The sequence below is a fragment of the Rheinheimera muenzenbergensis genome, assembly GCF_036984005.1.
In the GTDB taxonomy this organism is placed as follows: domain Bacteria; phylum Pseudomonadota; class Gammaproteobacteria; order Enterobacterales; family Alteromonadaceae; genus Alishewanella; species Alishewanella muenzenbergensis.
On the sequence record NZ_JALAAR010000010.1, the window covers coordinates 1 to 57,671 of the forward strand.

At 48.1% G+C, this 57,671-nt stretch carries 56 protein-coding genes and 1 tRNA gene (1 of these 57 running past the window's edge); 38 read left to right on the forward strand and 19 right to left on the reverse strand.

Annotated elements, in window-relative coordinates; genetic code table 11:
* The 6 genes from MN202_RS12275 to MN202_RS12300 all read left to right on the forward strand — a co-directional run bounded on the left by MN202_RS12275 (position 1) and on the right by MN202_RS12300 (position 5,999).
* Positions 1-76, forward strand: a tRNA-Phe gene (locus MN202_RS12275).
* A 374-nt stretch (positions 77-450) separates the two neighbouring features.
* Positions 451-831 (forward strand): replication initiation protein, encoded by a 381-nt coding sequence (locus MN202_RS12280; RefSeq protein ID WP_335736420.1) that lies wholly within the window; start codon positions 451-453, stop codon positions 829-831.
* A gap of 60 nt (positions 832-891) precedes the next feature.
* Complete coding sequence (locus tag MN202_RS12285; protein ID WP_335736421.1) at positions 892-1,599, forward strand: primase C-terminal domain-containing protein; 708 nt, start codon at positions 892-894, stop codon at positions 1,597-1,599.
* 376 nt (positions 1,600-1,975) lie between these two features.
* Entirely contained in the window at positions 1,976-3,571 is a 1,596-nt protein-coding gene (gapS1, locus tag MN202_RS12290) for a GapS1 family protein (RefSeq protein WP_335736422.1), read from the forward strand.
* 273 nt (positions 3,572-3,844) lie between these two features.
* The gene (locus MN202_RS12295; protein WP_335736423.1) at positions 3,845-4,438 is read left to right on the forward strand and encodes a hypothetical protein; all 594 of its coding nucleotides are present in this window, start codon (positions 3,845-3,847) and stop codon (positions 4,436-4,438) included.
* A gap of 1,042 nt (positions 4,439-5,480) precedes the next feature.
* On the forward strand, positions 5,481-5,999 hold the full coding sequence (locus MN202_RS12300) for a hypothetical protein (RefSeq protein ID WP_335736424.1): 519 nt from the start codon (positions 5,481-5,483) through the stop codon (positions 5,997-5,999).
* Positions 6,000-6,162: 163 nt separating this feature from the next.
* Here the strand turns inward: MN202_RS12300 and MN202_RS12305 are convergent, their stop codons facing one another.
* Together MN202_RS12305 and MN202_RS12310 are read right to left on the reverse strand one after the other, a co-directional pair.
* A complete protein-coding gene (locus tag MN202_RS12305) occupies positions 6,163-6,783 on the reverse strand; it encodes a hypothetical protein (RefSeq protein WP_335736425.1) in 621 nt (206 codons plus the stop codon).
* A gap of 370 nt (positions 6,784-7,153) precedes the next feature.
* Positions 7,154-7,351: a hypothetical protein gene (locus MN202_RS12310; protein WP_335736426.1), complete on the reverse strand. Its 198-nt coding sequence runs from the start codon at positions 7,349-7,351 to the stop codon at positions 7,154-7,156.
* A 228-nt stretch (positions 7,352-7,579) separates the two neighbouring features.
* Between MN202_RS12310 and MN202_RS12315 the strand changes: the two genes are divergently transcribed.
* The 6 genes from MN202_RS12315 to MN202_RS12340 all read left to right on the forward strand — a co-directional run bounded on the left by MN202_RS12315 (position 7,580) and on the right by MN202_RS12340 (position 17,160).
* A complete protein-coding gene (locus MN202_RS12315; protein ID WP_335736427.1) occupies positions 7,580-11,467 on the forward strand; it encodes a DUF4365 domain-containing protein in 3,888 nt (1,295 codons plus the stop codon).
* A gap of 263 nt (positions 11,468-11,730) precedes the next feature.
* Entirely contained in the window at positions 11,731-13,899 is a 2,169-nt protein-coding gene (locus tag MN202_RS12320) for a prolyl oligopeptidase family serine peptidase (protein WP_335736428.1), read from the forward strand.
* A 216-nt stretch (positions 13,900-14,115) separates the two neighbouring features.
* On the forward strand, positions 14,116-15,330 hold the full coding sequence (locus tag MN202_RS12325; RefSeq protein ID WP_335736429.1) for a phosphopentomutase: 1,215 nt from the start codon (positions 14,116-14,118) through the stop codon (positions 15,328-15,330).
* Between the two features lie 9 nt (positions 15,331-15,339).
* On the forward strand, positions 15,340-16,041 hold the full coding sequence (gene deoD, locus MN202_RS12330; protein WP_335736430.1) for a purine-nucleoside phosphorylase: 702 nt from the start codon (positions 15,340-15,342) through the stop codon (positions 16,039-16,041).
* A gap of 31 nt (positions 16,042-16,072) precedes the next feature.
* Complete coding sequence (gene gpt, locus MN202_RS12335) at positions 16,073-16,543, forward strand: xanthine phosphoribosyltransferase (RefSeq protein ID WP_335736431.1); 471 nt, start codon at positions 16,073-16,075, stop codon at positions 16,541-16,543.
* A gap of 50 nt (positions 16,544-16,593) precedes the next feature.
* Positions 16,594-17,160 carry a nucleoside deaminase gene (locus MN202_RS12340; protein ID WP_335736432.1) on the forward strand — a complete coding sequence of 189 codons (567 nt, stop codon included), beginning with the start codon at positions 16,594-16,596 and terminating at the stop codon, positions 17,158-17,160.
* Positions 17,161-17,189: 29 nt separating this feature from the next.
* Here the strand turns inward: MN202_RS12340 and MN202_RS12345 are convergent, their stop codons facing one another.
* From MN202_RS12345 to queF, 8 genes are all read right to left on the reverse strand, one after another.
* A complete protein-coding gene (locus MN202_RS12345; protein WP_335736433.1) occupies positions 17,190-17,414 on the reverse strand; it encodes a VF530 family protein in 225 nt (74 codons plus the stop codon).
* Positions 17,415-17,483: 69 nt separating this feature from the next.
* A complete protein-coding gene (locus MN202_RS12350) occupies positions 17,484-18,491 on the reverse strand; it encodes an isocitrate dehydrogenase (protein WP_335736434.1) in 1,008 nt (335 codons plus the stop codon).
* A gap of 163 nt (positions 18,492-18,654) precedes the next feature.
* Positions 18,655-20,028 (reverse strand): hypothetical protein, encoded by a 1,374-nt coding sequence (locus tag MN202_RS12355; RefSeq protein WP_335736435.1) that lies wholly within the window; start codon positions 20,026-20,028, stop codon positions 18,655-18,657.
* Complete coding sequence (locus MN202_RS12360; RefSeq protein WP_335736436.1) at positions 20,018-20,434, reverse strand: DUF3192 domain-containing protein; 417 nt, start codon at positions 20,432-20,434, stop codon at positions 20,018-20,020. The genes MN202_RS12355 and MN202_RS12360 overlap by 11 nt, the downstream gene beginning before the upstream one ends.
* A complete protein-coding gene (xni, locus tag MN202_RS12365; protein WP_335736437.1) occupies positions 20,434-21,246 on the reverse strand; it encodes a flap endonuclease Xni in 813 nt (270 codons plus the stop codon). The genes MN202_RS12360 and xni overlap by 1 nt, the downstream gene beginning before the upstream one ends.
* The gene (gene ppnN / locus MN202_RS12370) at positions 21,247-22,605 is read right to left on the reverse strand and encodes a nucleotide 5'-monophosphate nucleosidase PpnN (protein WP_335736438.1); all 1,359 of its coding nucleotides are present in this window, start codon (positions 22,603-22,605) and stop codon (positions 21,247-21,249) included.
* A gap of 33 nt (positions 22,606-22,638) precedes the next feature.
* Complete coding sequence (locus MN202_RS12375) at positions 22,639-24,186, reverse strand: diguanylate cyclase (RefSeq protein ID WP_335736439.1); 1,548 nt, start codon at positions 24,184-24,186, stop codon at positions 22,639-22,641.
* 444 nt (positions 24,187-24,630) lie between these two features.
* Positions 24,631-25,473 (reverse strand): NADPH-dependent 7-cyano-7-deazaguanine reductase QueF, encoded by an 843-nt coding sequence (gene queF, locus MN202_RS12380; RefSeq protein ID WP_335736440.1) that lies wholly within the window; start codon positions 25,471-25,473, stop codon positions 24,631-24,633.
* A gap of 62 nt (positions 25,474-25,535) precedes the next feature.
* On the opposite strand from queF, the gene syd reads away from it, so the two are divergent.
* Complete coding sequence (syd, locus tag MN202_RS12385) at positions 25,536-26,099, forward strand: SecY-interacting protein (protein WP_335736441.1); 564 nt, start codon at positions 25,536-25,538, stop codon at positions 26,097-26,099.
* Here syd and MN202_RS12390 read toward each other — a convergent pair.
* Both MN202_RS12390 and MN202_RS12395 read right to left on the reverse strand, forming a co-directional pair.
* Complete coding sequence (locus MN202_RS12390; protein WP_335736442.1) at positions 26,066-26,863, reverse strand: DUF2310 family Zn-ribbon-containing protein; 798 nt, start codon at positions 26,861-26,863, stop codon at positions 26,066-26,068. The two genes, syd and MN202_RS12390, sit on opposite strands and share 34 nt — an antisense overlap.
* The gene (locus MN202_RS12395; RefSeq protein WP_335736443.1) at positions 26,863-27,156 is read right to left on the reverse strand and encodes a hypothetical protein; all 294 of its coding nucleotides are present in this window, start codon (positions 27,154-27,156) and stop codon (positions 26,863-26,865) included. The genes MN202_RS12390 and MN202_RS12395 overlap by 1 nt, the downstream gene beginning before the upstream one ends.
* A gap of 184 nt (positions 27,157-27,340) precedes the next feature.
* Here MN202_RS12395 and MN202_RS12400 point away from each other — a divergent pair, with 184 nt between their 5' ends.
* The gene (locus MN202_RS12400) at positions 27,341-27,700 is read left to right on the forward strand and encodes a DUF3192 domain-containing protein (RefSeq protein WP_335736444.1); all 360 of its coding nucleotides are present in this window, start codon (positions 27,341-27,343) and stop codon (positions 27,698-27,700) included.
* Between the two features lie 71 nt (positions 27,701-27,771).
* Here MN202_RS12400 and MN202_RS12405 read toward each other — a convergent pair whose 3' ends face one another.
* Positions 27,772-27,999, reverse strand: coding sequence for a DUF2789 domain-containing protein (locus MN202_RS12405; RefSeq protein WP_335736445.1), 228 nt, complete (start codon positions 27,997-27,999; stop codon positions 27,772-27,774).
* A 143-nt stretch (positions 28,000-28,142) separates the two neighbouring features.
* On the opposite strand from MN202_RS12405, the gene MN202_RS12410 reads away from it, so the two are divergent.
* Positions 28,143-28,793, forward strand: coding sequence for a GNAT family N-acetyltransferase (locus tag MN202_RS12410; RefSeq protein ID WP_335736446.1), 651 nt, complete (start codon positions 28,143-28,145; stop codon positions 28,791-28,793).
* Positions 28,794-28,814: 21 nt separating this feature from the next.
* Positions 28,815-29,129: an Mpo1-like protein gene (locus MN202_RS12415; protein WP_335736447.1), complete on the forward strand. Its 315-nt coding sequence runs from the start codon at positions 28,815-28,817 to the stop codon at positions 29,127-29,129.
* On the opposite strand, the gene MN202_RS12420 is transcribed toward MN202_RS12415, so the two are convergent.
* A complete protein-coding gene (locus tag MN202_RS12420) occupies positions 29,126-29,425 on the reverse strand; it encodes a DUF3301 domain-containing protein (protein WP_335736448.1) in 300 nt (99 codons plus the stop codon). The two genes, MN202_RS12415 and MN202_RS12420, sit on opposite strands and share 4 nt — an antisense overlap.
* A 109-nt stretch (positions 29,426-29,534) precedes the next feature.
* On the opposite strand from MN202_RS12420, the gene MN202_RS12425 reads away from it, so the two are divergent.
* Genes MN202_RS12425 through MN202_RS12435 form a run of 3 tightly spaced genes read left to right on the forward strand, consistent with a single transcriptional unit; the run spans position 29,535 to position 31,095 of the window.
* Positions 29,535-29,855: a YqcC family protein gene (locus tag MN202_RS12425; protein WP_335736449.1), complete on the forward strand. Its 321-nt coding sequence runs from the start codon at positions 29,535-29,537 to the stop codon at positions 29,853-29,855.
* On the forward strand, positions 29,852-30,664 hold the full coding sequence (gene truC, locus MN202_RS12430; protein ID WP_335736450.1) for a tRNA pseudouridine(65) synthase TruC: 813 nt from the start codon (positions 29,852-29,854) through the stop codon (positions 30,662-30,664). The genes MN202_RS12425 and truC overlap by 4 nt, the downstream gene beginning before the upstream one ends.
* A complete protein-coding gene (locus MN202_RS12435; protein WP_335736451.1) occupies positions 30,646-31,095 on the forward strand; it encodes a flavodoxin in 450 nt (149 codons plus the stop codon). Before truC ends, MN202_RS12435 begins: the two co-directional genes overlap by 19 nt.
* Here MN202_RS12435 and cysZ read toward each other — a convergent pair.
* Positions 31,092-31,853, reverse strand: coding sequence for a sulfate transporter CysZ (gene cysZ, locus MN202_RS12440; protein WP_335736452.1), 762 nt, complete (start codon positions 31,851-31,853; stop codon positions 31,092-31,094). The two genes, MN202_RS12435 and cysZ, sit on opposite strands and share 4 nt — an antisense overlap.
* 215 nt (positions 31,854-32,068) lie before the next feature.
* On the opposite strand from cysZ, the gene MN202_RS12445 reads away from it, so the two are divergent.
* Entirely contained in the window at positions 32,069-32,263 is a 195-nt protein-coding gene (locus MN202_RS12445) for a hypothetical protein (RefSeq protein WP_335736453.1), read from the forward strand.
* Positions 32,264-32,354: 91 nt separating this feature from the next.
* Here MN202_RS12445 and dapD read toward each other — a convergent pair whose 3' ends face one another.
* From dapD to map, 3 genes are read right to left on the reverse strand one after another with little or no spacing between them, the layout of a single operon-like run.
* A complete protein-coding gene (gene dapD / locus MN202_RS12450) occupies positions 32,355-33,179 on the reverse strand; it encodes a 2,3,4,5-tetrahydropyridine-2,6-dicarboxylate N-succinyltransferase (RefSeq protein ID WP_335736454.1) in 825 nt (274 codons plus the stop codon).
* Between the two features lie 8 nt (positions 33,180-33,187).
* The gene (gene glnD / locus MN202_RS12455) at positions 33,188-35,812 is read right to left on the reverse strand and encodes a bifunctional uridylyltransferase/uridylyl-removing protein GlnD (protein WP_335736455.1); all 2,625 of its coding nucleotides are present in this window, start codon (positions 35,810-35,812) and stop codon (positions 33,188-33,190) included.
* 21 nt (positions 35,813-35,833) lie between these two features.
* Positions 35,834-36,622: a type I methionyl aminopeptidase gene (gene map, locus MN202_RS12460; RefSeq protein WP_335736456.1), complete on the reverse strand. Its 789-nt coding sequence runs from the start codon at positions 36,620-36,622 to the stop codon at positions 35,834-35,836.
* A 306-nt stretch (positions 36,623-36,928) separates the two neighbouring features.
* Between map and rpsB the strand changes: the two genes are divergently transcribed.
* The 18 genes from rpsB (at position 36,929) to tilS (ending at position 57,344) form a co-directional block, all read left to right on the forward strand.
* Positions 36,929-37,660 carry a 30S ribosomal protein S2 gene (rpsB, locus tag MN202_RS12465; protein ID WP_335736457.1) on the forward strand — a complete coding sequence of 244 codons (732 nt, stop codon included), beginning with the start codon at positions 36,929-36,931 and terminating at the stop codon, positions 37,658-37,660.
* 105 nt (positions 37,661-37,765) lie between these two features.
* Positions 37,766-38,638, forward strand: coding sequence for a translation elongation factor Ts (gene tsf / locus MN202_RS12470; RefSeq protein ID WP_335736458.1), 873 nt, complete (start codon positions 37,766-37,768; stop codon positions 38,636-38,638).
* Positions 38,639-38,761: 123 nt separating this feature from the next.
* Entirely contained in the window at positions 38,762-39,502 is a 741-nt protein-coding gene (pyrH, locus tag MN202_RS12475) for a UMP kinase (protein ID WP_335736459.1), read from the forward strand.
* Positions 39,503-39,563: 61 nt separating this feature from the next.
* Complete coding sequence (frr, locus tag MN202_RS12480; protein WP_335736460.1) at positions 39,564-40,121, forward strand: ribosome recycling factor; 558 nt, start codon at positions 39,564-39,566, stop codon at positions 40,119-40,121.
* A 132-nt stretch (positions 40,122-40,253) separates the two neighbouring features.
* Positions 40,254-41,018, forward strand: a complete 765-nt coding sequence (gene uppS / locus MN202_RS12485; RefSeq protein ID WP_335736461.1) for a polyprenyl diphosphate synthase — start codon at positions 40,254-40,256, stop codon at positions 41,016-41,018.
* A gap of 5 nt (positions 41,019-41,023) precedes the next feature.
* Positions 41,024-41,887 carry a phosphatidate cytidylyltransferase gene (locus MN202_RS12490; protein ID WP_335736462.1) on the forward strand — a complete coding sequence of 288 codons (864 nt, stop codon included), beginning with the start codon at positions 41,024-41,026 and terminating at the stop codon, positions 41,885-41,887.
* Complete coding sequence (gene ispC, locus MN202_RS12495) at positions 41,887-43,080, forward strand: 1-deoxy-D-xylulose-5-phosphate reductoisomerase (RefSeq protein ID WP_335736597.1); 1,194 nt, start codon at positions 41,887-41,889, stop codon at positions 43,078-43,080. The genes MN202_RS12490 and ispC overlap by 1 nt, the downstream gene beginning before the upstream one ends.
* Positions 43,080-44,435 carry a sigma E protease regulator RseP gene (gene rseP / locus MN202_RS12500; protein ID WP_335736463.1) on the forward strand — a complete coding sequence of 452 codons (1,356 nt, stop codon included), beginning with the start codon at positions 43,080-43,082 and terminating at the stop codon, positions 44,433-44,435. The genes ispC and rseP overlap by 1 nt, the downstream gene beginning before the upstream one ends.
* Before the next feature lie 26 nt (positions 44,436-44,461).
* Complete coding sequence (gene bamA, locus MN202_RS12505; RefSeq protein WP_335736464.1) at positions 44,462-46,945, forward strand: outer membrane protein assembly factor BamA; 2,484 nt, start codon at positions 44,462-44,464, stop codon at positions 46,943-46,945.
* Between the two features lie 23 nt (positions 46,946-46,968).
* A complete protein-coding gene (locus tag MN202_RS12510) occupies positions 46,969-47,487 on the forward strand; it encodes an OmpH/Skp family outer membrane protein (protein ID WP_335736465.1) in 519 nt (172 codons plus the stop codon).
* On the forward strand, positions 47,487-48,551 hold the full coding sequence (gene lpxD / locus MN202_RS12515) for a UDP-3-O-(3-hydroxymyristoyl)glucosamine N-acyltransferase (protein WP_335736466.1): 1,065 nt from the start codon (positions 47,487-47,489) through the stop codon (positions 48,549-48,551). The genes MN202_RS12510 and lpxD overlap by 1 nt, the downstream gene beginning before the upstream one ends.
* A 2-nt stretch (positions 48,552-48,553) precedes the next feature.
* The gene (gene fabZ, locus MN202_RS12520; RefSeq protein ID WP_335736467.1) at positions 48,554-49,006 is read left to right on the forward strand and encodes a 3-hydroxyacyl-ACP dehydratase FabZ; all 453 of its coding nucleotides are present in this window, start codon (positions 48,554-48,556) and stop codon (positions 49,004-49,006) included.
* Positions 48,987-49,778: an acyl-ACP--UDP-N-acetylglucosamine O-acyltransferase gene (gene lpxA, locus MN202_RS12525; protein ID WP_335736468.1), complete on the forward strand. Its 792-nt coding sequence runs from the start codon at positions 48,987-48,989 to the stop codon at positions 49,776-49,778. The genes fabZ and lpxA overlap by 20 nt, the downstream gene beginning before the upstream one ends.
* Positions 49,778-50,941 carry a lipid-A-disaccharide synthase gene (gene lpxB / locus MN202_RS12530; protein ID WP_335736469.1) on the forward strand — a complete coding sequence of 388 codons (1,164 nt, stop codon included), beginning with the start codon at positions 49,778-49,780 and terminating at the stop codon, positions 50,939-50,941. Before lpxA ends, lpxB begins: the two co-directional genes overlap by 1 nt.
* Positions 50,919-51,518: a ribonuclease HII gene (rnhB, locus tag MN202_RS12535; RefSeq protein WP_335736470.1), complete on the forward strand. Its 600-nt coding sequence runs from the start codon at positions 50,919-50,921 to the stop codon at positions 51,516-51,518. Before lpxB ends, rnhB begins: the two co-directional genes overlap by 23 nt.
* A complete protein-coding gene (dnaE, locus tag MN202_RS12540) occupies positions 51,515-54,985 on the forward strand; it encodes a DNA polymerase III subunit alpha (RefSeq protein ID WP_335736471.1) in 3,471 nt (1,156 codons plus the stop codon). The genes rnhB and dnaE overlap by 4 nt, the downstream gene beginning before the upstream one ends.
* Before the next feature lie 17 nt (positions 54,986-55,002).
* Positions 55,003-55,959, forward strand: a complete 957-nt coding sequence (gene accA / locus MN202_RS12545; RefSeq protein ID WP_335736472.1) for an acetyl-CoA carboxylase carboxyl transferase subunit alpha — start codon at positions 55,003-55,005, stop codon at positions 55,957-55,959.
* A gap of 89 nt (positions 55,960-56,048) precedes the next feature.
* On the forward strand, positions 56,049-57,344 hold the full coding sequence (tilS, locus tag MN202_RS12550; RefSeq protein ID WP_335736473.1) for a tRNA lysidine(34) synthetase TilS: 1,296 nt from the start codon (positions 56,049-56,051) through the stop codon (positions 57,342-57,344).
* A gap of 3 nt (positions 57,345-57,347) precedes the next feature.
* Here the strand turns inward: tilS and MN202_RS12555 are convergent, their stop codons facing one another.
* Positions 57,348-57,671: the end of a GGDEF domain-containing protein gene (locus tag MN202_RS12555; protein ID WP_335736474.1), read on the reverse strand. Its footprint extends 576 nt past the window's final position; 324 of the gene's 900 nt are visible here — the last part of the coding sequence; its start codon lies beyond the right edge, outside the window; it ends in the stop codon at positions 57,348-57,350.

Genomic DNA, 57,671 nt, shown 5'->3' on the forward strand with positions numbered 1-57,671 from the left:
GCCCAGATAGCTCAGTCGGTAGAGCAGCGGATTGAAAATCCGCGTGTCCCTGGTTCGATTCCGGGTCTGGGCACCATAATTCCTAGCCCCAAACAGTGTTTGGGGCTTTTTATTTCCTAGAATCCTATTAATTTCCTACAAAGATCGCTCCGAACTTCGGAGGCGACTTTAGCCGGATGCACAAACAAAAAAACCGCGTCTAGACGCGGTTTTTGCGAGGGTAGTGTTACCAGCACTCCACTCAATGAGTAAATCTCTGCAAAAGATTTAGGCTTTTAATTTAGCTTAACGGATTCGCTTTGTCTATAACCACGACAACGCCGAGTTCTGAGGTTTTTGTTTGCCTGTCCGGCTGTCGGACATAAACTGACAGCCGCAAGAAAAGATTATCTAAGCCCCTTTGAAGGGAACCACCGGTTCTTCGAACCAACATCGCCATTGTCTAGGATAGTGGCGGAGGCACCTTATTTAGCGCGTCGTAGTGATAATAAAACTGCAGCCAAAATCCGCCCTCGTGAATATGCCATTCGTTACCCTTATATGCAGGTCAATAGTCCAGGCATGGTTTCGTGGCTTGTCTTTGACCTTGACCATTCGAACCCGCATGTTTGGGATGATGAAGGGCTTCCTGCCCCAAATATGGTGGTTACAAACCGCAATGATGGTCGCGCACATTTGTTCTATGCAATTCCACCCGTATGTACTTCGGAGAACGCCAGATCGAAGCCTATTGCTTATATGAAGGCGGTTTACGAGGCTATGGCCGCACGATTAGGCGCAGATCTGTCTTACAGCGGCCCTGTCGCCAAAACGCCTGGTCATCCTTGGTGAAACACCTCGGAGATTCATTGCGCAGTCTATGACCTTAGTGAACTTGCAGATTACGTAGATTTGGCAGTTAAGAGATGGTGGAGCAAAGGGCCGAATGTAGACTCTGTTTCACATTCACGGAATTGCATGTTGTTTGAAGAGCTTCGTTTCTATGCCTACTCAATCGTGAACCGTGAACGGGAACAAGGCACCTTTCAATCGTTTAACCGTCTGCTGGATGCTTATGCCCACGACCATAACAATTTTAAACGTCGTGGCTCCAAAATGAACCTATCAGTTCCTGAGGTAAGCGCAATAGTAAAGTCAGTCGCAAGATGGACGTGGGATCGTTATAGGGGCACTAACCGGTGTCACCGAGGCGCTATGGGCCTAGACCCATCTTTGCCGCTGCAAGAGAAGCAGAGGCTATCTGCACAACGAACCCATGAATCCCGCCAGAGAGCTACAGAGTCGCGGATACGGGCTGCAGCAAAGTCGCTGATACAAATGCGGCAGAAACTCACGCAGGCGGCTATAGCTGCCGCTACAAGGCTTTCCCGACAGATAGTTGCAAAGTACTCAGCCATCGTCGAGGAAGTGATTACAGAGTCGATCAGTAATGTAATACCAATGGCTACCACAAAATCTAAGAATGTTAATTATGGTGCACATCAGATATCTGCCTCCCGCAGGGCCGACGAATTAGATGGTGCTGAAATTGAGAATTGTCTAAAAATGTCTTTGACCCTATCCCACCTGATTATTAAGTTGGTAACCAGCTACGTTTAAAAGCAGAAATTACTCCCATCAGTTACAGATTCAGCTTCGCTGCGCGCAGCGCGGAAGATGCGAAGCTCATTGACTGGGAAGTTTTTATACCAATAAAGCGAATTGAGTTAATTGAAGTCAGTGGTTAAAGCTTGTTATAGAGCTTTACTCATGACTCAAAGGAGTCGAAAACTTTGCTTTATCTTGGAGATTTTTGTCACTTTTAGCGAAAGTAAACACCATAAAATATGGCCTGGAGTAAGACCGATTGTCGAATAGTGTTGTTTGACTATGTTATTCATTCTACTGCACTAAAATTAATAATTTTCATTTAGTACTAGCGTTTTAAGCGGCCATGATATTTTGACAATGGGTATTTTCTATATATGGTGAAAAAATGAATTATCAGATCGAAGCAGCTGCAATCAGAAAGAAGCTAAGTTCATACACAACTAACTCTGTTGTAGAGCATCTATTGACAAACCTTCACCTGCCACAACGGCCAATGTCACAAGGCATTCAAGTACCATGGATATATTGTTTAACGCTTGAATGGGTGCTTGAGATAGAAACAAGACCTAACGCGATAGATGCATCAGCGAGATGTGTAAATAAAATCATTAATCGAGTGTGGAATTTACAGAACAGCGCGCTTAAATTGAACAGCACGGATGATCCGATGATCGAAATTAGACGGATGTTAATTCCTCAAACTCGATTTCAGCAGGATCATAAAGAACGCCTGATATTCCTATACCGTTTTATTGCAATCATAGAGCTGCAGTCAGGGAAAAAAACGCTTCGTGACCAATTCGAAAAACAGGCCGGTGTAAGCCTCGATGAGTTTCTTATATTTGCAACATGGCTCTGGGTCAAGCTTCCGTTTAGTGAGCGATATTTTGTTTCATATGAGACAGTTATTAATGAACTCTGTCCTGTGTTGACACCATTTAAAGTTATCCACCTGCTCAAGTTGATTGGAGGAACCATCCCAGAGCTCAAAGATATCATTCAGCATGTCCGGCCTTGCGAGCGGGTATTAAACCCTTCAGAGTATTTTGACGAGCCTGCACTTATTGTTAAGCCTATTTTTCTGCTTGAGAAAGGCATCAGCACACCGCAAGCTCATGTACTTTCAATTGGTGTCTCAGAGTTTGTTATGCGCATACTCAAAGCTGAAGAGCCTAGCCGCTTCAAAGACACATTTACCAAGCTTTATGAAAAATACACGTCTGAATTACTCTCATTGCATAACCTAAAGTCAGTGCATGAGAGCACAATTGAAACTTGGTACAAAGAAGCAGGCATCAGCGGTAAAGTCGCCGACTTTCTAATCCAGAATGATGAATCATCGATCCTTATAGATGCAAAAGGGGTTGAGCCGAAAACATCAATGCTTACGTCTGGTTCCAGCACATATATCAAGGACAAACTTAAAGATTCACTGATCAAAGGGGTGACGCAGATAGCTGAATGTGCTGGGAAACTCTCTTTGCTGAAGAAAATAGACATTGATTTAGAAAACCGGTTCGGGCTTGTCGTTACGCACCAAGAGCACTTCATCAGCGAGGCAGAAAAGTTAATTGAATTCTGTGCGGGCAGCTCGGTAAATTTACGCGATGTCATTGAAGGTAAGTTGCTCAGTAAAAATATCATGTTCTGTACCATTGCAGATCTTGAGAAAATACTTAGCATTTGCGATGCCACGAAAACAGCGCTATCTGATGTTCTGAAATTCTGTGCAGATCGACAGTCAGATGTGAAAACCAGGCGCTTCACTTTTGAACAACACATTCATGAATACCACCAGCACCATGGAGCGTCGGCAATAGTAGCCATCAATCAAATGATTAAGTCTCAATCTGACCAGTATTTCGAAAAGTGCAACAGTGCAGTTAAAAGATCACTCCACTATTGGGGGACGCCGCACGAGCTTAAAGTGCAGCAATTCACCCACAGCTATGCCTTATTAAAAGCCAAATTGGGGATTTGACGATATAAAGATAATCGCCGCTACAAATGGGGGCTATCAGCTTATTCACCGCTCACTTAATTTGGCTTGTTAACAGGGTATTTTGGGGTGATGCGACCTGAACCCGCACGCACATTCAATAGATCCATAGGGCATGAATTGCCCTTCCATTTGCCAGCCAATTTTGGGGGCTACAAGATGCTCGCATTTGAAATACAAAGCCGTGCGGAACGTTCGGGATGTATTTTGAGATATATTCCTTGGGTGACGTGTTAAACAATAAGGAATGCTTTTATGGGTAAGAACACTAGCCTGCTGGCAAGCATCATCAGTGTGATAGTGAGCATGTTAAAACATCCTTATGCACTCATTGCGTTTATCGGGATTTCGGCGATCTTCGCTGTAAAGTGGCTTAAACAGCCATTAGATGCTGAAATAACAGAAGCTTTGATGTCGGTAGATGGCGCCCAAATGATGATGGACATGAGCTCTAATGGTTACACGTTGGAAGCCTGTATAGACGAGCAAAAAATACACTTATACAGTTTGGAGTTAGACCGCCATAAAGACAAGAACAGGATATCTTTACTTGAACCAGACCATATTATCACGGAGTTCGGACTTACAAAGGCTGAGCTTTTAAATTATAGCAATAACGGCATGATGGTTTGCACATTGCAACACTACGTTTCTATATCAAAGGTGTCAGTTTCCTTGGTGGAGGCGGCTGTAGTACCTATCCGGCTAACGTTTCCTTACGAGATGTTAAAGCGGATTATTAGTGAAGATGATACTTCAACCCATCAATGCAGCGATTTTGTAAATACTATTGCAATGGCCTGCCCAAAACTGACCGCAAGTTACGTTAGTAAGAAAAAGAAACTCTAGGCATAGATGAAGCCTTGGAAAAGGTGAATGTGAAACTTGATGTGGTTGAGAGTTGCGTTGCGTATTAGGAATTAACTGACGAAAGTTTCCATATTGGGAATATTAAGTTCATCATGTAGTGGCACACTGAATTTGGACTTTATCAGGAAATCACTTTGGACGGGAGAATGATAATCCTGCTGTTGTTGAGATAACCAATCCGATTGATTTTAAAATAATTTATGAATCCAACGCTGAAGGTAAGTTGTTCGGCAAACTGGAGGCTGAAGTTCCTGAGGAAGTGTTTGATCGAATAGCTATAGCCTGGTGCAAGAAGAGAAGGCAGCAAGGTGCTTTAGGCGGCCCAGTAGGATTGGAATTGGGTAGCCCAGACTGTGATTTGATTTAATTATGGTTTGATACACCTGATACATGCCTCAAAGTACTCATCCAATCGGCCATATGATGTAGAGCTGCAGGTTGGCCGTAAAAATATTACTCAACGCCCGTCTGGATTTTCCCCTATGTACCCACGAGCACTCCGAGCACTCCGAGCACATTCCAGCACCTTCAGCACCGCGAGAACTTACGAGCACGTAAATCTCGTTTAAGTGTTTGATTTAATGCGTAATAAAAAAAACTTAGAAAAAATTAGTAAAAATAAATCACAACTCAGTGCGTGAGTTGTGATTTATACTACTATTAAATAGGGGTTTTGCAGTGCGCTGAAAAACCTGCATCAAAAGAGAAGATGATTAACTCTTTGTTATAAAATGTTTTTTTGTGGAATACTTTGCTCGTGGAAAGTTGTTGTGGTTTGCAAGAGCGGTTAGATGTGGTGTCCAAAACTACATGTAGTTTAATTGCGGCAAATGGGTTTGTGTCCAAAGCGAACCCTGAAAATGCAACAACTGAAACATTTAGTTGAGCTGGCTTGGTTGCTTAAATATTTCCTAAGTGTCCAAAGCTTAGAGATGGAATAGGTCGCAATGATGTGGTGTCCAAAACTACAACTGAAAACAAGCCAGCTCCCTTTTTGCAGTTACACCTGAAGGACGTAAAAATGATGAATGTTAAACAGAAGGCTGCTAAAACATCTAAAGTAAAAAAGCAAAAGCTGGTTTTAAGAGAGCAGCTTTTTGGAGATATTGATGAAGGACTGTTGTGGGATAGAACAAAACAGACAGGTTTTACTACGATACCTCGGACCTTCCCTATACTCGCACAAATAATGGATGAAGTGGCCGATAAGGGAAAGCCAGTATCAGGGGCATATTTTGCCCTATGGTGCCGAGTATTTGATGAGTCCTTAGTAGAAATAAAAAATCCTGGTCAACTGGCAGCTGAATCAGGTTTCTCCGGCCAAAGGGCCATCTCAACGTGGAATGGAAGGATGGCTAAACTCGTTGAGCTCGGCTTTATTGATGCGCAAGAAGGTGCTTTGGGAGACTATGAATATATATTGATTTATAACCCATATCTAATAATTAAAAAGCTCTATGACGACAAAAAAGTCAACAAAGTCAAATACCTTTCGTTGTTTGCAAGGGCGCAAGAAATTGGCGCTACAGATTTAGGCTAATTGGATGCATCGCAATTGCTGTTTGTGTTTCAACAGAAAAAAGTAATGTGATGGTCAAATAGAACATACTCATACTACTTGAGATTTATAACCCCACTTGGACAACAGAACTCAGCCGAACACCTAAGTGACGGCTGATTTGGATGATAGATTTTGTCGTATTTCAGGTACTAATAGTAAAGATGCGTTGGATGCTCTTTAGTTTACAAAGATTGCTTGAGAGTCCAAATTGAACAAGATCTATCTCTGATAGAGAACGACCAAGCTCCTTCTCGTATTCTAAGGCCGCTTTGTATTTACCTAACTCCGTTGGTAGATAGCCAGTGATAATCTCTTCTCCTGAATTCGCTAATGCTCCAACTGTAATGTCTATGAGCCCAAAATTGTGTAGCTTCCTCAACTCATCTGACATTGGCATAGGCACTGTTTTTACTAGCAGGTTTTTTATCAGCCCACTATTGACTTGGATGTTATTAAACAATGACGTCGCCAGCGCCCATTTTATTTGATTGATATCATAAGTGGATAGAAGGCTGCATAGCTCAGCAGATATACTCTCAAAGCTGTTGTAGTCGACAATTGCACAATCAATCTTGTCAATTGGATGGCCATTTACTTGCCTAATAAACTGTTGCCAGTGTTCATATCCGAAGCATTTGACCCAGTAATTCAACATATCAGTGGATGTAGGCAAGGCTTTTACATTGAACTCTTTGAGACTATAACGCACTAACTGCGCTTGTTTTTTAACAGCAATAACGTTTGGATGTGTGAAATGTGACATAGCAATAATTTCCTTAAGTATTTTGGCTTTGGCTTGCCACTAAACCGTTATGCCGACAAGAAAACTATTGATTATCAGTTTACTCAGTGACGTGTTTGTTTCACCTGTGTGGCTGGATTGGGTGTTCTCTCACCGCAAAATCAGCATATGAGTATTGTGTACTAAAGTCAACCGACTGTGGAATCCAACAAATGCATCCAGTTAATTGCAAGGGCGCGAGAACGCCAAATCTATGTGGCGATGAAATTTTGTGATCGTCAATACCGGCGTGAACGCAAGCTATGGGTTCATCGAGCCTATTAGGTTAAGTCTAAGTTTAAGTTTAAGGGAAAGGTGCTAGAACAGATATGATTCACTGTGAGTAAACCAGTTAGTCGCGTAAATAGACGGCATTTTCTTTTTGGATATTCACATCATTAGGATCAGTAATCAGTTCGCCATCCTGAGTGCGCCAATAACCTTCGTGGTCATGGCGCTTTTTATCTTCAGCAGCACTGTCAAGACATGCAGCAACCAAGCTTTGCGTAGCACAGAGAGCAAATTTACTGACTGATTTCAAGAAGCTCATTTTTTCCTATTGCCAATCAGGCTCAGATAACATTCAACATCTTCGAACTATATACGGAAGTGTATGAGTTTGGTAGTGGCTATGAAGTGAACAATTCAAGGTGGTGCACAGAGACTGTTTGCCTTTGGCTAAAGCACACGGCACTATGACGATTTGAAAATCATGGACCAGTGAAGCAGATATTTCGCTCTTGCAGCCCATTCACAGCATTAATTTCAGGAGCTTTTTGTGAATCAATTGCCAATAGAGAGTAGTGGCCAGGAAATAGGTCGGCTGGCTGGTCGAGCCTTAACGAGTCAAATGCCTATATCATGGATAGAGACGTCAACTTCCGGCGATACCGACTATGGCATTGATTACATGATGCAAATTAAAAAATCAAGCGGTGAGGTTTCGTTCAATTTCTTTCTTCAGCTCAAGGGCACAATGAGTCCTAGCTATAGTGCCGACAACCAATTCATCACCATAGATATTCAGTTATCGACAATCATGTATTACAGGGGAATAGAGACAGCCGTCGTTCTTGCAGTGGTTGACCTGAAAGATCATGGCGGAGTCTGGCACCAGTGCCCAATTTATTATCTGATCCTAGAGGATGATTTTTTCTCTGGGGTGGAGGGTAAAGAAAGTCAGAAGACTACCTCTGTAAGAGTACCTACAAGTAATTTGGTAACAAATACGCTGGATTTACTCGGCTACTTCCAGAATCGGTTCAGCGAGCAATTGGCAGTTTCTGGACTAAAGAAACAACTGTCTGACATCAACATTCCGGTTGCGCCAGCAGTCAGCATTATTACCCGAGGCCTGGAGCAAAAACCAATTTATCTGGACAGCATGGCAAATCCAATAGACGCGCCATGGGTACACAGCCCAGAAGGGTCGAATGCGGCAGCACTTGAACGCTGCTGGAACTTGTTATCATCGAATAAGATTCTGCTTGCAGAGCGAGCGCTTACAACCATATTGCAACGATTAACTAACTTATCCGATAACGAGCGTGCCGAGTACCACTTGCAGATGGCTCGTCTGCTTTCTTACAAGGGAAACAAAGAGGAATCACGAGCACACGCCCTGCAAGCCAATCAAGCCTGTGAGCGCCCAAGGTACAAATTGACCTACCTTGAGTCACTATTCAATAGTGAAGACGAGCCGACACCTGAGCTGCTGAAAGATATAAGTGATCACTTAGATACGAAGACTTACCACAGCTGTTTTCTGAAAACCAAATGTATGGCGATGCTCGGACATGTTGATGAAGCCCTGGCTTTATTGGATTTGCATTATCCAGACCGCATTGCGGGCAGGCTTGTTATACTGTGTTTGGGTGAGAGGTTAGCTGACGCTAATGTCCTGCTCGAACAGGTGGACCAGTTGAAATTCAGTGATATGCATGATGAGTATGTGTTCCACGTAGTAGCAGCCAGAAGACTTTACTTTGCTCACTTTGCGGAAGATAAAAGGGATATCCTATCGGTGCCTGCACATGGACTGGTGACTTATAATGTCTCGGACATGACGAGAGCTATGAAACATATTGACCGGGCGTGGTCTCTAGCTCGTGAGCTGCCACATTTGACAAATATTGATCAGCTCATCGATGTGAGTATACCGGTCAGCGCTTATTTCGATCGACTGAGTATGTTAGCCAATTACATAGAACCATTCTATCAGGAGCGCTCAGCAGATCAGACCCTGGCCAGGTCTTATAGTCAGGTCCTGTGGCAACAACAACGCTTTGCGGATCTAATTCCGGTCATTGAGCAAATCACTGAGCCCGATGGTTTTGACCTGTATATGTTCATTACAGCCATATACATGACTGGCCGAAAAAGAGATGCACTTGAGCTTCTGATGCGCCATGAAGGCAAGTTATTTGAAGAGGACAACCGCTGGTCAATCCCTGCGCTAGCTATGGGAGTTCAGTGGGCCTCTGAGTTATTAGAGCACAAAGTCTCACAACGCTATTCCGGTTTGTTGAAAACATCAGAGCAGGGGCGAGCCTGCCTAGCAATTCTCGAATGCGAGAAGCGCTGTCAAGACAGTCCAGAACGGAAGAAAGAACACCTTATGCATCTACACGATGTGTACAATAACACAGGACAACCGCTATCAATCGCGCTGAGTCTCCTTGGATTTCTTGACCCACAGGATGAGGGCTCAGCTCGGATTATCATCGCTCTGAGCGATAGAGCTTTATCGCACTCGGAACTATCACCCGAGCATTATCGCGTGAGAGCCCACAGTTTTTTAACAACGAAAGACTGGAGCCAAGCCGAGGAAATCGCCAACAGAAAGCTTGATAATGGCGATAATGATATCGGGTGGTCTCTCATTTTGGCTGCATGCTTGAAGGCTCAAGGCCGCTTGGGTGAGTCGCTGTCAGTTCTGAAGAAAGATCGCGAGTTTGTTCAGCTTTCTATACCGGCTCTGCAGTTCTACATTGAACTTAGTATGACACTAGGGCTGTTAGAGGATGTGATCAGTGAGATTAAAACTCTCTACGCACAGGTTACGACAAGACAGATGAAGGTGGAAGTCTTAAGCAGATTACTCATGGTGTATGTTCAATCCGAGAGATACCTCGAAGACGCTATTTTTGCTTTGGCAGAGTATGGTCAACTCGTAGATCAGAACGATGTACGCGAGGAGGGCAGCTTCTTGATGGTCTCGTTGACCATTGGTCGGGGTCGCGAAGACACCGAGGAAGCCATTGCAGCCTTCCAGGCACGCCTTCAAGCATACACGGAGAAATTCCCAGAGTCCCCTATCCTTTGGAAGGAAAAGGTGGAGATTAATACGACACCGGAAGAGTTGTTGAAACAGTTTCAGCGCATATCAGGAACTACCGATGACCATGTCAAACAGAGTGAAATAAACACGCAGGCAATCCGTAATGGATCGCTCCCAGCACCTTTTATTATGCGCTCGAGGCTCATGCTGGGTCTAAGAGATATGTTTGCACTGTGGCATGCGGCACAAACTTCACCGCCTGAAAACTCAGAGTTCAGAATCAAACATGCACTGCAAGTACCGTGGGAAATGTTTGAGCATGAAACCCTCCATGGGGCCCGCTTTCTATTCGATGAGACAGCTTTGCTTGCCCTTTCTGAAATTGGAGCATTAGGTGACGTATTAAATGCCACTGACCGGTGTTACCTGCTGCAATCAACATTTAATGCTATTCGTGATGCACATACAGGCTGGGCAGGTTCAATGAGTGCAGCCAAAGCGGGAAACATCCTTACTGCACTTCATGCTGTCTTACCCAAAATTACACTCATTGAACCGACAGATGAGTTGAGTAATGGTGTTGCGTTCGATTTATACGCCGACGCAGTCAGGCAAACCACTGCGATGCTCATCAGTGACGATAAATACTTAGTTTCGTGTGCCTCTCACCTTCATGGACCAGTGATCACTGGCAACAGTATCAACGTAATAGAATATCTCTATCAGAAAGGCCGCATTGATAGCGCACAGCAAGCTCAATTTGTCGGCATGTTTAGTCAATTACCAGCAATTGGACAGGTCAATCTACGTATAGATTATGTTGCCACTATACAGGTCCATAGTTTACCCCAATTGCTATATGCTGATTTTAAAGCCACTCCGTTCGGTTACCTCTTTGAAAACATTATCTCCGCGAAGAGAGACAGCAATGAGATCGTGTTCACTGTGCTGAAGATTTTGCAGGCTGCTCAACTGCAACGACCGACACATCCGAAAGTGATATTGGATTTGTTGGTGGCTACTCAGCGGTATCACCAGCTCCGTACTGTGCCGGAGCTGGCTGCCGCATGGTTCGTGTACCAATGTATCAACACCCCTGCATCGTCGTCAGTTTTGTTCATCAGGGATGATAATAAGGGAGCTATTTGGATTGCCTACTCAGCGATTATGAACGAGTTAGCGAAATCAACTGTTCCGGACCGAGAACTACTCGCCCAGGTAATACAGTGTGTCCGCACTTTCAGAGCTGAGACACGAGCGCGTGTTTCTGCAGCCGTGGAATCCTGCATTGCCTACGATAGCAAACTATTGCAACTGATGAGGTCCCTAACCGCCGAATTCGAACTTTGTCTTCGATTGCTGCAAACTCAGGAGCATGTAATTTGATGACCTGACTTTGGCAGGTTCTGGTAAGTGGAGTGCCTCAGCCGATATTGAAAATCCGCGTGTCCCTGGTTCGATTCCGGGTCTGGGCACCATAAAAAGCAAAAAGCCCGCCATTTGGCGGGCTTTTTGCTTTTCCCGCACAGGTTTCTGTCTTAGTTTTAGTTGAACAGCACTGAAAACCCGTTGACATGAAATAGGCAAAGGCGGGCTTCTTTGTTAAGCTCGGTGGCGTTATAACAACAAGAAACAGGGAGTCCCCGTAGATGAAACATGTATTAAGTGTACTGGCGGTATCTTTGCTTGCCGCCTGTGGTGGTGAGTCAAACAGCAATGCAGCTAATGACGCAGCTAAGGTTACGATGACAGAATCGGTAAAACAGCAATTAGTTTATCCGCAAACAGCCAAAGGTGATGTGGTTGATACCTACTTTGATACTAAAGTAGCCGACCCTTATCGCTGGCTGGAAGACGATCGCAGCAGTGAAACTGAAGCCTGGGTTAAGGCACAAAATAAAACCACGTTCGATTATCTGGCGCAGATCCCTTACCGCGATGCGATACGCGATAAATTGCAACAGTCATGGAATTTTGAACGGCTAGGTGCGCCTTTTAAAGAAGGCAAACACCAGTATTTTTACCGCAATGATGGTTTGCAAAATCAATTTGTATTATATCGTCTGAATGCCGATGGCAGCTCTGAAGTGTTTTTAGATCCAAATACTTTTAGCACTGATGGCACCACGTCAATGGCCGATATCAGCTTTTCCCGTGATGGCAGCCTGGCTGCTTATGCAATCTCAGAAGGCGGCAGCGATTGGCGTAAAATTATCGTAATTGATGTCGAGACGAAGCAACAAATCGGCGAAACCCTGATCGATGTAAAATTCAGTGGCATCAGTTGGGTGGGTAACGACGGTTTCTTCTATTCAAGTTACGACAAGCCCGATGGTAGCGAACTGTCGGCAATGACGGATCAACATAAGCTGTACTACCATAAAATGGGTACTCCGCAGAGCGCCGATAAAGTGATCTTTGGTGCTGCTGCCGATGAAAAACATCGTTATGTTGGCGCAACAGTAACCGAGGATGACCGTTATTTGCTGGTGTCAGCTGCGGTATCAACCTCTGGCAACAAGCTGTTTATTAAAGATTTAAGTAAAGCCGATAGCAGCTTTGTCGCAGTGGTAAATGATACCAGCTCAGATGTAGACTTGCTGGACTCTGTTGGCGATAAGCTGATGTTTATTACCAACCGCGATGCACCTAACCGTAAAGTAGTTGTTGCCGATGCTGCTAAACCGCAGCCGGAACACTGGCAAACATTAATTGCCGAAACAACAAATGTGCTACGGGCGTCGACAGGCGGCGGCTATGTGTTTGCCAACTACATTGTTGATGCAGTGGCCCAGGTTAAGCAATTTGACTATGACGGCAAGCTGGTGCGCGACATCGCTTTACCTGGTGTAGGCAGCGTTGGCGGCTTCCGTGGTAAGAAAGAAGATGCAGAGCTTTATTTCAGCTTTGCCAATTACACCACTCCGAGCAGTATTTATAAATTTACACCGCAATCGGGTGATTCGAGCCTGTTTAATCAGCCGAAAACTCAGTTCGATCCGGCGGCTTATACCTCTGAACAGGTGTTTTACACTTCAAAAGACGGTACTAAAGTACCAATGATTATCAGCTACCGCAAAGATGTAAAACGCGATGGCAGCAACCCGACTATTTTATATGGTTATGGCGGTTTTAATGTCAGCCTGACTCCATCATTCAGTGTGTCTAACGCTGTGTGGATGGATATGGGCGGCGTCTATGCTGTGGCTAATATTCGTGGTGGCGGCGAGTATGGTAAAGTTTGGCACGAAGGCGGCACGCAGCTGAACAAGCAAAATGTGTTTGATGATTTTATTGCTGCAGCCGAGTACCTGCAAAAAGAGGGTTATACCTCTAAGGATAAGTTGGCGGTACGTGGTGGTTCGAATGGCGGCTTATTAGTCGGTGCAGTGATGACGCAACGGCCAGAGCTGTTTAAAGTGGCGTTACCGGCAGTAGGTGTACTGGATATGCTGCGCTACCACACCTTTACCGCTGGTGCCGGCTGGGCCTTTGACTATGGTACCAGTGCGCAAAGTGCCGACATGTTTAATTACTTACTTGGTTACTCACCGGTACACAACGTTAAACCGGGTGTGACGCATCCGGCAACGATGATTACTACCGCTGATCATGATGACCGCGTAGTACCAGCGCACTCATTTAAGTTTGCTGCAGAGCTGCAGGCTAAAGACAGCGGCGTTAACCCGCAGCTTATCCGCATTGATGTTAAAGCTGGCCATGGTGCAGGTATGCCGGTGTCTATGCAGATAGATCAGGCTGCTGATGTATTTAGCTTCACTTTGTATAACATGGGTTATCAGCAGCTACCACGCTAACTGCCTAACCCGGTGTTACTAAAAACCCGCTGCTAAGGCGGGTTTTTTTATGATACGCCAGGCTGGTTTTTCACTTGCTGGTTGTAAAGCTATGGCCTTCGTTTTACACTGCGTGCCCTTTTTTAAAAATGCCGCTTAGCTGCGGTATTAGCCAGCGGTGCAGTGTTACACTCTGTATACGGGCAATATGATTAATTACGATGCAGGAGCAGGACGATGGCAAAAAAAGCAGTGATCCTGGTATTAGACAGTTTTGGTATCGGGTATACACCTGATGCAGCAACTTTTGGTGATGTCGGGGCTAATACCTTCGCCAGTATTGCCAAAGCATTCCATCAAGCTAAGGGCCGTCAGCTGGCGTTGCCAAACCTTGCCGGGCTTGGGCTGGTAAAGGCAGCTACCGCAGCATCAGAGGGCGTACAGGCCGATATATTGCCCGCTACCGCTATTGCCGGAGCTTACGGTTATGCTAAAGAGCTCAGCAGTGGTAAAGATACGCCGAGCGGACACTGGGAAATAGCCGGTGTACCCGTGCTGTTTGACTGGGGCTACTTTCATAACAAGAGTGATAGTTTTCCGCCGCAGTTAATCGCTGAATTGTGCCGGCGCACCGGCGTGCCGGGCATACTGGGCAATTGCCATGCCTCGGGTACTGATATTTTAGTTAAACTTGGTGATGAACATATTCGCAGTGGTAAACCAATTTGTTATACCTCGGCTGATAGTGTGTTTCAGGTAGCAGCACATGAAGAACATTTTGGTTTGCAAAAATTGCTCGATTTTTGTCAGGTCGCCCGCGAGCTACTGGATGACTACAATATCGGCCGCGTGATTGCACGGCCCTTTATCGGCGACAAGGCCGATAATTATGCCCGTACCGGAAATCGCCGCGACTACTCAGTATTACCACCTGCACCAACAGTGCTGGATAAGTTAACTGCAGCCGGTGGCACAGTAATTAGTATTGGCAAAATTGCTGATATCTATGCCCATCAGGGCATTAGTGAAAGCTTAAAAGCGACCGGGCTGGAACAACTGATAGACAAAACTCTGGCACAAATGGCAACGCAGGCGGATAACAGCCTTATTTTTACCAATCTGGTTGATTTTGACCAGAATTTTGGCCATCGCCGCGATGCCATCGGTTATGGTGACGCGCTGGAGTATTTTGACCGCCGTTTACCGGAATTAATGGCAGCCTGTGGTGACGATACGCTAATGTTACTGACAGCTGATCACGGCTGTGATCCTACCTGGCATGGCACTGAACATACCCGCGAGTACATACCGGTACTGGTTTATAAAGCCGGCTTAGGTGATGTTGCGTTGGGTGAACGGGCCAGTTTTGCCGATATTGGCCAGACACTGGCAGATTATTTTGCGCTGGACGCCATGGCGTACGGCGACTCTTTTATAAACCGTATTAACTAAGAGACTATTATGGCTACTCCGCATATTAATGCGCCAGAAGGCGCTTTTGCCCAAACAGTATTAATGCCCGGCGACCCGCTGCGGGCCAAACATATTGCCGAAACTTTTTTAACCGACGCGGTCTGTGTCAACACGGTGCGCAATATGTTTGGTTACACCGGAACCTACAAAGGTAAACCGGTTAGCGTGTTGGGCTCTGGTATGGGCATACCGTCGATGTCTATTTATGCCACTGAACTGGTGAAGTTTTACGGTGTAAAAAACATTATCCGCATTGGTTCTTGTGGCGGTTTACCGCTGGATGTCAAAGTGCGTGATGTGGTTATTGGTATGGGCGCCAGCACCGATTCTAATGTAAACCGCAACCGTTTAGCCGGTATGGATTTTGCCGCTATTGCCAGCTTTGACTTGCTGGAAAAAGCCGTCGCTGCAGCGCGGGCGAAAAACATCAACGTTAAAGTCGGTAATGTGTTCACTTCAGACTTATTTTACAACCCCAGCGAAACACTGTTTGATACCTTAGAAAAATACGGTGTACTGGCCGTAGAAATGGAAGCGGCCGGTCTGTATGGCGTAGCAGCTGAGTACGGCATTAATGCGCTGGCAATTTTTACCGTAAGCGACCATATCCGTACCGGTGAAGCGTTAAGTGCCGAGTTGCGTCAGACCAGCTTTAACGAAATGGTCGAAGTGGCGCTGGGCTGTCTATAATTGCCGTTTACTCTATTACTGGACGAAAAAAATGTCGTTATCAAGCAATAAAATGTTTTATGTGTCGTGGGAAGCGTTTCACCGTGCCACGAAAGAGCTGGCACATCAACTGTTAGGTAAAGAATACAACGCCATAGTTGCTGTAAGCCGTGGCGGCCTGGTGCCGGCGGCCATTATTGCCCGTGAGCTGAATATCCGGGTGGTAGATAGCATTTGTGTCGCCAGCTATGAGCACGATAAACAAGGTAGTCTGAGCATATTAAAAGACGCCAGTCTGGCAGATTCAGAAAAGTTGCTGATTGTTGATGATTTAGTCGACACCGGTGAAACGGCCAGAGCATTGCGTGAGCATTTCCCTAAAGCCTGTTTTGTGACGGTGTATGCTAAACCTCAGGGTAAGCCTTTGGTTGATCATTATATTACTGATATCGAACAGGATACCTGGATCCAACTGCCGTGGGATATGGAACTGGCATACAGTAAGCCGCTGGCCGATAAATAGAGTATTCATCAGGCCCGCTTTAGCGGGCTTTGTTTTTTTAAGGAATAACGATGACTAAGCATCAGATAATACTGGATTTACCCCAGTGGATTGATGAAGTGGTGGACTGGGACAAGGTTTACACTACTGACGATGAAAAAATGGCGCTAGCGGTCGAGCTGTCCAGGCAAAATGTACAGCGCGGTACCGGAGGCCCTTTTGGTAGTGCTATCTTTGACATCGACAGTGGCAAGCTGTTAAGTGTTGGCGTAAACCGGGTGATGCCGCTACATAACTCTACTGCGCACGGCGAAATGATGGCGATTATGCTGGCCGAGCATAAACTGCAAAGTTTTAGTTTGTCTGCTGACGGTGTAAGGCGTGAGTTATTTACCTCATGCGAGCCCTGCGCTATGTGTCTGGGTGGCACACTTTGGAGTGGTGTTAAGCGTTTAGTTTGTGCTGCAACTGCTGACGATGCCCGCGCCATAGGTTTTGATGAAGGTCCGGTTTATGACAGTAGTTATGCTTATCTTAAGCAAGCCGGGGTCGAGGTAGTGCGCTTGGTGCAGCGTGATGCGGCTAATAACGTGCTACAACATTACGTTGGTAGCGGCGGCACTATTTATAACGGTTAATCGTTATTTTCAGCAACCACAAAGCTGTATCAGTTGTTCTGATACAGCTTTTGCGCTACAAACAAGGCCTCTACTTTTTCTCTGGCCCACGGCGTTTTGCGTAAAAACTTTAAGCTGCTTTTCACCGATGGATCTTGTTTAAAGCAATTGATATCAATCTGCTTTGCCAGTGCCGGCCAGCCAAAGTGATCGACCAGTGCGGTGACGATTTGCTCCAGCGTCACGCCATGCAGTGGGTTGTTTAGTTGCGACATATTAACTCCTCTGTGAAAGACGCTAAAAAAATAGCCACCCTGAGGTGGCTATTCTAGCAACAATACTGCTTATAAACGCTCTAATACCGCTGCGGTAAAGTCAGTAGTGCCAAAACTACCGCCTAAATCACGGGTAGTGCGGTCACCACTGGCAATAACGTCGGCCAGTGCGCTGCGGATTTTCTCAGCTTTATCCTGCATACCTAAGTATTCCAGCATCTGGATAGACGCCAAAATTACTGAGCTTGGATTAGCCAGATTTTTGCCGGCGATATCCGGTGCGCTGCCGTGTACGGCTTCAAAAATAGCGCAATCGGCACCAATGTTCGCGCCCGGTGCCATACCTAAGCCGCCAACTAAACCGGCACATAAGTCGGATAAAATATCGCCAAACAAATTGGTGGTAACGATGACATCAAACTGTTGTGGGTTCATCACCAGTTGCATACAGGCGTTGTCGACAATCATTTCCTGGGCTTCAATATCCGGGTAACGGCTTGCCACTTCACGCGCTGTTTTCAGGAATAAACCTGAAGTAGATTTAAGGATATTGGCTTTGTGTACTATGGTGACCTTTTTGCGTTTTTCGCGCCGGGCTGTTTCAAAAGCAAACACGGCAATGCGCTCTGCGCCTTCTTTCGTTACGATGCTGGTTGCTTCGGCTACCATGCCATCAGCTGAGACTACCTGACCATGGCCTGAGTACATGCCTTCGGTGTTTTCACGGATAGTAATAATATCGATATTCTCGTAGCGCGCCTTGGTGCCTTTAAAGGAAATTACCGGGCGTACGTTGGAGTACAGGCTAAATTTTTTCCGCAGCGTAACATTGATCGAAGTAAAACCTTCGCCCACTGGCGTAGTAAGCGGGCCTTTTAGGGTGATTTTATTGCGAGCTATAGCATCCAGCGTGGCTTGTGGTAACAGCTCACCGGTTTTCTCCAGTGCGGTTAAACCGGCATCGACGTATTCGTAGTCGAACTCACAGCCTACTTTTTCTAACACCTGAATAGCGGCTTCTACAATGCTGGGGCCTATGCCGTCGCCTTTGATGACTGTAATGGTTTGCTTGCTCATGGGGGATCCTTAGCAGTGTTATTTACGTGGGAAGCGGGCCTCTGACGGGCCTGAAAACGGCGCTGAATATAGCAGTTTTCGCTAATTGGCGCCAGTTTGGTGAAAGTTTACCGTAGTTATCTGGCTTATACGCTGTATAACGCTGGTGAATGATGTAATAAAACTACAATGTTAACAGCAGTGGGCACTGACAATTTGCCTGTCCGGCTACAGTGGTTAACCAAAGCTGTGGGTCGCTGCTGTTTACTGTGTTGCCTGCCTGTTGCTGCAGTAATGCCGTAAGGTGCGGCGCTGCGTCGCTGTTAAACACCGCCTGGCAGCTGTACCAGGCAATAAGCAAGATTCTGGCTGTCTCATCGTGCGGTACGCTTTGTTGTTGCAAGGCGCTGAGCATCTGTTGTGCCGCGGCTAACCAGTCGGTTAACTGATATTGCTGCAGCAGTTTGCTGATTAGCGCGCTGGCAGCTGCTTGCTGATACAGCCTGAAATCGGGCAGTGGCGTGTTAGCCGGCCGCAACAGGCCGCTGCGATAGCCGCTGCTATCGAACCATAGCGGCGCACATAAACAGCGAGCCAGCGCCCGGCATTTTGCCATTGGCAGGTTGTCCTGGCTCTGCAGGTGCAGGCTGCAGGCAAAGGCCGCTGTCAGTTGTTGCAACATGGCATGCTGAGGATGGTGCAGCTGACTTAGCACGTTACTCAGTTCGGCATCGATTAACACATTGTCGAGTAAATCACGGCCAATCAGATTAACCGCCAGTGACACATCGGTTATTGGTTGCTGCTGCCGGTTAAGTTCAGTGGCCAGCTTAAGTACTGGCTCGCGCATTGCCGCTGTTGTGCTGAGGCAGGCTGCCAGCTGTTTATTGCTGCTGTGGCGCAACTGCTGGTAGTCAGAGTGATTAAACAGTGTTGCTGCACTTTGAGGCGGTTGCAGCGCTGTTTGTCTGTGCCAAAGTATAAGGGTGCGTAACAGCGCCAGTTCGTGCTCGCAGCGGCTGAGCATGATGCGGCGCCCCAGCTGAATGGTAAAGCTGTTGTCGGTATTTGGTGTGCTAAAGCGCATCACCAGAGTTAACAACAGACTTGCGGCTGATTGGCGCCAGTAAGGTATTTTGCGTTCAGTGGCGTAGCAGCCGTCCAGTACTTGCAAAAGTGCGGCTGGCGCTGAAGTACGCAGTAATTTAGCACTCAGTAACGGCGGGTAAGGCTGTAACCTGGGGTGAGATTGGGTGTCGCTAAGTATATCGCTAAGGCCACAGCAATAGCTGGCGTTTAGCAGCAGTTGCACGGTGGCGTGCGGCCAGTTTAGCCAAGTGCTGAGACTTAATAGCAATTCGCTGCGCCACAAGGCATCAGGCAGCGCTGAGCTGAGTGTTAATGCCGCAGGTTCTGTCGCAACCTGGCCTAACCGGTATTGGCAAAGTTGCCGGCTTAGCTGCAGTAGCTGCCCGCTGTCGGCCTGTTGTTGCAACTGACTACGTGCTTGCTGCCAGTGGGTGAGTGTGGTTGTGACGGCTAAGCTATCAGTGGGCATTGGCGCTTAACGACTGATAGCGGCTGACTGCGGTATCGCCAATAGCAATTAGCAGGCGGTTTTTAAACAGTAAGGCTGTGCATTCATCTGCGGTGGTAATACCGTCAGGCGTACGCCGGTGCGTGCGGTAATACAGTACCTGATAAATGTCTGCATGGTCGTTAAAGGCGGCGGTAATGTCCGGGCTGCCTAGCCTGTCCAGTACCTGCTGTTGTTGAATGCTGCCCTGAGCACTGTATTGGCGAATAACTTTGGCGTTAAACACTTCCCGGTCTGCCCAGTTCATTTGCTCAACATTGTCCGGGTACCAATGCAGTGCTGCCAGCGTCAGCAGGATATAAAGTAGTAAGCCTGCAGTCATCCAAACCAGTTTGTTGCTTACCAGCTTATAAATGACGGCCGGCATCAGCTTATTCCTGCTGGTGTTATGCGCATATCCTGCAGGTTAAGCCCAAGCTGAATATCGGTGCGTAGCGTTAACAATTGCATATACACTTTAATGTGCGCTTTTTCTGCCAGAATTTTTTCTTTCAGCTTCTTATGACAATCCGGGTGTTCCAGGGCTTCTGTTAGCGTGGTACCAAGCGCTAACAGATCATGGGCGCCTTTAGGGCCTATACCGCTTACGCCGGGGATATTGTTAGTACTGTCACCGACCAGGCTCCAGTAACGCACCAGCTGTGCTGAGCTTACGCCAAATTTTTGTTGTACATGCTGTTCAGTATGAAACTGGCGGGCAAAGGCGTCGTAGATATGAATAGTATCTGATAACAGCGGCAGAAAGCCCTTATCCGTCGACACTATGCTAACTTGCATACCATGCTGCGCCAGTTTGGTGGCCACAGAGGCAATGACATCATCGGCTTCGCTGTCATCCTGGCGCACATTATGAATACCCAGCGCGCTAACGGACTGTCGTAAGCCGGCTAACGCCTCGGCTAAGATGGTGGGCATTGCTTTACGATTGGCTTTATATGCTGGATACAAGGCCTTTCGCCATTGGCTATGTTGGCCGTCAAATACCATTAACGCATGGCTGGGGCTGAGGTCTTTTAGCAGCCGTTGTAAGGCTTGTCGCAGCATATTATCGGTGTTTTGTATAATCTGCGCCCGGGTACCGTCAGTTACCTGCTCTGTTAACGGCTGATAGGGTCTTTCCTGTACCGCATACAGCCGGCGGATCAGATTGAGCGCATCGATTAACAACACCTGGGTCATTTAGCGGATAACTCTGTAGCAAGGTTCATATTTACTGCCCGGCAGCTTCATGCGGCCTTGCTCGACGAAGGCTTGTAGCAACGTATCCATCATATGCATGAGTCTGGCTTCACCTGATATTTCAAACGGACCGTGCTGACGAATGGCTCTTATGCCTTCATCTTTCACGTTGCCGGCGACAATGCCGGAGAAGGCCCGGCGCAAATTAGCTGCCAGTGTTGCTTTGTCCTGCTGTGGGTGCAAGTCCAGTGCGGCCATATTGGCATGATTCGGGATAAAAGGTTGTTGAAAATCCGGCTCTATGTTCAGGGTCCAGTTAAAATGATAGGCATCACCCACCGTTTTACGGTACTGCCGGACTTCTGCCGCGCCCTGTTTCAGTTTTTTTGCCACCGCCGGGGCATCATCAATAATAACTTCAAACAGGTTCAATGCTGTTTCACCCAGGGTGTTGCTGATAAAACTGACAATTTCGTTGAAGTAGGCTTCGCTTTGTTTCGGGCCGGTCAGGATCACAGGCAAATGTTGTTGCTGATTATCCTGATGCAACATAATGCCAAGCAGATACAGCAGTTCTTCGGCCGTACCGGCACCGCCGGGAAACACAATAATACCGTGAGCAACCCGGACAAAGGCTTCGAGCCGCTTTTCAATGTCAGGCAGGATCACCAGTTGGTTTACTATTGGGTTAGGCGGCTCTGCGGCGATGATGCTGGGCTCGGTCAGGCCTAAATAGCGACCTTTATAAATGCGCTGCTTATTGTGGCCGATAGTGGCGCCTTTCATCGGACCTTTCATGGCACCAGGTCCACAGCCGGTGCAGATGTCCATTCCGCGCAGGCCCAGTTGGTAGCCAACTTCTTTGGTGTAGGTATATTCTGTTTCGTTAATCGAATGGCCGCCCCAGCACACTACCATATTGGGTTCATTGCTGGCATCAATAACCCGGGCATTGCGCAGAATATCAAATACTGTGTGGGTAATATGGGCGCTGTTACTTAAATCGAGCCAGCTTTTATTGCTTTGTAAGCGGCTATGGTAGAACAAAATATCGCGCAGTACGGCAAATAAGTGCTCGTGAATGCCTTTGATAATCTGCCCATCGACAAAGGCGCTCAGAGGCGGGTTAAATAATTCAATTTTTATGCCGCGTTCACGGCTAAGCAAATTTACCGCAAAATCTTCAAATTGCTCATAAATCTCAGCAGAACTGTCGGTATGACTACCAACGTTTAATACCGCCAGGCAGCAATTCCGAAAAAGCCGGAATGCTTCCTGTTGTGTGTTTTGTTTTAAGTGATCTACTTCCAGTTGAGATAATAAATCCATCGACCCAAGAGGGTTTAACTGCACATGCATAGGTACTCCTTTACAGAAAGAGGCGCTATCAGCTTAGTTGGCAGGTTTTAGAATAACTCTGTTCCGGCCGGCTTTTTTCGCTTCATACAAGGCTTCATCTGCCCGATCAAAGGCACTGCGACTGCTGTCGCTAGCTATTAACTGGGTCGCGCCGAATGAAATGCTGATAGGAACATGGGTGTTTTTAAACTTAAACGGCATTCTGCGGATCTTGTCTTTCAGCGCATTAAGCGGGCCTTCCAGATCTTCTAACGCGGTTTCAGGAAACAGTATGACAAATTCCTCGCCACCATAACGGGCGATAAAGTCGGTTTCTCTCAGGCTTTGTTTTAATGCTTTGGCAATGGCTTTCAGCGTTTTATCGCCGGCACTATGTCCATAGTTATCATTGATGTTCTTAAAGTGGTCAACATCAGCCAATGCAATGCAAAGCGGCTTCTGATAGCGTTGCCAGCGCTTGATTTCCAGCTGGTAGCGCTCGTCAAGTGCAGCCCGGTTAGGTATTTCGGTTAACGCATCCTGCAAACTACGGAATTGCTGTTCTGAGATTCGCTTTTTAAAATTGCTGGCGTCAGTTTCCAGCTCTTTTAAACGTTGTTCCATACTGCCCAGCGTTAACAGCAGATTACTGCGTTCCTCCTGTTCCAGCTGTTCTTTTTCCCGCAGAGAGCCGGTTATCGCTAACAGTTTATCGCTAACCAGTAACTTCAGTTGTTCTAACGAAGTGGCCCGTTCACTGGCTTCACTCAGATGGGTAATTTGCAGCTCTATTTGCTGGTTAAGCCGCTGCATTTTTTGTTTCAATTCGTCAGAGCAGCTAATTGAGGATACAACGGCCTGCTGCACATTCGATAAGGCGTCATTCAGCTTTAGCAGGAAGTTTTCCGCCGATTGACGCTCTTTATTAATGCTGTGAATAATTACCGAAATGGTTTTCAGGCAGGCTTCCAGCAGTTGTTCAATGCTGAGGTTATTCAGTAAGCTCTGCCGGATATTATCCATTTCTGCCGCGCTGTCTTCGGCGAAGGTCAGTTCGCTTAGCAGGTTAGTCAATTCCAGACTGATCTGGCGACATATATGGCCATAACGGTCTTGATCGTCGTGATCAGCGTTTTGTAATTGTTGTTTCGCCTGAAAAGCGGTTTGGTACAAACTGACCAGATCAGTCAGATGTGGCAAAAAGGCATGCACGGTAGCTGAAGGTTGCTCTACTTTACCTAATAACTGGCGTAAATCTCGTCTGAGTTGATCGGGTAAGCCTTTTTGTTGCTGCAGCAGTTTGCCGGCATTGGTCAGGCCTTGTTGTACCCGCAATACATCCTGTTGATGCCGCGTTTCAAGTAGCTTAAGGCTTTCGCTGGTGCTTTCAATAAAAGGTAATAATTTTTCTAAATCGGTGCCGCGATTGAGCTCTGTGCGCAGTTTTGCCAGCCGGTTATCCAGGTCAACGTCAACGCCCTTACATGCCAGCGACAGCCGCGACACAAATAAAGCCAGAATTTTAAACTGAGCCTGGTAGGTATCTTCCAGAGTTTTGCGGGCTTTAAGCGCTTTGTTTAATTGGTCATCCTGCAAACGCATCACCTTTGCTTGTTTTGTTAAATCTATGTTTAGGCTTAAGTATATCGGTAATCCGAAGAAATGTGATCAGACTTTACGCGATTTCTGCAGGAAAAAACAGCTGGCGCAAGGGCCAGCTGTCACAGGGGCTTTATTATAGTCCGGTATTACTTCTTACAAAGATAGTAAGGTAACCAGGATTGTTCTTCAGTAGAGGTAAGATATTGCATAATCAGCATTCCTTGTAGGAACTACAATCTGGCAGTCCGTCTGCCAGACGCTGTATATTTAAGCAGATTTTGCCTGTTTTTGAAAGTCACTCTGTAATGTTTCTTGTTGGGTTACGTAAAGTAGACGGTGCAGATGTAAGGCGTTATTTTAAAATGATGAAAATTAATGCCTTTTTATTTTTGCAGAATAAGCCTGACGGCAATTTTTGGTAACTTGGTCTGAAATGTTACAAAATTACTGCCGGCTAAGGCGGATCGCAGGAGGCGCGCATGGCTCGCTGCAGCGCCAGGGGTTAATATCCAGGCCACCACGGCGGGTATAACGGGCATAGACTGCTAAAAATGACGGCTGACACAGCCGCCAGATATCGCTGAAAATGCGTTCTACACATTGTTCATGAAACTCATTGTGGCTGCGAAAGCTGATCAGGTAACGCAACAGACTTTCGTGCTGTAGCGCCATGCCGCGATAGTGAATGTACACACTGGCCCAGTCTGGCTGTGAGGTAATAAGGCAGTTTGATTTCAGCAGGTGCGAATGCAGTTTTTCTTCGACAATATCGCCATCCGCCTGTAATTGCAGCAAACCGGCATCGTACTGGTATTGATCCACTTCAATATCTAAATCATCAATACAGCGGCCAGGTAGCCAGGTTGGCTGAAAAGCCATGATTTCATTGACGTTATGCAGGCTGACTTTTACCGGCTTGCCTGCGCAGGCTGATAAATCCTGTTGCAGGTGGCGGTACACCTGGCCTAAATCGGCAAAGCGGCTTTGATTAAAACTGTTCAGGTATAGCTTGAATGACTTGGACTCAATCAGATTGGCGGAGTCATAGGGCACAATAAAAGTAGCCAGGGCCACCATAGGTTTGCCTTTGGCGTTTAGCCATGACAACTCATAGCCATGCCAGATATCCTGGCCGACAAAGGGCAGTGCCAGCGGATCCAGACCTATATCATCCCGCCCCAGGGTGCGCGGCACGGCTTGCAACAGGCTGGCGTCATACTGATCAGCATAAGCAGTGGTTTTGCCCAGACTTAAACCGGTCAGGGCGTCGGAGTAACGGTTAGTCATAACGGCTTTTGTCTTTTGCGCTGGCTTAACGATACAATGCAGGCAGTTTATCATAAAGTGTAATGGCAGATCCCGTGACTATTTCCGACATTTATCCGCAATTTGTGCAACAGGCGCTGGCATGGCAGCAACAAAACCACAGTACTTTACTGACCTGGGCTGATGAACAGAGTCCGTCGCCGTGCCAGCTTGGTGCCATTGAACACAACCAAGTACAGTGGCAACCGGTACTGCAGCAACCGCAGGCCGATTTCAGCAATGTTGAACATGCGCTGGAACTAAGCTTACATGATGATATTAAACAGTTTTATCAATTGTATTATGGCGCCGGTCTGGCGGCACAACATCAGCGCGGTAAGCTGATGTTATTGATGGTATGGAACAGTGACGATGTTAAACGACTGCAGGAAAACATCATAGGCCATATCATCATGAAGCGCCGGCTTAAGCAGCGTGAAACGGTATTTTTTGCCACTACCGAAGACGACGACATTATGTTGTCGGTACTTAACAGCAGTGGCGAGGTGTATCTGGAGCACGTCGGCCAGGAAGTGTCAGAAAAACTGGCCGATAATCTGGCGCAGTTTATGGCTCAGCTTGTGCCTTGCTCAGCCGACGGGCTTTGACAATCCCAGGCTATATTGCTGACCAAAAAGCAGCTATCGCATTTAAAGTCGAATAATTGCAGCAAGGGCGCAGTTAACTGCCAATTTGCACCGCAGCCCGGGCAGCATTTGTTGGCATCGGCAGTGCAGTCACTGCTGCTGCCACTGTAAAGGACATAATACACCGCAATATTGTTGTCAGCTGCCAGGCGCCGCGCCAAACGACGGCCCTGACGGTTAAGGTCGCTGTGCAATTGTTGCATGCTGCGTTCTGCCGTTTTGTGCAATACCCGGTTTTGCTGCATCTGAATTTCGTCCAGCGCCTGATATTGCAGCTGCCAGCGCAGTAAAGCCTCATGATCGGGAGCTGTTGTGCGTAGCTGATACAACGGCACCGGAGCTAAATCGGCACCGCAGCGCAGTGGCGAGCAGGTGTCACTAAAACGGCTGTACAGGATGTAAAATTCACTTTGCTGGCAGGGATCACTATGTTGTGACATTAGGTCCATACCCAGGATCCTGACCTGAGGATAGGCCAGGCCGGCTGCGGCAAGTTGTTGCTGGGCCTGCAGACCTCTTGGGCTATGACAGCTTTGTTGCAGTGCATTTTCTGCCGGTAGTACCAGGCGGCAGACAAAACTGTGTTGCTGCCAGGCAGTGGGAAACTCCCGCCCGAGGCTCTGACCATTAAAAATAAGTGCCTCAACGTAATTACGGATAGCGGCTTCAGCCCGGTCTAAGCTGGTATCGGCAATGATTTTGAACGTCAGTTCTGCCAGATACATTAGCTGTTACCCAATTTACTGAGTAATAAATCCAGTTTGGCTTCAATTCGGTTTAGTTGTTGGTGTAAGTCATCCACTTGATCAGCATTTTGCTCTGCTGGCTGCGGTGCAGATTCGCCAGCACTGGCATCGGCATATATTGGATTACTGCGCCAGTGCTGATAAGCAGCAAAAAGTTGTTGCGGTGTGAGCTGTCCAGCCAGGCGGGCACGGAACAGTGCCAGACTCGGGTTTTTACCTTCCCGCTTTAATTGGCCCGCGGCCTGTTGCAGCAGTTGCATGGGGTCTGTCATCTGATGCCTTAGATTGTTTGTTTGACCAACTATTGGCGAAATTTACCATCAATCCGCTTGGAAAGATAATGCTGAATTCGTATCTATATGTTTTAAAACAGTTTAATTGCTGGCATATTCTTTGCTGAAGACACAGCAGCCTGAAATACTGGCCAATTACCTAAAACAATTAAGGAAAGTTATTATGTTAGCAAAAGTTTTTGTCGCCGCGGCGCTGGCCGTGACGTTATCAGGATGTGTGGTAGCTGTTGGCGGTAATCATGAGTTTGATGACGATAGCAACTGGAAGAAAACGCAAAGCCAGAATCAGCAACAAATTAACAAGCTGACACTGGATATGACGGCAGAGGAAATCCGTACTTTGCTGGGTACGCCGGATTTTACCGAATCTTTTGTTAAAGAGAGTGACACTGTGCAGGTGTTGTTTTACCGCACCCATCATCACAAAAGTGACGGTAAAACCACCAAAGAAGAGTGCACGCCTTTGATCTTCAAACAAGGCCGCTTAACCGGCTGGGGCGATAAGGCATATCAGTATCTGTAACATCAATACCCGCCCGCTGGCATAGATCCTTGCCGGCGGGCTATCGCCGGCATGTGTTGTTGCCACTATTTTCAGTGCAATAACGTATTTAACTCATCAATAATTTCACACCATTCGGCGTCCTGTTTTAGCGACTCGCGCAAAAAGCCGGCCTGCGCCGCATTCCAAAACGGTGCATCCTGAATGGCCATTCCCGGTGCCAGTTTGTGTTGTTGCACAAAAAGATTGACGGCCCGCTCATCATTATCCAGACCCAGTTGGGCAAACAAGGTTGTCAGAGTGTGTGCTGAGGTATCCATTGCTACTCCTGTGTATTACTGCTGTTAGCCTGCCTGCTAAAAAGCATAGCTGTTATCAGTAAATTTGCTGAATTGCAGCGCTTGGCATTTTATATTCACACTGTTATGGTGGTGAAAAAAACAACAATAACTAAGGATCCAGCATGTTGGCAGAGTTGAATACGGCAAACTTAGACCAGTTAAAAGCAATGTTACTTAGCGCAGAAGAGTTAAAGCTGGCAGCATCATTGCTGTACCAGTCGTACCATGATGATCCTTTGTTTATGGAGATTTTCCGCGCGGATAAACCAGACTATGAGCAGCGTTTGCGCGCAGCGATCCGCGAAGAGCTCAGCACCTTCTGGCAGGCAAATCAGCCGATAATAGGCTTATTTAACGCCGAGCAATTACTAGGTGTCGCCTGTGTAATTACACCCGACTCTGGCATTGGTGCCAGCAGGTTATGGCACTGGCGGCTGAAAATGTTGCTGACGGCAGGCTATGTATCTACTAAGCAGTTACTCGACAAAGAGCAAAAAATTCATGCTGCCATGCCAGCACAGCGTTATCATATGCTGGCCTTTATTGCCGTGGCGCCTAAGCACCAGCATTTGGGGTTGGGGCATTATCTGATCCACGCTGTCGACTCTATTGTCGATAAAGACGAACACTCTGCCGGTATCGGCGTCTTTGTCACGCTGGAGAAGTATCACGCCTTTTTTGCTGATGATCTGTATCAGCCGGTTACCAAACTGACGTTTAATACTGTCGGTGGTACCTTGATGTTCCGGCAACGGCAGCAACTGACAGTTTGATCGAGTAGGGGAATAGTGCTTATGACTAAATTCAGTAGTTTTGCCGAGTTTTACCCGTATTATTTAACCGAGCACCGCAATCCCATCTGCCGTGCCTTGCATTATATTGGCAGTGGCTTAGTGATAACGGTGCTGTTGTTTGCACTACTGACGCAGCAATGGCGTTTATTGTGGCTGTTGCCGCTTATAGGTTATGGTTTCGCCTGGCTGGGGCATCTGGTGTTTGAACACAATAAACCGGCGACCTTTAAATATCCGTTTTACAGTCTGGCGGCAGATTGGGTAATGCTGAAAGATTTTTTAACCGGCCAGCTAAAGCGCAAGCTAGCGGGCTAATTAATACGATAAGCCGGTAAATTAAATGCCGCCAGGCGCATGCCGCTAAGTAATAATTCCGCCTGGTAACGGCTTTCGCCATCGCCACTGAAATCGACCTGATAAAGCGTTATAAAACGCAAGCGGCCATTAATTCTGCGAAAGCTATGGCCACTGCGGCCACAATCGAGTAGTTGCAATTGCTGCTGCTGACACAGCTGACTCGCTATTACTACGGCGCGCTCGTCTTGCTTGCGCTGCTGCCAAAACAGGTAACACAGGCTGCTGATAACCAGCAGCAATAACACCGGACCCATATCTCACTCCTAAAGCTATTGGCTGATAATGCTGATTAGCATGTCGTTTTACAAGGGCTGGCTGTAGCTTTTGCTTATGCTAAACTGCGCAGCTTATTACGAGGTTGTTATGTCAGACGCAGTTAAAACCCTGCTTATCGAACTGGAAACGGAATTAAAACAGCAGCAACTCTGGAGCGCTATGCCTCCCGATGCTGAGGCTATGGCCAGCACCCTGCCATTTTGCTGCGATACCCTGCTGCTTGAACAATGGTTGCAATTTATCTTTCTGCCGCGCTTGCATGCCTTGTTGGACGCGCAGTTAGCCTTGCCAAATAAAATCGGCATATTACCGATAGCTGAGCAGACATTTAGTGCTGATAGCGCACGGTTTAGCCGGTTACTGGCTATTATTGGCCGTATTGACAAGACCTTGTCGGCGGCTGTATGAGTTCAGCCGAGCCCTTTGTCTTACAAGCGCCGCTTACTATCCTGTATCAGGATGAGCATCTGGTGGCGATAGATAAACCCAGCGGTATGTTAGTGCATCGTTCGTTTTTAGATAAACATGAGACGGTGTTTGTTATGCAGACACTGCGCGATCAAATTGGTCAGCATGTGTTTCCGGTGCACCGCTTGGATCGACCAACTTCAGGTGTGCTGCTGTTTGCGTTGTCCAGCGAGGTGGCCAGGTTGTTGGGACAGCAGCAGGAGCAACAGCTTTGGCGCAAGTGTTATCTGGCAGTGGTGCGGGGGTTTTTACCTAAGGGCGGTGAGCTGGATTATCCTCTAAAAGAGCAACTTGATGATATTGCCGATAAATTTAGCCGAAGCGATAAAGCGCCGCAGCAAGCCATTACCCGCTTTCAGCCACTACAGCAGGTAGAGCTGCCGATCCCGGTAAGTAAGTATCCGGCCGCGCGTTACTCTTTAGTGGCACTACAGCCGTTAACCGGTCGCAAACATCAGTTACGCCGCCACCTGGCACATCTGCGCCATCCGATAGTGGGTGACACCAGTCACGGTGATGGTAAACACAATGCTTTGTTTAAACAGCATTTTAACTGTCGTCGTTTACTACTGGTGGCTAAGCAATTACAACTGCCACATCCGCTTAGCGGTGAAACTTTGCAGTTTAGTGCCGGTCTGAACGAACTAATTCCGCTGTTTCAGCAATTTGGCTGGCCGACAGATGACGCTTATTATCAGCAACAATTCGCTGAACATTTTACGGAGCAAACATGGCAAAAATCGCAGTAATGGTAGGCAGTGTTTATGGCGCAGCCATATATGTCGCCGAGCAGGCGCAACCGCTACTTTCCGGCCTGGGGCACGAGGTCAGGCTGTACGAAGAGCCAAAATTAGACGAGGTACAGGCTTTTAACGCTGATATCTGGCTGGTGATAAGCTCCACCACCGGTCAGGGCGATATACCGGATAACCTGTTACCGTTTTATCTGGATGTGCAAAACCGTTTTCCGTTGTTAACCGGTAAGCAATTTGCGGTAATTGCGTTAGGTGACAGCAGTTACGATACGTTTTGCGGTGCCGGCGAGCAACTGCGTGACTTACTGCTGGAAATTCAGGGGGCTGAGCTCTCGCCTATGCTGCGCATTGACGCCGGTGAAACGCTGGAGCCAGAGACAATTGCTTTGCCCTGGCTTAAGCAGCAATTTAGTGCGTTAAGCTAGCAATACTTATCTAATCTGCTGTACGCCTTTGCACCTGGGGCTTTGAGTGCCGGATCATTTTGAGCCGCCAGTTTATCGACCCACATAGCAGTAGCACCACAGACGGCTATGGGCATAACAAACAGGTTAAACAGTGGGATCATACAGGCAATATTCACTGTAATACCAAAAGCGAAACTATTGCCTGGCTGATTGCGCAGTTGTTGGCGCATCGTGGCAAAGTCTATTTTGTGATTGTCATACGGGTAATCGACATACTGGATTGCCAGCAACCAGCTGGTAAACAAGAACCATAAAACAGGGCCAACCAGCGGCAAAAATAAAAACAACACAAATAAAATAATGGCGCGTGGCAGTGCATACAGCAGTTTTTGCCATTCGCGGCCCAGCATGCGCGGTATATCTTTAATAAAACCAGTGCTACCAACGGTAGGCGGGGTTTTACCAGTTAAATGCGCTTCGACTTTTTCGCTAAGCAAGCCGTTAAAGGGCGCGGCAATAAAATTGGCCACCATGGTAAAGCTATAGGCCAGGCCAATCACCAGTGTCATCACGCCTAGCGGGATAAGCAGATATTCCAGCCAGTGTAACCATGACGGCAGATAATGCTGTACCGCCGCCACCATGGCATTAACCTGCTGCAACAGGACATAAAACGCCAGAGAAAACAGCACCAGATTAATACTTAGCGGTATCAGTACAAAACGCTTTAAACCTTTGGTCTGGATCAAACTTAAGCCGCGAAAAAAGTAGTACATTAATGCTCAGGCCAGTGATTAGTGAAGTTAAAGGCAGTATAAAGACTTTTATCTCTGGTTTAAGCGCTCAGGCTGGCTTTTTTCGTAACAGAATATAATGTTGTAACATGGCAGCTATCAACTGCTGGCCGGTTTTGTGTTAGACTGCGCGCAATTTTTTGGCTGCGGCACTTTGCAGCGTGGCCAGGGTTTAAAATGTCAGGAAAGGGTGAGTTATGGCGATCTTAGGTTCTGCGCTGGTGTTTGGATTAACTACGCTGTGTTTGCTGGCAGGGCTAACCTGTCTGATTTCAGCTTTACTGGTGCCGGCAGAGGTAGGGGCGGAAAAACGTTTCGAAAAACGCCTGGAGTACACCATGTTTGCTGCGGTGGGCCTGGTGAGCTTTGCGGTCATGCTGTATATCGGCTAAAGGCCAGCTGCCATGCTGCGACCATGGCATAACACTACAGTGTATGATAAAAAAACGGCAGCCTAAGCTGCCGTTTTTTATTAGCTATTAATTACTCTACGCTGCGCAGCAGGGCATTAATGCCTACTTTAGCACGGGTTTGCGCATCGACTTTCTTCACAATAATCGCCGCATATAAACTGTGGCTACCATCTTTGCTGGGGATAGTGCCCGGCACCACCACAGCGCCGGCTGGTACGCGGCCATAGCTGATTTCACCGGTTTCGCGGTCATAAATGCGGGTGCTCTGGCTGATATAGACGCCCATCGACAGTACAGCACCTTCTTCGACGATTACGCCTTCTACCACTTCCGAGCGGGCACCGATAAAGCAGTTATCTTCAATAATAGTTGGGTTGGCCTGCAGCGGCTCTAATACGCCACCAATGCCAACACCGCCGGATAGATGTACGTTTTTGCCTATTTGTGCACAGCTGCCAACAGTGGCCCAGGTGTCTACCATAGTGCCTTCACCAACATAAGCGCCGATATTGACATAGGACGGCATTAACACCACGTTTTTAGCGATATAGCTACCACGGCGCACTGCGGCAGGCGGCACTACGCGCACACCATCGGCCCGGAACTGCTCATCGCTGTAAGATGCATATTTCATTGGCACTTTATCGAAAAAGCGGTTTTCTGCACCGTCCATCACTGCATTGTCGTTAATGCGAAATGACAGCAATACCGCTTTTTTCAGCCACTGGTGTACTACCCATTCACCGGCAATTTTTTCGGCTACCCGGGCGCTGCCGTTATCCAGCATGCTGATGGCAGTGCTGACCGCCTGCTTTACTTCAGCGGTTACCGTGCTGGGGGTTATTTCGGCACGTTGTTCAAATGCTTGTTCTATAATGCTTTTTAACTCTGACATTGGGTCTGTTAGCCTTCTGTTTGCTGTGAAAGTTGCTCAATCAGTGCCCGTTTCAGCGAGCTTTGCTGCTCGCTGGTCAGGGCCTGATCATCGCTATTGGAAATCATGAAAAAGTCTTCGGCCCGCTCGCCGATGGTGGTGATTTTCGCCGCATGGATATTGACATCACAACGCTGAAATACTTCGCCAATATTGGCCAGCAAGCCCGGCGTGTCGAGCGCTGCCAGCTCTATCATAGTGCGTTTAGCCGTGTTGCCTGGCAAAAACACCACCTTGGGTGGCACATTAAACTGGCGCATCTGGCGCGATAACCGGGTTTTTTGCCGGGATAAATCCGGCTTGCCGGCAATAAATAGCTCCAGCGCGCGCTTAATACTTTGCTGGCGTGACGGCGAATTAACGGCTTCACCGTTTTGCTCCAGCACGACAAAGGTGTCCATAGCATAACCATCTTTGTTGGTCATGATCTGGGCATCAAAAATATTCACTTTTTTGCTGTCCAGTGCGGCGACTAAGCGGGCAAAGAGTTTAGGTTGATCTTTGGTGTAAACAAATACCTGAGTACCACCGCGGATCGGCGCTTTGCTTATTAATACCAGCGGGTCATCCGGGTTTTTATGCCGCAGTATATGCTCGCAGTGCCAGGCAATTTGCCGCGCACTGTAGCGGGCAAAATAATCGGCTTTAATCCGGCTCCACAGTTGCAGTATTTCGCTTTCGCTAAAGGTTTGCTTTAGCAGCAGCGGCATGGCTTCACTTTGGTTTTCACGAATTAAATCGCGCAGGTCCATCGGTTTTTCCAGGCCGCGGCGAAAAGCCTTTTGTGTCGCCAAAAACAGCTCACGCAGTAAAGAGCCTTTCCAGTCGTTCCATAAGTTGTCGTTCGTGGCGCGGATATCGGCCAATGTCAAACAATACAGGTAATTAAGCCTTGTTTCGTCACGTACTTTTTCGGCAAACTCGGCCACTACGGCCGGGTCGTGAATATCACGGCGCTGGGCGGTAACCGACATCAGTAAATGATGCTCGACCAGCCAGGCAATCAGTTTGCTGTCAAAATCACTGAGCTTATGCAGCTTGGCAAATTCGCGCACGTCCATAGCGCCAAGCTCAGAGTGATCCCCACCACGGCCTTTGGCAATGTCATGGAAAATACCGGCTAAGTACAACAGCTCAGGCTTCTCCATTTTTTTCACGATGTCACTGCACAGCGGAAATTCGCTTTCGTGCTCGCTTAGCGTGTATTTGTACAGATTTTTAAGCAAGCGGTGGGTGTGCTCATCCACAGTGTAAGCATGAAACAAGTCAAATTGCATCTGACCGACAATATTGCGCCACTGCGGCAAATAGGCTGCCAGTACACCGTAGCGATGCATTAAGGTGATCGCTTTATCCATGCCACGAGGGTGGCGGATAATAGCTAAAAACAGTTGCCGGCAGGCTTCATAATCCTGTAAGTCACCCATTAAGCGCCGCCGCACCTGGCGGATAAGCCGCATGGTGGAAGAATGCACGCCGGTAATGTTGGAGTTGTTGGCAATATGCCAGAACAAGCGCAGCAGGTTGTCGCGCCGGGCAAATACTGCATTATCCCGCGCAGTGATTAAATGACCCTGCAGCTCAAAGTAATCATCTAAAAGCAGCGTTTTAACTTTTTCTTTATGGTTAAGGATGCTGCCATCAAAATGCTGTAGCAGCATTTCGTTTAATTCTGCTACCCGTTGCACGGTGCGGAAAAACCGCTTCATCATACGTTCTACCGAGGCTTTACCATCGGCACCAAAACCAAGCCGCTCAGCCACGGCCGGCTGATAATCAAATAAAATACGGTTTTCGTTACGGCCGGCTTCTAAATGCAAGGCAAAGCGCATCTGCCACAGGTAAGCTTCACACTCCATCAGTTCCTGGTATTCATCTTCGGTCAGGTACTGGTAGGCGACCAGTTCACGCATGGTTCGGGTTTGAAAATGTCGTTTGGCTACCCAACCTATGGTTTGTATATCGCGCAGGCCGCCGGGGTTGGCTTTTAAGTTCGGTTCCAGATTATAAGCAGTGCCGTGATACTGGGCATGGCGCTGCTGTTGTTCGTGCCGCTTGGCCTGGAAAAATGCCTGACTGGTCCAAAAACTGTCTTTGCTGACTTCCTGCTGTAATTGGTCAAACAGCGGCTTGTTGCCGGTTAAAAGGCGCATTTCCAGCAGGTTGGTGGCGATGGTAATATCATCTTTGCCAAGCCTAATTGACTCTTTTAACGTGCGCACACTGTGGCCAACTTCGAGGCGCAAATCCCACAGCACGGTAATAAACTGTGCTACCGCATCCTGCTGGGCGCCTGACAGACGGCCCGCTGTCAGTAATAACAGGTCGATATCGGAGCAGGGGTGTAGCTCGCCGCGGCCATAGCCGCCGACGGCGATTAGGCTAACATCCTTACTTTTGTGCAAGTCGAACTTGTGCCACAGCTGCACCAATACGTCGTCGATAAAACGGGCACGGGCTTTAACCAGGCTGTTAACCGGATGCTGCGAGAAGCTGCGACCAAGCCAGTCATGAAATTCCGCGAAATGTTTTTTATAGCTGTCCAGGCTGTAACTGTCCGGAAGCGCTTTGCTATAGGTTACCGCCTGACTCATTAAGCTACTCCTGTAAGGCGTTTATTCTGCCGTTAAGATCCGATCTATAGTGTCGTCGCTGCGCAGGGTTAAAATTTCACAGCCGGTGTCGGTGACCAACAGCGTATGCTCAAACTGGGCGGATAAACTGCGATCTTTGGTTACCACTGTCCAGCCGTCAGCTAACAATTTGCTGTGACGGGCGCCGGCGTTAATCATCGGCTCTATGGTCAGGCACATGCCGGTTTTTAACACTTCGCCACTGCCGGGTTTGCCGTAGTGCAATACCTGTGGGTCTTCATGAAACACGGCGCCGATGCCATGGCCACAGTATTCGCGTACTACCGAGTAACTATGTGCTTCAGCATGTTGTTGAATTACATGACCTATATCACCTAAACGCACGCCATTTTTCACTTTTTTCAGTGCCAGATACATGCACTCTTGTGTTACCCGGATCAGCCGTTCAGCCATAATGCTGCCTTTGCCAACCACAAACATCTTAGAGGTGTCGCCGTGGTAGCCGTCTTTGATAACGGTGATATCAATATTAATGATATCGCCATCTTTTAGTTTTTTGTCCGCCGGTATGCCATGGCAAATGACCTGATTAACTGAGGTGCAAATTGATTTTGGAAAACCATGGTAGTTAAGCGGTGCCGGTATCGCCTGCTGCTCGTTAACGATGTAGTTATGACAAATGGTATTGAGTTCATCGGTCGTTACGCCGGCTTTTACATAAGGCTCAATCATTTCCAGCACTTCTGCGGCAAGGCGGCCTGCAACACGCATTTTTTCAATTTCGGCCGGGGTTTTGATAGTAGCTGTCATGCTGTCTCTCTAATTTGGGTAACGCCGGAACCCAGGCATTACTGCTGTAAAAATACACATTAGATTGTGTTTGTAAGGTGTCTATGGTATAAAGCGCGCCGCAAATTAGCAAATTGCTTTGGCGTATATTGCAGAACCTTTTGTTCTTAAATATGGCTGACAGCATTGCAGTTTGCCTAACGTAAACAAAACACACATGTATCGGCACATATTCCGGGGTGCTTTTTGCATTACTGAACCACAGTAAGCTTAAGGTCGGCATATGGGATACATGGAGGCTTAACCCCTTATACAGGAAAATAAATCATGGCAAAAGTTTCTATGCGCGACATGCTCCAGGCGGGCGTGCACTTCGGTCACCAAACCCGTTACTGGAACCCAAAAATGAAGCCATTCATTTTCGGTGCGCGTAACAAAGTACATATCATCAACCTGGAACAAACTGTTCCTATGATGAACGATGCACTGGCATTCATTCAGCAAGTAGCGGCGAAAAAGGGCAAAATCCTGTTCGTTGGTACTAAACGTGCTGCCTCTGAAGCGATCAAAGAAGCTGCAGTTAAGTCTGACCAATTCTATGTAAACCACCGCTGGTTAGGCGGTATGCTGACTAACTGGAAAACAGTACGTCAGTCAATCAAGCGTTTAAAAGATCTGGAAGCACAGAGCCAGGACGGTACTTTCGACAAGCTGACCAAAAAAGAAGCTTTAGACCGTACCCGTGAAATGGACAAGCTGGAAAAGAGCTTAGGCGGTATTAAAGATATGGGCGGCTTGCCAGACGTGCTGTTCGTAATCGACGCTGACCATGAGCACATTGCGATCAAAGAAGCTAACAACCTGGGTATTCCGGTTGTATCTATCGTTGATACCAACTCTGATCCAAAAGGCGTTGACTATGTAATTCCAGGTAACGATGACGCGATCCGCGCTATTCAGTTATACCTGGGTGCTGTTGGTCAGGCTATCCTGGAAGGTCGTGACAAAAACATCGAAGTACAGGCAGAAGCTGAAGCCTTCGTTGTTGAAGCAGAGTAATTTTTCTGTCATTGGCGCAGGCTAAGCTGGCGCTATATTGTACAGAATTGCGACAGGGGCCAAGGCCCCTGTTTGTCTAACCAGAATTAATACGAGGAAGCTCCCATGGCTGTAACTGCCGCTTTAGTAAAAGAACTTCGCGAGCGCACTGGCGCTGGCATGATGGATTGTAAAAAAGCACTGGAAGAGACTGCAGGTGATATTGAAGCTGCGATCGACGCCATGCGTAAAAGTGGTCTGGCCAAAGCTGCCAAGAAAGCAGGCCGTATCGCCGCTGAAGGTACTATTATTACTCGCGTAGCAAACGGTTACGGTATTGCTATCGAGTTTAACTGCGAAACAGATTTCGTTGCCCGTGACGCCAGCTTCCTGGCTTTCGCTAACGCTGTTGCAGATTTAGCTCACGCTAACAAGCTGTTCACTGCCGAAGCTATTTTAGCGGCTGATTTAAACGGTACTTCAGTTGAAGATACCCGCGCGACTTTAGTGGCTAAAATCGGTGAAAACATCAACGTACGCCGTGCAGCAGTAGTTGAAGGCGCCGTAATTGGTTCTTACGTGCACTCTGGCCGTATCGGTGTATTAGCCGTGCTGGAAGGCGGTAACGAAGATATCGCTAAAGACGTTGCTATGCACGTTGCTGCTAACAACCCAGGTTATGTTAACCCGGAAGACGTGTCTGCCGAAGTGGTAGAGCGCGAGCGTCAAATTCAGGTAGAAATTGCGGTTAACTCTGGTAAACCACAAGAAATCGCTGAAAAAATGGTTGCTGGCCGTATGACTAAGTTCACTGGCGAAGTGAGCTTAACTGGTCAACCATTCGTGAAAGACCCGTCAGTTACGACTGGTGATTTCCTGAAGCAACACAGCGCTAAAGCCGTATCTTTCATCCGTTTAGAAGTGGGTGAAGGTATCGAAAAGAAAGAAGAAGACTTCGCTGCAGAAGTTGCTGCACAAATCGCAGCAGCTAAGAAGTAATTTATTCTTCTGCCTTTGGGCAAAACCCGCTAAAATAACCGCGACTTTGAGTCTGACAAGACTTAAATCGCGGTTTTTTTTACCCGCAATAATCTAATTTCACCCCGGCACGATGAGGAAGTCATGAGCATAAATCCAAAACCTACCTACCGCAGGATCTTATTAAAACTCAGTGGCGAAGCGCTGATGGGCGACGAAGGCTTTGGTATCGACCCCAAAGTGCTGGACCGGATGGCGCAAGAAATTAAAGAGCTGGTAGAGCTTGGCGTCCAGGTTGGTATCGTTATTGGTGGGGGAAACATTTTTCGCGGTGAAGGCCTGGCTAAAGCCGGTATGAACCGCGTTGTTGGCGACCACATGGGTATGCTGGCCACGGTAATGAATGGCCTGGCAATGCGCGATGCGCTGCACCGTGCTTATGTTAACGCCCGCATGATGAGCGCCATTCCGTTAAACGGCGTCTGTGACAACTACAGCTGGGCTGAAGCCATCAGTTTATTAAAATCAGGCCGGGTAGTGATTTTTTCTGCCGGTACCGGTAACCCGTTTTTTACCACAGATTCTGCTGCCTGCTTGCGCGGCATTGAAATTGAAGCGGATGCGGTGTTAAAAGCCACTAAAGTAGATGGCGTGTTTTCTGCTGATCCGGTTAAAGATCCCAGCGCCACGTTATATAACCAACTTACCTATAATGAAGTGTTGGATAAAGAACTGAAAGTGATGGATTTAGCTGCCTTTACGCTGGCAAGAGACCATAACCTGCAAATTCGGGTGTTTAATATGAACACGCCAGGCGCGCTAAAGCGGGTGATCATGGGCGAGCAGGAAGGTACAGTCATCGACCACGCGGAAAATTTACAGTAAACTAGCCGGTCTTGGTGCGGCTGTGTTGCAGCCAGGCAATGAATAAAAAAGGATATCGATCGTGATTAACGACATTATTACAGACAGCAAAGTGCGGATGGAAAAAAGCGTTGATGCACTTAAAGTACAATTAACTAAGGTGCGTACTGGCCGTGCTCACCCCAGCTTGTTAGATGGCATTTCTGTTTCTTACTACGGCACTGATACGCCTCTGCGTCAGGTTGCCAATGTGTCTATCGACGATGCCCGTACTTTAGCTATTACCGTGTTTGATAAAAGCATGGCGGCGGCGGTAGAAAAAGCCATAATGGCGTCCGATTTGGGTTTAAACCCAATGTCTGCCGGTACGGTAATTCGCGTACCACTGCCAGCACTGACTGAAGAGCGCCGTAAAAGTCTGGTAAAACTGGTACGTGGCGAGGCAGAAAACGGCCGGGTAGCGGTGCGCAATATTCGCCGTGATGCCAATGCAGATTTAAAAGCACTGCAAAAAGATAAAGCCATCAGCGAAGATGACGAACGCCGTGCCGTAGATGAAATTCAGAAAATCACTGACAGTTTCGTGAAAAAAATTGACGAAGTACTGGCAGACAAAGAAAAGGAATTAATGGAAGTCTAACTCAGACTTCTGTTACCTTAGCAGCGTCGTGACGCTTTGGCTTTACGGCGCTTTTTTCTATTTGGTTGTAATGTTTTAGTGGTACAGAATCAGCTTCAGACTGATGTAAAAGGTTAAGGACAGGTCGCACCTATGACTGCACAGACGCAGCTTAAACCGCAAAGCTTGCCGCAGCATGTGGCAATAATAATGGATGGCAACGGCCGTTGGGCGCAGCGGCAGGGCAAACCGCGGGTGTGGGGGCATAAAAAGGGCGTTGAAGCCGTGCGTCGCAGCGTGAGTTTATGCCGCGAACTCGGAATACCGTCGTTAACCCTGTTTGCTTTTAGCAGCGAAAACTGGCGGCGACCTGAAGACGAAGTATCAACATTGATGCAGCTATTTTTAATGGTGCTGCAAACTGAAGTGAAAACCTTACACAAACATAATGTGCGGTTAAAAGTCGTCGGTGATCTGACGGCGTTCAGCGATAAACTAAAAGCCAATATTGCCAAAGCTGAACAACTGACGGCCAACAATACAGCCTTAACGCTGAATATAGCGGCTAACTATGGCGGACGCTGGGACATTACCCACGCGGCTCAGGCGCTGGCTAAACAAGTACAGGCCGGTAGCTTAGCGCCAGAGCAGATAACAGAAGAATTGCTGGCACAGCAGATCCAGATGCACGATCAACCTGAGCTGGATTTGTTGATCCGTACCGGCGGCGATTTACGCATCAGTAATTTTTTGCTGTGGCAGGCCGCGTATGCTGAGTTTTGGTTTACTGACACGCTCTGGCCGGATTTTGACCAACAAGTGTTTTCAGATGCTATTGCCGCTTTTGTCAATCGCGAGCGTCGGTTTGGTTGTACTGCGGAACAAGTACGACAGCTGGCGGCGCTTGCTAAAGGATAACGAGATTGTTTAAACAACGGGTGATAACAGCGCTGTTTCTGGCGCCACTGGCTTTAGCCGCAGTGTTTTTTTTACCGCTGCCGGGTTTTGCTGTTTTTATATCGGTGGCTTTTTTACTGGGGGCCTGGGAGTGGAGCGGTTTTTGCGGCTTAGCCAGTAAAGCTATGCGTTGGACCTATGTTGCGCTGACGGCGCTGCTGCTGGCGCTATTGTACTGGCGATTACCGGTTACACCGGCATTGCCGATTGAATCGAATATTTTGCTCAGTAGTCTGCTGCTGCTTGGCGCGTTCTGGTGGCTGTGCGCAGTGGCTTTGGTACTGAGTTTTCCGCGCAGCCAGCGTTTGTGGGCCAACCGTGACTGGTTAAAGGCCTTAATGGGTTGGTTGACGTTGATCCCAGCCTGGGTAGCGGTGCTGTTTATTCGCAATGTTGATTATGCCGCTTCGAGCTTTACCGGTGCCTGGCTGATTTTTTGTTTACTGGCTCTGGTGTGGGCTGCTGATATCGGTGGCTACATTGTCGGAAAACCTTTTGGCAAACATAAACTACTGCCAAAAGTCAGCCCGGGCAAAACGGTTGAAGGTATGTTGGGTGGCCTGGGGCTGGTTGCCATAGTGGTAACAGTGGTTGCCGCTTTGCAAGGCTGGCCGGCACAAACCGGCATCTGGTACGGCGCGGCTTTTCTGCTGACGGTATTGTCGGTGTTTGGTGATTTAACCGAAAGTATGTTTAAACGGGTCGCGGGTAAAAAAGACAGTGGTGCCTTTTTGCCCGGTCACGGTGGTATTTTAGATCGTATAGACAGCTTGACCGCAACAGCGCCGCTGTTTGCATTATTGATCGCCATTTTCGGTGGTTTCTATTGATGCGTCAGGTGGTGATCCTCGGTTCAACCGGCTCTATAGGTGTCAGTACGCTGTCTGTGTTAGCACAGCATAGCCAGAGTTTTCAGGTGCTGGCGTTAACGGCCGCCAGCCAGGTGGATAAACTGTTAGCGCAATGTCTGCAGTTTAAACCGCGCTACGCGGCGATGTTTGATGCAAAAGCCGCTGCTGAGCTTAGCTTTCAGTTAAAACAAGCGGGCAGTACGACAGAGGTGCTAAGCGGCCATGCAGCTTTGTGCCAGCTGGCCGGCCACCCGGATGCCGATATCGTGATGGCCGCCATTGTTGGCGCCGCAGGGTTGCTGCCAACTCTGGCGGCAGTAGAGCAGGGCAAAACCGTATTGCTGGCTAATAAAGAAGCGCTGGTAATGACCGGTGAGCTGTTTATCAACAAGGTTAAACAGCACGGCGCCACGCTGTTGCCGATTGATAGCGAACACAATGCCATTTTCCAATGCTTACCGGCAGCTTTGCAGCAACATACGCATGACCAGCGGATACAGGATTTTGGCATAAGTAAGTTGTTACTTACCGGCAGCGGCGGACCTTTTCTGACGACTCCGTTAGCGCAGTTTGACGCTATTACACCGGCTCAGGCCGTTGCGCACCCTAACTGGAGCATGGGACAAAAAATCTCTGTCGACAGTGCCACCATGATGAACAAAGGCCTGGAGTTTATTGAGGCGCGTTGGTTATTTAATTGCGCCGCCGATGATATTGAAGTTGTGATCCACCCGCAGAGTATTATTCATTCTATGGTGCAATACACCGACGGTTCGATACTGGCGCAGCTGGGGCAGCCCGATATGCGCACGCCTATTGCGCATGCACTGGCTTTTCCGGGGCGCATGGCCAGCCCGGTGGCGCCACTCAATTTTAAACAACTGCGTGATTTTACCTTTACCGAACCCGAGCCCGAGCGCTACCCCAATTTGTATCTGGCCATAGAGGCATGCCGCGCCGGACAGGGCGCAACTACCGCGCTAAATGCCGCCAACGAAGTGGCAGTGGCGGCTTTTCTTGCCGGTCAGATCCGTTTTACTGACATTGCCCGGGTGAATAGCGCTTGTCTGACACAATTTGTTGGTTTTCGCGCCAGTGCACTCGATGATATAGTGGCGCTTGATCAACAGGCGCGGCAAAGCGCACAAGATACCTTAAGGAAATTAGCCTGATGTCGGGTGCAATCTGGAATTTACTGTCGTTTATCGTGGCCCTGGGTGTACTGATTACCGTGCATGAGTTTGGCCATTTCTGGGTTGCCCGCAAAAATGGTGTCTTGGTAAAACGTTTTTCAATTGGTTTTGGTAAAGCCTTGTTGCGGTGGCGCGATAAGCAGGGCACTGAATTTGTTATTGCTGCTATTCCGTTAGGCGGCTATGTACGGATGCTGGATGAGCGGATCGACCCGGTATTACCGCAGTTTAAAGATTTGGCGTTTAATCATAAAACGGTATGGCAGCGCATGGCCATTATTGCCGCTGGTCCGGCAGCAAATTTTATTTTTGCGGTGTTTGCACTCTGGTTGATGTACATGCTTGGCGTTCAAACCATGCGGCCGGTGGTAGCCAATGTGGCACCTCAGTCGATAGCAGCACAGGCTGGTTTTAAGCCGAATCAGCAAATTGTCGCAGTAAATCAACATGCAGCTACTGATATCAGCAGTGTTAACTTGTTACTGGTTGAACAGATCGGCCGCGACAGTATTACGCTGCAACTGCGCGATATGCTAAGCACTGAACAAACTACGGTGACACTTAACACCAGTGAATGGCAGTTTGACCCGGAAAAACAAAGCGTGTTTGACAGCCTGGGCCTGCAACTGGCCCGGCCACAAGTGCAGACAAAAATAGCGCAGGTGGCTCCAGATTCGGCCGCGGAGCGCGATGGCCTGCTAAGTGGCGATATCGTTCTGCGAATAGATGACGAAGACATCAGTGACTGGAGCCAATTGCAACGTCTGGTAACTAATGCACCAGAACAAGTGCTGCAATTTACTATAGACCGTGATGGCCAGACTATGCAGCTTCAGGTGACACCGGGCCGCCAGCGTGCAGATGACGGTTTCAGTCAGGGCATACTGGGTGTTGTACCCGCAGTAGGCGAATGGCCAGAAGGGGTGCTTTACACCCGTCAGTATGGTGTTTTTGCTGCAGTTGGTGCCGGGCTGTCGCATACCTGGCAGCTGACCCGGCTAAGTATTGCAATGATCGGCAAATTGCTAAGCGGCGATGTGTCGGTGAAACATTTAAGTGGACCAATTTCCATTGCTCAGGGTGCTGGCACCACAGCCAGTATAGGTTTGGTGGCTTTTCTGTCGTTTTTGGCACTGATAAGTGTTAACTTAGCGGTGATTAATCTTCTGCCGCTACCGGTGCTGGATGGCGGCCACTTAATGTATATGCTGGTGGAACTAATACGCGGTAAACCTGTCTCTGAAAAGACGCAGGAAACAGGTTTTCGCTTTGGGGCGTTAGTCCTGCTGATGTTGATGGGAATTGCGCTGCTCAACGATATTTCTCGTTTGTAAATAACTAATCATAAGTAGTTCAAATAATGACAATTAAACGATTAGTAGCTGCGATGTTGCTTGCTACAAGCAGTAACTCGGTGCTCGCTGAAGAATCCTTTACGGTTCAGGATATACAGGTCGAAGGCCTGCAACGTGTCGCTTTGGGCGCTGCGCTGAATAACTTACCTTTTACCGTTGGCGATACGGTAACTGATTACAGCTTGTCGCGCAGTATTCGCGCCCTGTATTCCGCTGGTCATTTTGATGATATTAAAGTGTATCGCGACGGTAATACCGTGATCTTCCGCGTGCGCGAGCGGCCAACTATTAATGCCATTGAATTTGATGGCAATAAAGATATAAAAGAAGAGCAGCTGCTGGAAAGTTTGTCCGGTTACAAAGTTGAAACAGGCGAGCCGCTGGATAAAACGGTATTAAAAAGTATTGAGAATGGCCTGGTCGAATTTTATCACGGTGTCGGTAAATATCAGGCTGAAGTAAACATGGACGTTACCTATCTGCCACGTAACAGGGTAGATCTGAAAGTTAAGTTTGAAGAGGGTGACGCCGCTTCAGTCAGACAGATTAATATTGTTGGCAATAAACTGTTTTCTGATGAAGAACTATTGAAAAACATCGAGTCGCTACAAGACTTACCCTGGTGGCGTTTTATGTCATCAGACCGTTATCAGAAGCAAACTTTGCAGGGCGATATTGAAAAAATAACCAGCTATTATCTGGACCGTGGCTATCTGCGTTTTAATATTGACTCGTCCCAGGTTTCGGTGAGCCCGGACAAAACGTCGGTTTACGTGACGCTTAATGTGACAGAAGGTGAGCAATATACGATAAACGGCGTGAAGTTTGTCGGTGATTTAATCGGCCAGGATGAGTTTATTAACCAGGTTTTACCTATTAAAAACGGCCAGTTGTACAATGGTGCTCTGGTTACCTATACCGAAGAAAGCATCTCAAAATTATTAGCCCGTTTTGGCTATGCCAACTCTAAAGTTCGTACTATCCCGAAAATTAATGATGACAACAAAGACGTTGAGCTGACCATCAGTGTTGAACCTGGCAAACGTGTTTATGTGCGCCGTATAGCTGTATCGGGCAATGCCAATACTAAAGATGAAGTCGTGCGCCGTGAGCTACGGCAAATGGAAGGTGCCTGGTTATCAAACGATGCACTGGAGCTCTCTAAGCAGCGTATTCAGCGTTTACCCTATATCGAATCAGTAGAGTTTGAAACCCTGCCAGTGGCCGGTATCGATGATCTGGTTGATGTTGGCTTTAACATTAAAGAACAACCGTCGGGCAGCTTTAATGCCGGTATTTCGTATGGCAACTATATGGGATTATCATTCCAGGTTGGCGTGCAGCAGGAAAACTTCTTTGGTTCAGGTAACAGTGCCGGTATTAACCTCAGTACGAATAAATACCAGAAGTCACTAAGTTTAAGTTATACCGACCCCTATTTTACGCTTGATGGTATCAGCCTCGGCGGCCAGTTGTTTTACTCCGATCTGGATTACAGCAGCGCCTCTTCTAACCTCGAAGCTTATAACTATACCCGTTATGGTGCGGGGGCCAGCATCGGTTATCCGATTAATGAGTATAACCGGCTGAATTTTGGTGCAAATTATGTAGTAAACAAGATTAATTCTATTCAGGAATATGATCAGTTGCGCCATTTCCGCGCGGTGTTGTTAGATGCGCAAAACCCGGATGGTGGCTATAGGTTTACCAACTATGAATTGTCGGCTGGTTGGGTGCGAAGCACGTTAAACCGCGGTTTGTTTCCAACGGCTGGTCATTATCTCGGTGCAACGGTTAAAGCCACCACACCCAACTCAGATTTGAAATACTATAAAATGGTATTTGAAGCCCGCAACTATATTCCGCTGAGCAACGATCACAGCTGGTCGTTCCTCAGTAAGGTAGAATTGGGTTATGGCAACGGTTATGGTAGCGATGAAGGCTATGATTTTACCCTGCCGTTTACCGAAAACTTTAATGCAGGTGGTAGCAACCTGCGTGGTTTTGAAAGCCGTATTATCGGGCCGCATGCGATATTCCGCAGCGCAGACTCGGTGCCGGGCTTACCAGGCAGCGGCCAAAGTGGCTTCCCAACCGGACCTGAAGATGACCATTACCAGGTATCTCAGCGTTCTATTGGCGGTAATGCTATGGCTGTGGCGACATTGGAGCTTATTACACCCACCCCATTTTTAAGTGACGATTATCGAAATTCCGTGCGCACCAGTATTTTTGTCGATGCCGGTAATGTCTGGGATACTGAATTTGATATAGACCGTTATGCCGGCCTGACCCAACTGCAAAATGGTCAACGTCAACCAGGCCTGATTGATTATGCCGATCCGGGGTTGATTCGCGCTACAGCTGGTGTATCTTTGCAGTGGATTTCGCCCATGGGCCCGCTAACCTTCAGCCTGGCGAAAATTATTAAAAAGCAGGAAGGTGATTTGCAGGAAAACTTCAGTTTTAATATTGGTACAACTTTCTAGATTAGAAAAATAGGGAACAAAAGATGTTAAATACAAAAGTAGTAAAATGTGCTCTGGTGTTGCTAGCTGGCTTACTGGTAGCGGGCAACGCAGCTGCCAAAGAAATGAAAATTGCTTATGTTGATGTGCAGGCTGTCGCGGCTAAAATCCCACAATCTGCTGCTCTGCAGGAAACCATTCGCAGTGAATTTGCCCAGCGCGTTGAAGCGGTAAATAAGCTGGAAAAAGATATTAACTTTAATATCGAAAAGTTACGCCGCGATGGCCCGACTATGAGCACTGAGCAGCAAGACAGCTTAAAAACTACTCTGACGACACAACGTCAACAATACGAGCAACTGGCGCGGCCCCTGGATGAAGAAATCCGCAACCGTCAGGCCGAAGAGCGTAATAAAATTTTAGCTCTGATCAAAACCGCAATTGATGTTGTTGCCGAGCGGGAAAAATTTGATCTGGTGTTAAACTCTGGCGCTGCCGTGTATGCCAAACCAGAATATGATATCTCTGAAGCTGTTGCGACCCAGGTTAGCAAAGCAAAATAATGACGGCGTGCACTTTAGCTTATTTGGCTGAGCAACTTGATGCTCAGCTGCAAGGCGATGCTGCATGCAGCATCGTTGCTGTTGCCACGCTGGAAAATGCTGGCAGCGGCCAGATTAGTTTTTTAGCTAACAGCAAGTATCGTAAGTTTTTAAGCCTAACCAATGCTTCCGCTGTGTTAATTACCTCAGCAGATTTACCCTTTGTGCCCCCAGGCGTCAGTTCATTAATAGTCAAAGACCCTTATGTCGCCTTTGCCCGGGTTGCACAGTGGCTGGACTCAACTCCTGCCGCAGCGATAGCTATCGATCCCACAGCTGTTATTGATCCCTCTGCAATCTTAGGTACGGGCGTAGCAGTGGCTGCTAATGCTGTTATCTCAGCCGGTGTAGTGCTGGAAGATAACGTCCAGGTAGGCGCCGGTTGCTTTGTCGGCCAAGGTACCCGCATTGGTAAAGACAGCCGTTTGTGGGCCAATGTTAGTGTGTATCATAACGTACAACTGGGTGAGCGCTGCATAGTGCACAGTGGCGCAGTCATTGGCTCTGATGGCTTTGGCTTTGCCAATGAGCGCGGACGCTGGATTAAAATTCCGCAAACCGGCACTGTGCTGATTGGCAATGATTGTGAAATAGGGGCCAGTACTACTATCGATCGGGGCGCAATAGAAGATACCCGGATTGGCAATAACGTTATTATTGATAATCAATGCCAAATTGCGCATAACGTGCAAATTGGCGATCATACCGCTATTGCCGGCTGTACTGTTATCGCCGGCAGTACTAAAATTGGTCGTTACTGCATTATTGGCGGTGCAGTGTGTATCAATGGCCACATAGACATTTGTGATGGGGTAAATATCACAGGTATGGCTATGATAACCAAGTCAATTGCTGAAAAAGGCGTATACTCGTCAGGATTTCCGGCCACAACTAATGTTGAGTGGCGCAAAAATACTGCAAAACTACGGCAGATTGAACAACTGTATCAACGTGTAAAGCAGCTGGAGCATCAGGTTGCAACTTTGGGTTGCACCCCGGCTGCCGATAAAATAACAGAGGACTAGCTTTGGCTAATCAATTAAACAGCCTGCAAATTCAGGAAATTATGGCTTTATTGCCACACCGGTACCCGTTTCTACTTATTGATAGAGTGCTGGACTTTACGCCAGGTGAAAGCCTGACGGCGTTGAAAAACGTGACCATCAACGAACCTATTTTCACCGGCCATTTTCCTGGCCTGCCTATCTTTCCAGGGGTGTTGATTCTGGAAGCGTTAGCACAAGCTACCGGCATTTTGGGCTTTAAAACCGTGGCCGAGCGTTCAGAAAATGAGCTGTACTTGTTTGCCGCCATTGACGATGCCCGCTTTAAAAAACCTGTAGTGCCTGGTGACACTATGATTTTAGAAGTGAAATTTTTAAAAGAACGCCGCAACATGTGGAAGTTTTACGGCGAAGCAAAAGTTGATGGCCAGGTTGTCTGCTCAGCTGAGCTGATGTGTGCCAGAAGAGAACTATAACGTGATCCATCCTACAGCAGTAATTGAAGCAAGCGCCCGGCTTGGTAGTAATGTTAAAGTCGGTCCCTTTTGCTACGTTGGCCATGATGTGGTGTTAGGCGATGACTGTGTGCTGGAATCGCATGTCGCCATTAAAGGCCCCAGCATCATTGGTAAAGGTAACCATTTTTTCCAGTTTGCCAGTATTGGTGAAGCTTGTCAGGATAAAAAATACCAAGGCGAAGCCACCCAGCTTATTGTTGGTGATTACAACGTATTTCGTGAAGGTTGCTCAGTGCATCGTGGCACGGTGCAGGATCAGGGTAAAACCATTATTGGCAGCCACAACCTGTTTATGAACAGTACTCATGTCGCGCATGACTGCGTAATTGGCAGCCATACCATTTTTGCCAGTGGCGCTCAGGCCGCCGGTCATGTGCATGTGGGTGACTGGGCCATTTTAGGTGGCATGACTGGCGTACATCAGTTTGTACATATAGGCGCACACAGCTTTTGCGGTGGTGGCTCTATCGTGCTCAAAGATGTACCACCCTACCTGATGGTGCATGGTGCGCCGTGCGTACCGGCAGGTATTAATACTGAAGGCTTAAAGCGGCGGGGTTATAGCAACGAAGCGCTGCTGGAAATCCGCCGGGCTTACAAAGAAGTGTACCGCAAAGGACAAACTGTAGCTGAAGCCTTAGCTGCGCTGGAAGATAAAGCAGCTACAGTGCCTGAGCTTAAGCTGTTTACCGACTTTATCGCCAACGCCAGCAGAGGCATAGTGCGCTGATGCCGCTGCGTAAACCGCTTAAAATAGCCATTATCGCCGGGGAACACTCCGGCGATATTTTAGGTGCCGATCTGATAACTGCACTCCAGGTCACCCATCCTGATGCCGTGTTTTATGGCATTGGCGGGCCGCGCATGCAGGCGCTGGGTTTTACCGCCCTGTTTGACATGGAAGAGTTGGCAGTAATGGGCATAGTGGAAGTGCTGGGCCGGCTGCCACGGTTGCTGCAGGTAAAACGTGAAATTCTATCTGCGTTAATGGCTGATAAGCCCGATGTGTTTATTGGTATAGACGCCCCTGATTTTAACCTGCCGGTTGAGCTGCAGTTAAAACAGGCAGGTATTAAGACAGTACATTATGTCAGCCCGTCGGTCTGGGCCTGGCGGCATAAACGCATTTTTAAAATCGCAGCAGCCACCAATATGGTGTTGTCGTTGTTACCGTTCGAAAAAGCCTTTTACGACAAATATCAGGTACCCTGCACCTTTGTCGGCCATACCATGGCCGATGCGATGCCGCTCTGTGTCGACAAAGCCGCAGCTAAAGCTGAACTGGGCTTAGATCCGGCCAAAACTGTAATCGCCATTATGCCCGGTAGCCGTACTAATGAAATCAAATTACTGGCGCCAGATTTTCTGCAGGCGGCATTATTATTACAACAGCAGCTGCCAGACTTGCAGTTTGTAACGAATATGGTTACATCGGCAAAAGCTGAACAGTTTAATCGGCTAAAGCAGCAAATAGCACCGGATTTAGTTATTCAGCAATTTACCGGCCAGGCACGGCAGGTATTGTTAGCCGCTGATGCCACCTTTATTACTTCGGGTACCGCAACATTAGAAGCCATGTTGGCTAAGTGTTTAATGGTTGTGGCCTACCGTGCCAACTGGTTAACCTATCAGATTGGTAAGCGGTTGGTGAAACTGGCACATTTTAGTCTGCCTAACTTACTGGCCGGACGCGGCATGGTACCAGAGCTGTTGCAACAGCAGGTAACGCCACAGGCATTAGTCGCCGCCATGCTGCCGCAATTAACAACATCACGCGAAGCCTTGCTATCCGAGTATTGCCGCTTGCACCAGAGCATTAAATGCGATGCCAGCGCCAAAGCGGCGCAGGCTATTTTACAGGTAGTTAAAGATGATGCAGTACCAACGCCCTGATGTTCAACTGATTTGCGGTGTCGACGAAGTTGGCCGTGGCCCTTTGATTGGTGCCGTTGTCACTGCTGCCGTGATCCTGGACCCAGCCAAACCCATTAATGGCCTGAACGACTCGAAAAAACTCAGTGAAAAGCGCCGAGCCGAGCTGGCTGAACTGATTAAGGCGCAGGCGTTATGCTGGGCATTGGGACGGGCTGAGCCACATGAAATTGACCAGTTAAATATTTTGCACGCCACTATGCTGGCGATGCGCCGTGCTGTGGCGGCATTGACGATTAAGCCAGACTGGGTGCTGGTAGATGGCAACCGCACGACAGAATTCGGCATCCCGGCGACAGCTGTGGTTAAAGGTGATGCGCTGGTACCGGAGATCAGTGCGGCGTCAATTATTGCCAAGGTCGCACGCGATGCGGAAATGCAGGCGCTGCATCAGGCCCACCCGCAATTTGGTTTTGCTGATCATAAAGGTTACCCGACCGCATTTCATCTGGCGGCGATAGCACAACACGGCGTGTTACCGCAGCACAGGCGCAGCTTTAAACCTGTGCGGCTGGTACTGGAGCAACAAGGCTTATGAGTCAACCGGCCTTTATCCATTTACGTGTACATAGCGACTTTTCGATGATTGACGGAGTCGCCAAAGTAAAACCCATTGTAAAAGCGGCGCAAAAACAAAATATGCCGGCGCTGGCGCTGACTGATCAAATGAACTTTTGCGGCCTGGTGCGTTTTTACAGTGCTGCACATGATGCCGGTATTAAGCCAATTATTGGTGTTGACTGTTACGTATTACACCCGCTGTTTGGCAGTGAAACCAGCCGTATTTTGCTATTGGCGGCTAACAATGCCGGCTATCAAAATCTGTGTAACCTGATTTCCAAAGCCTATTTACGCGGTCATGTTGATGGCAAACCGCAAATTGAACATGACTGGCTGGCAGAATTTGCCGAAGGTGTAATAGTGCTGTCGGCCGGCAAAGACGGCTTGCTGGGTAAAGCGCTGCTGAAACAAAACGAGCAGACGGTACAGCAATTGCTGCAGTTTTATCAGCAACATTTTGCTGAGCGGTTTTATCTGGAATTGACCCGTAGCGGACGTGCCGACGAAGAATTGTATATTCAGCAAGCCGTTATGCTGGCTGAACAACATGACTTACCGGTAGTTGCCACCAACGAGGTAGTATTTTTACAACCGGGTGATTTTGCCGCCCATGAAATTCGGGTGGCGATCCACGACGGCTATACGCTGGACGATAAGCGCCGGCCAAAAAACTATTCAGATCAGCAGTATTTAAAGTCAGCAGAGGAAATGCAGCAGCTATTTGCTGACTTACCCGAAGCGCTGGAAAACTCAGTTGAAATTGCCAGACGTTGTAATGTGACTATTCGTTTGGGGGAATACTTCTTACCGGCATTCCCTACCGGCGGCATGACTGATGCGGATTTTCTGGTCATGAAGTCACGTGAGGGGCTTGAAGACAGATTGCTGCAACTGTTTCCTGATGCCAGCGTCCGTGCTGATAAGAGACCGCCCTATGACGAACGCCTGCAGATTGAACTGGACGTAATTAACCAGATGGGCTTTCCCGGTTACTTTCTGGTGGTAATGGAATTTATTCAGTGGAGCAAAGACAACGACATACCGGTTGGCCCGGGCCGGGGCTCTGGTGCGGGCTCGCTGGTAGCTTATGCCCTGAAAATTACCGATCTGGATCCATTGGAATTTGACCTGCTGTTCGAGCGTTTCTTAAACCCTGAGCGGGTGTCGATGCCGGATTTTGACGTCGATTTTTGCATGGACCGGCGCGATGAAGTAATAGAACACGTTGCTGACATGTATGGCCGCGAGGCGGTATCGCAAATTATTACTTTTGGTACTATGGCGGCCAAAGCGGTAATTCGTGATGTCGGCCGGGTACTTGGCCATCCTTATGGTTTTGTCGATCGTATCTCAAAGCTGATACCCCCAACGCCAGGTATGACACTGGAGCAGGCTTTTAAAGAAGAGCCGCGTTTGCCCGAGCTGTACGAGCAGGATCAGGATGTTAAAGACCTGATTGATATGGCGCGCCAGTTAGAAGGGGTAACCCGTAACGCCGGTAAACACGCCGGTGGTGTGGTTATAGCGCCGACCAAAATTACCGATTTTTCTCCGCTGTACTGCGACGATGAGGGCAACAACCCGGTAACTCAGTTTGATAAAAACGATGTTGAATACGCCGGTCTGGTTAAGTTCGACTTTCTGGGTTTGCGTACGCTGACCATTTTACAGTGGGCAGTGAATATGGCCAATGAGCGGTTGCAGCGAGAGGGCAAGCCGCTGGTCGATGTAAACAAAATACCGCTAACCGATCGTAAGAGTTACGATGTGCTGATGAAAGCGGATACCACAGCGGTATTTCAGCTGGAATCGCGCGGTATGAAAGATCTGATCCGCCGTCTGCAACCCGACTGTTTTGAAGATATGATCGCTCTGGTGGCCTTGTTCCGGCCCGGGCCTTTGCAGTCAGGTATGGTAGATAACTTTATCGACCGTAAACGTGGCCGCGAAGCAATCTCTTACCCGGATGCCACCTGGCAGCATGACTCGTTAAAACCTATTCTGGAACCCACGTACGGCATTATCCTGTATCAGGAACAGGTTATGCAGATCGCCCAGGTGCTGTCAGGCTACTCACTTGGTGGCGCCGATTTGCTGCGCCGTGCTATGGGTAAGAAAAAGCCGGAAGAGATGGCCAAGCAGCGCGACACCTTCCAGGATGGTGCGGCAAAAAATGGTATAGATCCTGAGCTGGCGATTAAAATCTTTGACCTGGTAGAGAAATTTGCCGGTTATGGTTTTAACAAGTCGCACTCTGCCGCTTATGCGCTGGTGTCGTATCAGACGCTGTGGATGAAAGCACACTTTCCGGCTGAGTTTATGGCGGCAGTAATGTCAGCCGATATGGATAACACCGACAAAATTGTCACGCTGGTAGATGAATGCGAGCGCATGAAGCTGACGCTGATCCCGCCGGATGTTAACACCGGACTGTACAAATTTACCGTTAACCTTCAGGGTCACATTGTCTACGGTATCGGGGCCATTAAAGGCGTAGGTGAAGGGCCGATAGAGGCCATTATTGAAGCGCGGCAACAGCACGGCCAGTTTAATGATTTATTCGATTTTTGCGCCAAGGTAGATCTGAAGCGGTTGAATCGTCGCGTGATGGAAAAGCTGATTTTATCCGGCGCTATGGACCGTTTAGGCCCGCACCGGGCGGCATTGATGGCCAGCCTGGAAGAAGCGATGAAGGCCGCCGAGCAACATGCCAAAGCGCAAGCCGTGGGGCAGGATGATTTATTCGGCTTACTCAGCCCGGAGCCGGATGACGCGGCGGCTGCCTTTAAGCAAGTTGAACCCTGGCCGGATGAAGTCTGGCTGGATGGCGAGCGTGAAACTCTGGGCTTGTACCTTACCGGCCACCCCATAAACCGATATCTGGCGGAGATCCCACGTTATGTGAATTGCCGGCTGGTTGATTTGCAACCTACCCGAAAAGATCAAAGTGTCACCGTGGCTGGCTTAGTGGTTTCGGTAAGGGTAATGATCAACAAAAAAGGCCGCCGCTGGGCGATTGTCACCCTGGATGATAAATCGGCCCGGCTAGATGTGCGGTTTTTTCCTGACCTGCTGGAAAACTTCGAACAACTGTTACAAAAAGACCATATTTTAGTGATAACGGGACAGGTCAGCTTTGATGATTTTAATGGCGGCCTTACAATGACCGGCCGCGATGTTAACGAGATCACGGCAGTACGGGAAAAGTCTCTGCGATCTCTGAATATCACTGTACAATCGCAGCAAATAGACCACAATTACCTGCAAAGATTACAGCAGGTACTGGGCGAGTTTAACGCCGGTACAGTACCGGTTAAACTATGCTATCAACGCCAGGAAGGCGAAGTCACGTTACAGCTTGGAACGCAGTGGTGGGTAACGCCGGCCGATGCTCTGTTGCATCAGTTAAAGCAACTGGCAACAATAGAACTGGAATTTAATTAATTAGGTAGTGACAGTCGATGATGCTGAATTATTTAGAGTTTGAGCAACCAATTGCTGAACTTGAAGCAAAAATAGACGAATTACGTAACGTCAGCCGTAATGGTGACTACGATCTGGGCCTGGAAGAAGAGATCAACAAACTAAAAGAAAAAAGCCAGGGTTTGACCAAGAAAATCTTCTCTGAGCTCGGTGCCTGGCAAGTGGCGCAGCTGGCGCGTCATCCACTGCGGCCTTATACGCTGGATTACCTGCAGTATATGTTTACCGATTTCGACGAGCTCTGTGGTGACCGCACTTTTGCTAATGATCAGGCCATCGTTGGTGGTACCGCCCGGCTGGGTGATACTGCTGTAATGGTGATAGGTCATCAGAAAGGCCGGGATACGCGCGAAAAGATTAAGCGTAACTTTGGTATGCCACGCCCGGAAGGTTACCGTAAAGCTTTACGCTTAATGGAAATGGCTGAACGCTTTAATCTGCCGATCGTCACCTTTATTGACACGCCCGGCGCTTATCCGGGCATTGGTGCTGAAGAGCGTGGCCAATCTGAAGCTATTGCCCGCAACTTAAAAGTGATGGCAGGCTTAAAGGTGCCAATTATTTGTACTGTGATCGGTGAAGGCGGCTCTGGCGGCGCACTGGCTATTGGTGTCGGCGACAAAGTTAATATGTTGCAGTACAGCACGTATTCGGTAATTTCGCCGGAAGGCTGCGCATCCATTCTGTGGAAAAGTGCCGAAAAAGCCCCCCTGGCTGCCGAAGCCATGGGTATTACAGCCGGCCGAATTAAAGAGTTGAAACTGATTGACGAAGTAGTGCCAGAGCCACTTGGTGGTGCTCATCGTTCGCCGGAGCAAATGGCGCAAACCTTGAAGCAAGCGCTGTTAAAAGATCTGCAAAAACTGCAAAAGCTCAGCAGTAAAGAATTGCTCGATAGCCGCTATCAACGCTTAATGTCTTACGGCTATTGTTAAACCGAAAAGACAACAAAAAACCAGTGCCACTGCACTGGTTTTTTATTTTATGCTAGCCTGTCGGCCTTATCTTAATCTCAGAATTAACTATGCCTGAACTCAGTAGCCAATTTTTGCTGCAGCAGCTGTCATTAACGTCAGAGCATTGCGTAGTGCTGGCGCTTAGCGGTGGCCTGGACTCAATGGTGTTATTGCACTTGCTGAGCCAGGCCCGGGCTGAGCAGCCTTTTGAATTGCAGGCCGTGTATATTAATCATGGTATCAGCCAGCATGCTCAAGACTGGGCAGCGTTTTGTGCCCAGCAGTGTGCTGTGCGTAACGTTCGCTTTAGTCAGCGTAAGGTAGAGCTGGCTGGCCGCGACAATCTCGAATTTAAGGCTCGCACCGCCCGCTATGGTGCGCTGGCTGAATTTGTCAGCTCAGCGCAGCATCTGTTGTTGACGGCGCACCATGCCGATGACCAGTTTGAAAGCTTGCTATTGGCTATTAAACGCGGTGCCGGAGTTACCGGCATGGGCGGTATTAAAGCGGTGCGGCCTTTTGCGGCAGGGCACCTACAGCGGCCACTGCTGGGTATTAGCCGCCAGCAACTGCAGCAATATGCTTTGGCGCAGCAGCTTAGCTGGGTTGAAGATGACAGCAATAGCGACCAGCGCTTTGAACGTAATTTTATCCGCAAGCAGATTACGCCATTGCTAACTGAGCGCTGGCCGCATTTTATTCGAAGTGTGGGCCGCAGCATGGATAATATGCAGCAGCTAGAGCAGTTGTTGCAGGAATACAGTGACGCCGATCTGCAACGTTGTGTGGTAAATGGCAATTTATGTTTAGCTGAATTGCGTAAGTTCAGTATTGTGCGGCAAAACTATATTATCCGCCGCTGGCTAAAGCAGTGGCAGCTAAACCCGTCCAGCCAGTGGCTGGATATTCTGCACTCTGATGTCATAGCGGCCAGAGAGGACGCCAGCCCGATGTTGCAGTTAGAGCAATACCAGTTGCGCCGCTTTGCTCAGCAGCTGCATCTGCTGAGCGAGCAGCAGTGCCGGCCGTCTTTGCAACAGCTCACTTGGCAAGGCGATGCTGAAATCGTGTTAGCCGATCAGTGCGGTCGTCTGCTTTTTTCGGCTGAACCTGGCGATAACGCTATGCCACTTGGTGCCGGCAACACCGAAATAGTATTTGGCCAGTTAAACTTGCGTTTTAAGCCTTATGGTGCAGCGCATAGCAAGCCGTTAAAGCAATGGTTTAAACTGTGGCAGGTAGCGCCATGGCAACGCGCACGCACACCTCTGTTGCTGGTTGATGGCCAGTTACAGCTGGTGGCCGGTTATGGCTCTGCTGTGGCGGCGGAACAGGCCAGCTACTGGGTGAGCTGGCATTGTTGAATGCTAGGCCACCCGTACTGTGCTTTTGCCGGCATTTTTCGCCTGATACAGGGCTGCATCAGCGGCGCTAAACAATAGTGCTTTGTCCTGCTCTGGTTTTAAAACGGCCAGGCCAGCACTGGCGCTTACCTTATAGTCCTGACAGATATGATGCTGATTAATCGCCTTAACAACCCGTCGGGCTACCAGCTCAGCGCTGTCTGCCTCCTGACCTGCCAGCAGTACGGCAAATTCGTCGCCGCCAAAGCGAAACAATTGATCAGAAGCACGCAGGGTATCACGCATAATGTTGGCAACAGCCAGTAATACTTCGTCGCCAGCGGCATG

Coding starts and splice junctions, on each gene's coding strand:
- gapS1 (WP_335736422.1), top strand. CDS start 1,976: ATGAATTATCAGATCGAAGCAGCTGCAATCAGAAAGAAGCTAAGTTCA.
- MN202_RS12295 (WP_335736423.1), top strand. CDS start 3,845: ATGGGTAAGAACACTAGCCTGCTGGCAAGCATCATCAGTGTGATAGTG.
- MN202_RS12300 (WP_335736424.1), top strand. CDS start 5,481: ATGATGAATGTTAAACAGAAGGCTGCTAAAACATCTAAAGTAAAAAAG.
- MN202_RS12305 (WP_335736425.1), bottom strand. CDS start 6,783: ATGTCACATTTCACACATCCAAACGTTATTGCTGTTAAAAAACAAGCG.
- MN202_RS12310 (WP_335736426.1), bottom strand. CDS start 7,351: ATGAGCTTCTTGAAATCAGTCAGTAAATTTGCTCTCTGTGCTACGCAA.
- MN202_RS12320 (WP_335736428.1), top strand. CDS start 11,731: ATGAAACATGTATTAAGTGTACTGGCGGTATCTTTGCTTGCCGCCTGT.
- MN202_RS12325 (WP_335736429.1), top strand. CDS start 14,116: ATGGCAAAAAAAGCAGTGATCCTGGTATTAGACAGTTTTGGTATCGGG.
- deoD (WP_335736430.1), top strand. CDS start 15,340: ATGGCTACTCCGCATATTAATGCGCCAGAAGGCGCTTTTGCCCAAACA.
- gpt (WP_335736431.1), top strand. CDS start 16,073: ATGTCGTTATCAAGCAATAAAATGTTTTATGTGTCGTGGGAAGCGTTT.
- MN202_RS12340 (WP_335736432.1), top strand. CDS start 16,594: ATGACTAAGCATCAGATAATACTGGATTTACCCCAGTGGATTGATGAA.
- MN202_RS12345 (WP_335736433.1), bottom strand. CDS start 17,414: ATGTCGCAACTAAACAACCCACTGCATGGCGTGACGCTGGAGCAAATC.
- MN202_RS12350 (WP_335736434.1), bottom strand. CDS start 18,491: ATGAGCAAGCAAACCATTACAGTCATCAAAGGCGACGGCATAGGCCCC.
- MN202_RS12355 (WP_335736435.1), bottom strand. CDS start 20,028: ATGCCCACTGATAGCTTAGCCGTCACAACCACACTCACCCACTGGCAG.
- MN202_RS12360 (WP_335736436.1), bottom strand. CDS start 20,434: ATGCCGGCCGTCATTTATAAGCTGGTAAGCAACAAACTGGTTTGGATG.
- xni (WP_335736437.1), bottom strand. CDS start 21,246: ATGACCCAGGTGTTGTTAATCGATGCGCTCAATCTGATCCGCCGGCTG.
- ppnN (WP_335736438.1), bottom strand. CDS start 22,605: ATGCATGTGCAGTTAAACCCTCTTGGGTCGATGGATTTATTATCTCAA.
- MN202_RS12375 (WP_335736439.1), bottom strand. CDS start 24,186: ATGCGTTTGCAGGATGACCAATTAAACAAAGCGCTTAAAGCCCGCAAA.
- queF (WP_335736440.1), bottom strand. CDS start 25,473: ATGACTAACCGTTACTCCGACGCCCTGACCGGTTTAAGTCTGGGCAAA.
- syd (WP_335736441.1), top strand. CDS start 25,536: ATGGCAGATCCCGTGACTATTTCCGACATTTATCCGCAATTTGTGCAA.
- MN202_RS12390 (WP_335736442.1), bottom strand. CDS start 26,863: ATGTATCTGGCAGAACTGACGTTCAAAATCATTGCCGATACCAGCTTA.
- MN202_RS12395 (WP_335736443.1), bottom strand. CDS start 27,156: ATGACAGACCCCATGCAACTGCTGCAACAGGCCGCGGGCCAATTAAAG.
- MN202_RS12400 (WP_335736444.1), top strand. CDS start 27,341: ATGTTAGCAAAAGTTTTTGTCGCCGCGGCGCTGGCCGTGACGTTATCA.
- MN202_RS12405 (WP_335736445.1), bottom strand. CDS start 27,999: ATGGATACCTCAGCACACACTCTGACAACCTTGTTTGCCCAACTGGGT.
- MN202_RS12410 (WP_335736446.1), top strand. CDS start 28,143: ATGTTGGCAGAGTTGAATACGGCAAACTTAGACCAGTTAAAAGCAATG.
- MN202_RS12415 (WP_335736447.1), top strand. CDS start 28,815: ATGACTAAATTCAGTAGTTTTGCCGAGTTTTACCCGTATTATTTAACC.
- MN202_RS12420 (WP_335736448.1), bottom strand. CDS start 29,425: ATGGGTCCGGTGTTATTGCTGCTGGTTATCAGCAGCCTGTGTTACCTG.
- MN202_RS12425 (WP_335736449.1), top strand. CDS start 29,535: ATGTCAGACGCAGTTAAAACCCTGCTTATCGAACTGGAAACGGAATTA.
- truC (WP_335736450.1), top strand. CDS start 29,852: ATGAGTTCAGCCGAGCCCTTTGTCTTACAAGCGCCGCTTACTATCCTG.
- MN202_RS12435 (WP_335736451.1), top strand. CDS start 30,646: ATGGCAAAAATCGCAGTAATGGTAGGCAGTGTTTATGGCGCAGCCATA.
- cysZ (WP_335736452.1), bottom strand. CDS start 31,853: ATGTACTACTTTTTTCGCGGCTTAAGTTTGATCCAGACCAAAGGTTTA.
- MN202_RS12445 (WP_335736453.1), top strand. CDS start 32,069: ATGGCGATCTTAGGTTCTGCGCTGGTGTTTGGATTAACTACGCTGTGT.
- dapD (WP_335736454.1), bottom strand. CDS start 33,179: ATGTCAGAGTTAAAAAGCATTATAGAACAAGCATTTGAACAACGTGCC.
- glnD (WP_335736455.1), bottom strand. CDS start 35,812: ATGAGTCAGGCGGTAACCTATAGCAAAGCGCTTCCGGACAGTTACAGC.
- map (WP_335736456.1), bottom strand. CDS start 36,622: ATGACAGCTACTATCAAAACCCCGGCCGAAATTGAAAAAATGCGTGTT.
- rpsB (WP_335736457.1), top strand. CDS start 36,929: ATGGCAAAAGTTTCTATGCGCGACATGCTCCAGGCGGGCGTGCACTTC.
- tsf (WP_335736458.1), top strand. CDS start 37,766: ATGGCTGTAACTGCCGCTTTAGTAAAAGAACTTCGCGAGCGCACTGGC.
- pyrH (WP_335736459.1), top strand. CDS start 38,762: ATGAGCATAAATCCAAAACCTACCTACCGCAGGATCTTATTAAAACTC.
- uppS (WP_335736461.1), top strand. CDS start 40,254: ATGACTGCACAGACGCAGCTTAAACCGCAAAGCTTGCCGCAGCATGTG.
- ispC (WP_335736597.1), top strand. CDS start 41,887: ATGCGTCAGGTGGTGATCCTCGGTTCAACCGGCTCTATAGGTGTCAGT.
- rseP (WP_335736463.1), top strand. CDS start 43,080: ATGTCGGGTGCAATCTGGAATTTACTGTCGTTTATCGTGGCCCTGGGT.
- bamA (WP_335736464.1), top strand. CDS start 44,462: ATGACAATTAAACGATTAGTAGCTGCGATGTTGCTTGCTACAAGCAGT.
- MN202_RS12510 (WP_335736465.1), top strand. CDS start 46,969: ATGTTAAATACAAAAGTAGTAAAATGTGCTCTGGTGTTGCTAGCTGGC.
- lpxD (WP_335736466.1), top strand. CDS start 47,487: ATGACGGCGTGCACTTTAGCTTATTTGGCTGAGCAACTTGATGCTCAG.
- lpxB (WP_335736469.1), top strand. CDS start 49,778: ATGCCGCTGCGTAAACCGCTTAAAATAGCCATTATCGCCGGGGAACAC.
- rnhB (WP_335736470.1), top strand. CDS start 50,919: ATGATGCAGTACCAACGCCCTGATGTTCAACTGATTTGCGGTGTCGAC.
- dnaE (WP_335736471.1), top strand. CDS start 51,515: ATGAGTCAACCGGCCTTTATCCATTTACGTGTACATAGCGACTTTTCG.
- accA (WP_335736472.1), top strand. CDS start 55,003: ATGATGCTGAATTATTTAGAGTTTGAGCAACCAATTGCTGAACTTGAA.
- tilS (WP_335736473.1), top strand. CDS start 56,049: ATGCCTGAACTCAGTAGCCAATTTTTGCTGCAGCAGCTGTCATTAACG.